The organism is Acrocarpospora pleiomorpha, assembly GCF_009687885.1.
Lineage (GTDB): Bacteria > Actinomycetota > Actinomycetes > Streptosporangiales > Streptosporangiaceae > Acrocarpospora > Acrocarpospora pleiomorpha.
This window is the reverse complement of record NZ_BLAF01000072.1, coordinates 1-54158: the sequence shown is the minus strand read 5'-3', so window position 1 is coordinate 54158 and position 54158 is coordinate 1. Positions and strand designations below refer to the sequence as shown.

Below are 54158 nucleotides of genomic sequence, written 5' to 3'. Positions count from 1 at the left end.
TGGGTGGGCTGGGTGGGAGGGGTCTGCCCCAGTGGTCGGGGCGGCCCATCCATGGATAGGAGAGCAGGTGGTATCCGGCGGTGTCGGGAACCGTGGCCGGGGGCGCGCCGCCGGTCAGTGGGAGCCGCCAGAGGCCGGCGTTCCCGCTGGACCAGTAGATGTTCTCGCCTGCCACGGACAGGCCGGTGAAGGAGTCCGTGCTCGCCATGGCCGAGGACGCCACCTGGAGTCTGGGGTCCTTCACGATTGCGTCGGGCCGGGCGCTCGCGCGGAGGGTCGCCTTTCCGCCGGTGACCGGGGCGGTCCAGATGTCGACCACCCGACCGTCGCGGTCGAGGCGGCTCGTCCACCAGACGATGGTCCCGGACCCGAGGGTGAAATCGGAGGCGGGGATCTCCGTCTGGAGACGGACCAGGTCTTTCACTTCGCCGGTGCGCAGGTCGTAGGAGGCCAGTAGCCCGGCCTTCTCTACTTTGATCAGCATTCTGTCCCGGTCCAGGAAAAGGATCGGCTGGTACGGCTTGCCGTCCGGCAACCTCATGGGGAGTTCGTGGACCGCCTCCGGCCAGACATCCTTCAGCGGAGGGGGCAGACCCGGGACGCCGGTGGCGACGCGGACACGATCCGGGGAAACCAGCGACAACATGGCCAGGGCGACCGCTGCGGCGGCGGCAACGCCCAGCAGCCGTAACCGGTGAGCCTTCTTCATCGGGGCTCTCCCGAGGGCCGTACCAGAGCTTCCCGGATGAGGTCGGCGTCGTGCGCGGGACCGCAGCGGCGAATCGGCGCGTCGTTTTCTTCCACTCCCCTGAGACGACAGGGCGAGCCGATTTGTTTGCCTCCGGCCCGCCGTGACGTCCGAAGGTGAGCCGTTGTGGTCGATGGTTGCGTCGCAAGCCCTGGCGGCAGCTGGGCGTTGATCTCGCGACCGCTCCCCTGGGCCGGAATACCATGATCATCCGTCTTCCGGAATGAATGGAAATCCGTTCGGAAAGCCGCCGTACAGGGTGGGGCGGGGAAGGGCCTTGGACGGCCCTCCCCCGCTGTCGGTTACAAGTGCAGCTGGTCGATCAGCGCCTGGGCGTCTCTGGCCAGTGCCGCGCGCACCTCCGCGTTGTTGACGTAGCCGCGCTTGGACAGATTCTCGATGAATCGCACGAGTTCGTCCCTGGCCGCTCTCGGCTTGTTCTTGCTCAGGCTGTACTGAGCGTCCTCAAGATTATTGAGCAGCTTATTGGCGCCGTTCACGGTGATGTTTCCGCTGTCTCTGAAGCGGTTGACCAGCGTGGTGAGGTCGGCGTAGGACGTGGTGGTGGTGAAGGCCACCGACTGTGTGGTGGTCTTGCCCGCCTTGTCCTTAGCCGTGGCCGTGAGCGTGTGCGCGCCCAGCGGCAGCTTCCACAGCGGCACCGCGGTGCCGGAGGTGACCGGCTGGCCGTCGACGGCGAGCGTGACGGTGTCCACGCCCGATGTCGCGTCGGTCGCCGTCGCCACGGGGGTGATGGAGGCCGAGTCGCCGTAGGCGGTTTCGGCCACCCCGCTGACCGTCAGGACCGGGGCGGTCTTGTCGATCTTCACGGTGAGGGTGCCGACCGGCGAGATGTTGCCCGCGGTGTCGGTGGCCCGGTAGCTGACCTCGTGGGTGCCCTCCGTGTTCAGTGTCACCGGGTTGTTGGCGTTCAACCAGGTGGTACCGCCGTTGAGGGAGTACTGACGGCTGGCGACCGCGCCGTTGTCGGTCGCGTTGATCGTCACGGTGACGTTGTCGGTGTTCCAGCCGTTGGCGCCGTTCGGCGCCGCCGGGTTGGTGGTGGCGGTCACGGTCGGCGGCGTCTTGTCGCCCACCCCGTCACCCGAGAAGGTGAAGGAGTCCACCTCGACGCCACCGGTGGAGGTGACGAACAGCTTGCCGCTGCCCGTGGGGGCGCCGGCCAGCGAGGTGTTCACCGTCTGCCAGCCCGAGCCCGCGGGGATGCTGACGGTGGCGAACGGATCGGCGGTGGCCGAGTTCCAGCGCAGCGACAGCGTGCCCGCGCCGGAGGCCTTGGTCTGGATCGAGTTCACCCCGACGAAGTTGACCGGGTCGTACGCGATCGAGTCGCCCGGGTCGAACGAGGTGATCTTGCCCTTGCCGGAGGCGCCGTCGTCGTCGGTGTCGGTGACGCCGTTGAGCTGGTCGGCGTGCTCGGCCTGCAGCAGCTTGGGGTTGAGGACGAGGCTGGCCTCGCCCAGCGCGGCCGGGATGCCGCCCGCGCCGTTGTCGCGGTACTGCACCACGACGACGCCGAAGATGTTCTCGGTCTCACCGTGATCGGGGGCGTTGACCGGGGTCGGCCAGGTGCCCGAGCAGCCGGTGCCCAGCGTCTCCGGGTGGGCGTGGGTGTCGTGCCCGAGCCCGAAGGTCCACTGCATCCGCGAACAGACCGGCGTGTTGCCGTCCTCCGCGTCGTTGACCGTGATCTGGTACGGGATCGCGTTGCCCCAGTCGAAGAACGCGCCGTTCGGCGGCGTGGTCACGGTCACCACGGGCGCGGTGTTGCCCACGGTGATCTCGATCGAGGTCAGGCCGGCCCGGCCGCCGGAGTCGGTGACCCGCAGCCGCGCGGTGTACTGGCCTTGGGTGGCGTAGGTGTGGCTGGTGGTGGCTCCGGTGGCGTCGAAGTCGCCGTCGCCGTCGACGTCCCATTCGTAGGTGAGGGTGCCCGGCTCGGTGTCGGTCGACCCGGAGCCGTCGAACTGCACGGTCAGCGGCGGCGCGCTGGCCGAGGCCTTGTCGACGGTGATCCTCGCCTGCGGTGTCTTGTTGTCGGGGCTGTAGTCGATCCGGTAGAGGCCGGCGTCGGGGTTGGCGCGGAAGAAGCCGTCGCCGTAGTCGAGGACGTAGAGCGAGCCGTCGGGGCCGAACTCGATGTCCATCGGGCTGTCGGTGAGCGGCTGGGCGGCGGTGCGCAGCGCGCTGTTGGGCAGGAAGTGCTCCAGCTTGGTGACCGGCCCGTCCGGCCCGGCGATCGTGAAGGCCGCCAGGTAGTCCTGGGAGAACTCGGCGAAGAACGCCTTGCCGTCCCAGTACTCGGGGAACTTCGACGTCGAGGGGTTGGCCGCGTCGTAGTGGTAGATCGGGCCACCCATCGGGCCCTGGCCGCCGGCCGACTCGAAGTCGACCAAGCCGGCCCATTCCGCGGGCTGGTGGGTGTTGTTGTCTCCGTAGTAGAGGTCGGCGGGCGTCGCGGGCGGCAGCTGCGCGAGCCCGGTGTTGAACCGGGAGGTGTTGGTCGGCCCCGCCGCGCAGTCGAACCACTCGCGCGGCTGGGAGGTCGCGAAGTCCCAGTTGTTGTAGTTGAAGTTGTCGCCCGTGCAGTACGGCCAGCCGCTGTTCATGGGCTTGGTGATCGGGGTGACGTTCCACTCGACGTAGCCGAGCGGCCCGCGAGTGGGGCTGGCGGATCCGGCGTCGGGCCCGTAGTCGCCCCACGAGACGGTTCCTGCCTGTGCGTCCACGTCCATCCGGAACGGGTTGCGCACGCCGGTCACGAAGACCTCAGGCCGGGTCTTCTCGGTGCCCGGCGGCCACAGGTTACCGGCCGGGATCGTGTACGACCCGTCGCCCTGCACCTTGATCCGGAGGATCTTGCCGCGCAGGTCGTTGCTGTTGCCCGCGCCGCGCCGGTCGTCGAAGCCGGGGTTCATGCCGGGCGCGTCGTTGTTGGGCGCGTAGCCGCTGGCGCCGGGCGTGCCGGCGGGCGTGTTGTCGCCCGTGGCGAGATAGAGGTTGCCGTCGGCGTCCCAGTCCATGTCACCCGCGACGTGGCAGCACTGCCCGCGCTGCGTCTCGACCTTGATGATGACCTGCTCGGTGGCGAGGTCGAGGGCCGAGCCGGTCCACTTGAACCGGGAGAGCTGGTTGTAGCCCTTCCACTGGTCCCAGTAGCTCTCGTCCTGGCCAGCCGGGAGCGAGTTGGGCGCCGAGCCGGTCGGGGTGGTCTCCACGTAGGGCGCGGTCATGGTGCGGGGGGCGTAGTAGACGTACACCCACTGGTTGGTCGCGAACTCGGGGTCGAGGGCGATCGTCTGGAGGCCGTCCTCGGAGTTGGCGTAGACCGGGATGGTGTTGATGACCGTGGTGACGCCGGTGGCGGGGTCGGTCAGGCGGATGTCGCCGTTGCGGGCCGTGTGCAGGACCCGGCGGTCCGGCAGCACGGCCAGGTCGATCGGCTCGCCGACGTTCTTGGTGAGGGTGATCTTCTCGTAGTTCGACCAGGTGGTCGCGGGCTCGGCGGCGGCGGCCGGGGACGGCACCGCGAGCAGGCTTAACGGGAGCGCCAGAGCTGTCACCAGGACGCCCAGCGCCTTTCGGGTACGCTGCATGAAGGTACTTCTCCTAGGCGAGGAGTATCAGGACCGGACCGCCACGCCCGCCGGGGGCAACGGCGGATGCGCATGGCGGTCCGGCATCAAACGTGACCGGTGACGCGCTTACTCGTAGAAGCGGTCTTCCTTCATGGCCGCCCAGTTCTCGTAGCTCAGCCGGGCGAAGTCCAGGGACTGCGCCGGGTTGGCAGTTCCGCCGGGGGCGTTGTCCTGCTCGTACATCGGGTGGTGCTTGTCCCGGATCTTGACCCGGTTGAAGAACTCCTTGTAGCCGATGTCACCCGTGCCGAACGGAACCATGTCGTAGCCGTTGGCGGTGGCCGGGTTGAGCTTGCCGTCCTTGACGTGGAAGAGCGGGTAGCGCTTCTGGTTGTCGCGGACGAGGGTGAACGGATCGAAGATGTCGGTCTGGACCGATCCGTCCGGCGCGGTGAAGAGGGTGTGCTTGTACTGCGCGACGTGCGCCCAGAACAGGTCCATCTCCAGGAAGATGAGGTGCTTGTCGGTCTGGCTGAGGAAGTACTCCAGCTTGCGGATGCCGGAGGAGCGGGTCGGCCGGCCCTGCGCGTCCAGCGGGCCGCTGTCCAGCAGGAAGTTGTAGGCGGCGTCGTGGTTGTGGGTGTACAGCTTGAGCCCGGCCGCCTGGGCCAGCTGGCCGAGCGCGTGCCACTTCTCGATCGCGACGTCCCAGTCGGCCTTGAAGTTGCTGCTGGTGGGGTCGCTGCCGGTGCCGATGTGCTGCATGCCGATGATGTTGGCGATCTCCAGGGTTCGCTGGAATCGGTCCAGATCGGCTTGGCTGAGCGGCCACGAGCCGGGGATGAAGCCGTGGTTGCCCTGGGCCTTCAGGCCGTTGTCGTCCAGCCAGGTACGGAGTAACTGGGCGCCCTCGACGGTCTCGAGGTTGGCGCCGCCTTCGGAGTTGGCGTTCTGGGTGTAGCCGGCGAACTCGACCTGGGCGTACCCGATCGCGGAGAGCGCCTCGAACACCTTGCGGAAGCCGGATGGGAGCGGGCTGGTCAGCGGGTTGCGGCTGATGGCGTCACGAACGGTGTAGAGGATGATGCCCCGCTGGGACGCGGGCACCAGGGCGCTCCGCTCGTCTCGTACGGGAGCTGGGTCGGCCTGGGCCGCGCCGGGAAGGGCGAGCGGGATGGCCGCCGCGGCGGCCATCCCGGTGGTCGCGGCCATGAACTGCCGTCGGTTGAGTCCGAGGCTACGGCGGAGCGAGTCTTCTCGGGCATGCGTGTCGCTCACGCTTACTCCCTTTCGATCGAGGGACGCGTGCGCCGATCACGTCACTGTGATTCATGTCAAGCCCGCGAGCATGCCACCGCTGTTGAGCCGAGCGATCACATTGTTACTACGTGACTAGAACGGGGTCAATGGTTCCGTCATCCCCGCCTTGGTCGGTACGCAGGGGAATGCTCATGTCACTCTGGGTCATATCCGCAGTACAACGTCACATCGAGCCAATTTTGGTCACGAATCGGCAGACTTCTGTTGACAAAAATCAAAAGTGGTATCTATTGTCACGAAATGTGTAGGACATGTGCGGTTACGCCAACAAAACATCCGATGTATCCGTGGTGAAGGAACGCACCTCAACCATGTCCCCTGTCGTCCCTCGTCTTCTGGAAGATTCGGTTCGGTCCCTTCCACCGTCGCGCCGAGACGGTGGGCTTCAGGGAATGCCACCCCGGCCCGAGTTTTCCGGATGACCCGTCCGGTCCTCTCGCGTCCGGGCGCGATGGGTTCCTCCATCGCGCCCGGACGCGGATACGACACGATCGCCGCCGGGGGCGGTTCCCGGTCCGGCCGGATAACCCGTCGCTCGATCACCCGAAGACAGTCCCTCCCCCGCTCACGACCGCCCGTTTTGTGGCGTTTCGTCGGCCCGAGGAGTGCCCGCAGCTCGAAGGCCATAGCCATGGTGTCGCATGAATCCCCCCGCGTTCAGACGTGGGCGAGCTGCCCGGCCGGCCGCGCTGCGATCGGCGTGAATGTGCGGGGCCGATCCTCCAGAACCTGCGCCGCCCGCGGGCAGACGTCCTCACGGTAACGCGGCCCGATGAGCTGAATTGACGCCGGCTCCCCCAGCGGTCGAGCATTGCCCTGGCGAACGGCGAGTACAGCGCCGTCGCCGGCCCGGACGGGACCATCGCGCGTGCCGGTCCGACCGGGAACGGCGGGTGGGTGTTCGACATCCTCTGGCCCAGCTGACCGGCAGGAAGAACTGTCAGATCCAGAAGGTGTCGTGGCGGAAGTAGAACTCGGTGAGTTCCTCCTGGCTGGGGCGGCCGGTGGCGGCGAATTCGGCGAGGCCTTCGAAGTAGCCTTCGCGGGGGGCGCCGGGTGCGAAGTGCAGCAGCATGGAGGCGGGTGCGCCGGATTCGTTGCGGAAGCCGTGGATTCCGCCTTCGGGGACGTGGATGTAGTCGCCGGGGCCGGTGTCGATCCAGCGGGTGCCGTCGAAGATGCGTACGGTGCCGGTGAGGACGTAGAAGGATTCGCTGATCGAGCGGTGGAAGTGCGGCGCGGGGCCGGTCGGATTGGGGCCCATCTCCCACCGGTAGAGGCCGAACTTGCCGTTGGTGGTGGCGCCGGTGGCGAGGTAGTGGGCGGCGCTGCCGGAGCCGTAGTCGATGTCGGGCCGCTGGTCGGTGGGGCGGTAGGTGGCGCTGATCTCGCCGCCGTCTCCGAGGTAACGCGGATCCGGATAGGTCACGACTCTCATCCCCCTTCGTGTCGATCTTCTCCATTGTGCCTGGACGCCCTCGGGGCGGGCGGCGGCGGGCGGCCGGGAAATGTCGGTGGGGGTCGCTATCGTCTCGGGTCATGCGCCCGGGTGAAGTGAATCGGCTGACCGTTGAGGAGGCCGCGGACCGTTATGTGGAGCTGGTCCGCGCCAAGATGGTGACCGGCGCCCTGTCCGCGGGCACCGGCGAGGTGTATGCGCGGGATGTGGCCACATTCGTGCGGCTCTCCGGCCCGGACAGGATCCTGGACGATCTGTCGGGCGAGGATGTGGACGCGATCCTGCTCGCCTTCGCCCGCAAACCCGACGAACGCCGGTCGACCTCGGGCCCGGAGGCGGCCCAGAGCGCGTCGTCACAGGCGAGGTTCCGGCGATCGGTGTCGGCGATGTTCAAACACGCGGCGCTGGCGGGCTGGGTGCAGCTGAATCCGATGCCGTCGGCGACCGTGGTGGCCCGCGAGCGGGGCGGGCTGCGTCCCGAACGCCGTGCCCTCACCAAGGAACAGGCCGAGGGTCTGATCGGGGCGGCCCGCTCCCCCGCCGCTCCGGCCAGGCCGCGCCGTCGCGACCAGCGAACCGACCTGCGAGACGCGCTCATCGTGCTGCTCCTGACCACGCTGGGGCCGCGGGTGTCGGAGCTGGTGCGCGCCAATGTCGAGGACTTCTACACCAATGACGGCGTCCGCTACTGGCGCATCTTCGGCAAGGGCGGCCGGACCCGCGACGTCCCACTCCCCCGCGACGTCGCCGCCGCCCTCACCGCCTACCTGCACGCGCGCCCGCCCGTCCCCGACAAGGCGCTACTGCTGTCCTGGCGCGGAAGACGCCTGGCGAGGGGCGACGTCCAAGCGGTCATCGATCGGGTGCAGGAGCGGGTGGACCCCGACCGCCGCCGCGCGGTCACCCCGCACGGGCTCCGCCACACCACCGCCACCCACCTGCTGGCCGACGGCACGGACATGGACGCGGTCCGCCGCGTCCTGGGCCACAGCGATCTCAGCACCCTCGGCCGCTACCGCGACGAACTGCCGGGCGAACTGGAGGTCGCGATGCGCGCCCACCCGCTGCTACGTCCCGCCCGCCCAGGCGGCCCCTCACCAATGACGACGTCCGCTACTGGCGCATCTTCGCCTGACGGCGTGCTGGGACGGACGTCCGCCGCCGATCCGGCTGATCTCGCGGGCCGTGACGATGCGCCCGGCTCCCACCGCGACCGGGGCTGACGACACGCCGACCCCGTGACCGCCTCCGCGCGGGCCGCCTCCCCGGCCTGCTCGGCTTCCGCGTCACCTCCGTCGCCGCAACCGAACTCACCACTTTGCTCACCACAGAACTCGACATCCGCTCGGACCGGCGAAATCCACGCTCAGGCCGAAAGATCCGTGGCCTCCCGGAGGGGCGGTGGCCGGGCCTAGCGGCTGATGTGGCTATCTAGCGTGGGCGCAATACGAGGCTATAGCGAGTGAGCCGGTCGGCTGGGCCTGTGTCTGGGAGGTGGTCAGGGGCGGGGCCAGCGGAAGCCGAGCAGGGCGGGAAGACGGCCTCGGGTGATCTCGGTGAGGTCTTCGGCGGCGGGAAGCGCGTCGCCCACGGCCGGGGCGCGGGCGGCGTGCTGGTCACGTGGTCGTTGCGGCTCACGGGGATTCCAGTCACGGGGATTCCAGGACGAGGGCGATGCCCTGGCCGACGCCGATGCACGCGGCGGTGATGCCGGTTCCGCCGCCGGTGCGGCGTAGGTGGCGGGCGCAGTCGACGACGGCGCGGGCGGCGGAGGCGCCGATGGGGTGGCCGAGGGCGATGGCTCCGCCGTTGGGGTTGACGCGGTCCGGGTCGAGGCCGGGGAGTTCGTCGAGGCAGGACAGGACCATGGCGGCGAACGCCTCGTTGAGTTCGACGACGTCGACGCCGGCCAGAGTGTGGCCGGTGCGGGCGAGGGCGGCGTGGATGGCGGAGACGGGGGCCAGCGTGAACCGGTCGGGGGCGAGGGCGGCCACAGCGGAGCCCGCGATCCGGGCGAGGGGGGTGACGCCGAGGTCGGCGGCGGCCTGAGCGGAGCCGAGCAGGACGGCGACGGCGCCGTCGTTGATGGGTGAGGAGTTGCCCGCGGTGACGGTGCCGGTCGCGGTGAACGCCGGAGCCAGACCGGCGAGGGCGGCCGCGGTGGTGCCGGGGCGGATGGACTCATCGCGGGTGAGACCCGCGCAGTCGGTGACGAAGTCGTCGTGGAGGCCGTTCTGCCAGGCGGCGTGGGCGCGCTGGTGGGAGCGGAGCGCCCAGTCGTCCTGGGCGGCGCGGCCGATGCCCTTCTCCGTGGCGACACGTTCGGCTGAGGCGCCGAGGGATTCGATCCAGTGGGCGGGGAAGGCGGGGTTGGCCATCCGCCAGCCGATGGTGGTGGGCAGCAGGGTCAGGTCGCGGGGCAGCGCCTGGTCGATGGGCGGCAGCACGTAGGGGGAGCGGCTCATGCCTTCGACTCCCCCGGCGATGACCAGATCGGCCTCACCGGTCCTGATGAGGCGGGCGGCCTGGGCGATGGCTTCGGCGCCGGACCCGCACAGCCGGTTGACGGTGACGGCGGGGACGGTTTCCGGCAGCCCCGACAGCAGGACGGCCATGCGGGCGACGTTGCGGTTGTCCTCGCCGGCGCCGTTGCTGTTGCCGTACACGACTTCGGTGACGCGGGTGAGGTCGAGGCCGGAGTGGCGCTTGATGAGCGCGGTGATGGGGTGAGCGGCCAGGTCGTCGACGCGCACGCCGGACAGCCCGCCGCGGTTGCGGCCGAAAGGGGTGCGCACGGCGTCGATGATGTACGGTTCCACAGGCTCCTCCTGAACTTGCAGCCTAACGGGTGGCAAACGGCGGGGTTTCCGGTTTCACATCGCGGAAACTCCGCCGTAACAGCCGTTGCCCAGGATGGCAGACATGATCAGGGCCATCCTCTTCGACCTGGACGAGACCCTCTTCGACCACCGCACGGCCGTCGCCGCCGCGGTGACCTCGTGGACGGCGGCGCTCTCCCCCTGCCACCCGCTCCTCGCCGAAGGCCCCGCCCTGTGGCTGCGCCTGGAGGACAAGCACCTGCCCGCCTGGCATAAGGGCGAATGCTCCTTCGGCGAGCAGCGCCGCCGCCGCCTGCGCGACTACTGCGACCAGCTCGGCCTGCCCGTCCCCGCCGACCTCGACGAGGCCTACGGCGAGTTCCTGCTGCGCTACGAGGCCGCCTGGCAGGCATTCCCCGACGCCTATCCCGTCATGGACGCCCTGTCCGGCACCGGGCTGACCCTCGGCGTGCTCACCAACGGCCAGCCCGTCCAGCAGGAGGCCAAACTCCGGCGGCTCGGCCTGCTCGACCGCCTCGACCCGGTCCTGACCCCCGACTCCCTCGGCGGCCACTTCAAACCCTCCCCCCGCTGCTACCTGGCCACCGCTGCCAAACTCGGCCTCGCCCCCCACGAGGTCGCCCTCGTCGGCGACAACCTCAACCTCGACGCCATCGGCCCCACCCGGGTCGGCATGCACGGCATCTGGCTCGACCGGTACGGCACCAGCGCGCCCCCGCCCGGCATCCCCGCCATCCGTACCCTCACCGACCTGCCGGCCCTGCTCACCCCTGCTGATTTCGCAATGGCACATCACGGATGATCGGCCACGTCAGCGCCAGCCCGAGCAGGAACACCCCCAGACCCACCCCCAGCGTCACCGGCAGGCCCGGCGGCAGATCCACGTCGAAGCCGAACAGGCGCGACACGAACGGGATCCGCAGCTCGGTGCCGGTCGCCCCCGCGGCCACCAGCACCAGCGCCACCCCCACCGGGATCGTCAGGAACCCGCCGCCCTGCCAGCGGTAGAAGCCCGCGCCGATCAGCGCGCCCGCCGTCGCCCACACCAGGTACTCGATCGTGTACTCCGTGAACATCAGCCCGACCTGGGAGGTGGACGCGAACAGATGCGGGCGGCTCAGCCCCTGCGGCCAGCCCGCCAGCGCGTGCAGGCCGTTCTCCAGCAGGTAACCGGCCGTCATCAGCGCCGCCACGCCCGGCGCGAACAGCGCGATCGTGATCGCGGCCTGGCCGCCGAACTGGCGGCGCGTCTGCCCGTGCGCGATGTACATCGGCAGGTACTCGCGCACCAGGGTCACCCCGGTGAACAGCACGTACCAGCGGGGCAGCTGGCCGGCCGGCTCCCACACGCTGCCGCTCACCTCGCCGAAGATGGAGATGCCCAGTGTGATCAGCGCGATCAGCACGAGATAGCCCGCCCACAGCAGGGCGGCGAAGAAGAGATTGGCCGCGAGTAGCCGGGTCGGGAACCTCATCGGGGGCCTCCGGTCAGGTGGACGAACAGGTCCTGCATGTCGATCGGCCCCAGCTCCAGGCCCGCCGCCGCGGCCTCACGCCGCCGCGCATCGTCCAGCACGCCGTACACCATCGCGGACTTCGTCGCCCCCAGCTGGCGGCTGCCGAGCACGGTCAGCCCTTCCGTGAACGCGTCCACCGGCGCGGCCGCGCCGGTCACGGCGGTGCCGCGCGCCAGCAGCGCCTGCGCCTCCTCGTGCACCACCACCCGGCCCGCGTCGATGATCACGACCTCCTCGAACAGCGGGCTCACCTCCTCGATGAGATGGCTGGACATGATGATCGTCCGCGGCCGGGCCATGTAGTCGGCTAACAGCACGTCGTAGAACGCCTGCCGGGACGGCGCGTCCATGCCCAGATACGACTCGTCGAACATGGTCAGCGGCGCCCGCCCGGCCAGCCCGATGATCACTCCAAGCGCCGACCGCTGCCCCTTGGACATGGTCTTCACCGTCATCTTGCGGTTCAGCGCGAACCGCTCCAGCAGGGTGTCGGCGAATCCGGCGTCCCAGTCGCGGCGCAGCCACTCCGCGAAGAACAGCGCGTCCTCGACGGTGCCGATGTCGGTGGTCTCCCCCGCGTCGCGGATCAGGCTGATCCGGGAGGTGACGGGCGCGTGCTCGAAGACCGGCGCGCCGTCCACCCGGACCACGCCCTCGGACTCGCGGCGGAAGCCCGCCAGCACCGACAGCAGGCTCGTCTTGCCCGACCCGTTCCGGCCCAGCAGGCCGTAGATCTTGTGCTCGGCCAGGGACAGGGTGATGCCGTCCAGCGCGGTCGTCTCGCCGTACCGCAGGACCAGATCCCGCACCTCGACCCTCATCGTGACCCCAGTTCGTTGATCCGGCCCACGACCTCGCCGAGCGGGATGCCGATCGCCTTGGCCTCGGCCACCATCGGATCCACCACCTCCGCGAAGAAACTCTCCCGGCGGGCGGCCCGCAGGCTCTCCCGGGCGTCCGGGCTGACGAACATGCCGATACCTCGCTTCTTGTACAGGACGCCTTCGTCCACGAGCTGCTGGAACGCCTTGGCCGCCGTGGCCGGATTGATCCGATAGAAGGCCGCGTACTGGTTGGTGGACATGACCTGCTCGTCGCCCTTCAGCGTCTCGCTCAGCACATCGGCCTTGATGCGGTCGGCGATCTGCCGGTAGATCGGGCTCCGGTCATCGAACACGCTGGATCGCCCGCCTCATTGGTTCATTACTCTACTAATGAACCATAGAAGTCATGCCGGACCGCTGTCAACGCACCGCCGCCGCCAGCGAACGCGCCCGATCCGAGCGCGTCAGCGCGTCCGTGCTGTCCGCGAACTGATCCACCGTCCCCACCAGCGGCAACTCCCGCACCCGCGGATCCGACACCGCCCCCATCAGCGCCTCGGCGAACCGCATCCCCCCGATCACCCGGAACGGCCGCGCGAAGAACGGCCGCACCGACCCCTCCACCGGCTCCGCCAGCCCCAGCCGGTTCTGCACCGACGCCACCCGCCGGTACGCCGCGCACAGATGCTCCTCCCGCGCCCGCCAGTCCCCCGCCCGCAGCGCCGCGCTCAGCGCCTCCCCCAGCTCCGCCGACCCGCTCAACCGTTTGAACGCGCTCCCCAGCCACTTCCCGTACGGCGGATACCTGCGCCGCATCAGCAGCGACAACCGCATCAGATCCCGCACCAGCCGACCCGCCGACAACAACGACCCCAGCTCATCCCCCACCTCGGCCGCCCGCCCCGGAAAGGCCTCCTCCTGCGCGATCCGCACCCACTGACACGCCAGCACATACCGCCACACATCCGGCGGATACCAGCGCAACCCCGCCCGCGCCGCCTCCAGCTCCCCCAGGCCGTCATGAAAGACCTCACCCGAGGTCAGCTCCGCCAGCCGCTGCCACGGCGCCGACCGCCAATCCTCCACCGTGATCTCACCCCGCGGGTCGAAGCCCAGCTGGCAACGCGCCCACGGCCCGAACTCCGCCACCTCCACGCCGGGCCGTACCGGATGGCGATCGGAACCGAACGCCGTCGGGTATCCGCCGAACTCCGCCGGAAGCCGGGACCACACCTGCTCCCGCACGCCCTCCACCATCCCCGGCGCCACGAACACCAGCACCCGGGGACCCCAATCGTGATCAGCGGACCGGGCCGTGTCGAAACCCAGCACCTCGGAGCCCGGCCCGATCAGCGCCGCCCCATGCGCCACCTCGCCCAGCAGCGGCCCCACGACCTCGCGATAGAACGCCCTCGACAACTCAAGACCCGGAACGAAACTGGACATCATGCACCAACTGTGCCTCGTCCCCTTCGCCCGCTCACCTGGTTTTCCCCCGGCGTGAACCGATCAGAGAATCGCCGACGGCGTGTAGGCAGCCGCCTCCGGACGCGCCGCGACGACCGCCTCGACCCGGGCCACCACCGCCGCCACCTGCGCCTCCGCCGCCCCCGTGAACGACAGCCGATCAGCCAGCAACGCCTCCAGCGCCGCCCGGTCCAGCGGGAACCGCGGATCACCCGCCAGCCGGTCCAGGACGTCGTTGCCCGCACCGTCCACCCGCATCGCCAGCGCCGCCGCGACCGCGTGCTCCTTGATCAGCTCATGCGCCGACTCCCGGCCCAGGCCCGCCCGCACCGCCGCCATCAACATCTTCGTCGTCGCCAGGAACGGCAGGTACCGGTCCAGCTCCGCCTCGATCACCGCCGGGAAAGCCCCGAAATCATCCAAGATCGTCAACATCGTCTCGACCAGGCCGTCGAACGCGAAGAACGCGTCCGGCAACGCCACCCGGCGCACCACCGAACACGACACATCCCCCTCGTTCCACTGATCCCCCGCCAGCTCCCCGGCCATCGCGGCGTACCCCCGCAAAACCACCATCAGGCCGTTCACCCGCTCACTGGAGCGCGTGTTCATCTTGTGCGGCATCGCCGACGAACCGACCTGACCCTCCCGGAACCCCTCCGTCACCAGCTCATGCCCGGCCATCAACCGGATCGTCTTCGCCAGCGACGACGGCGCCGCCGCCAGCTGCACCAGCGCCGACAGCACCTCATAGTCCAGCGAACGCGGATACACCTGGCCCACGCTCACGAACCGCTCCGCGAACCCCAGATGCGCCGCCACCCGGTCCTCCAGCTCGGCCAGCCGATCCGCGCCCAGCAGATCCAGCATGTCCTGCGCCGTCCCGACCGGGCCCTTCACCCCGCGCAGCGGATAGCGGGCGATCAGCTCCTCCAGCCGCGCGTACGCCACCAGCAGCTCGTCGGCCGCCGACGCGAAACGTTTGCCCAGCGTCGTCGCCTGCGCCGCCACATTGTGCGAGCGGCCCGCCATGACCACGCCCGCGTACCCGGCCGACAGCCGGCCCAGGCGGGCCAGCATCGCCACCATCCGGTCCCGCACCAGCAGCAGGCTGTCGCGGATCTGCAACTGCTCGACGTTCTCGGTCAGATCCCGCGACGTCATGCCCTTGTGCACCTGCTCGTGCCCCGCCAGCGCGCTGAACTCCTCGATCCGCGCCTTCACATCGTGCAGGGTCACCCGCTCCCGCGCGGCGATCGACGCCAGATCCACCTGATCGACGACCTTCTCGTACGCGGCGATGGCGTCGGCCGGCACCGCCACCCCGAGATCGGCCTGGGCCTTCAGCACGGCCACCCACAGGCGGCGCTCCAGCACCACCTTGTGTTCGGGAGACCACAACCGAGCCAGGTCGGCGGAGGCGTAACGAGCGGCCAGGACATTGGGAATACGCGGCTTGGTCACGTTGCCCCAGCCTATCGCCGCTCCCCGCGACCCGCATCGCCGCCTCGTCCTAGCTGAGGGTTTTGCCTGCTGAGGTGCGATTTTCGACCAAGCCGCCTACTTTACAAAGTAGATCAATAAAGCAGAGGGGCCGCGTGACCGATGGTCACGCGGCCTCTTTTTCCTGGGTCAGCGGGAGGAGGTGAGCGCCTCCGCGTCGTACACCTTCACGTCCTCGATCTCGTGCTTGCCGCCCGGCTTGCGCCGCAGCCGCTCCTTCGTCCCCTCGACCATCGTGTACAGCGTCGGCACCAGGACCAGCGTCAGCAGCGTCGAGGAGACCAGACCGCCGATCACCACGATCGCCAGCGCCTGCGAGATGAACCCGCCCGACCCCGTCAAACCCACCGCCATCGGCGTCAGCGCGCCGATCGTGGCCAGCGCGGTCATCAGGATCGGGCGAACCCGGCGGCGGCCGCCCTCCATGACCGCCTCGACCACGCCCAGACCCTGCTCGCGGTACTGGTTGATCAGGTCGATCAGGACGATCGCGTTCGTCACCACGATGCCGATCAGCATCAGCATGCCGATCAGCGCCGGCACGCCGAGCGCGGTGTCGGTGGCCAGCAGCAGCCCGATCGCGCCGGTCGCCGCGAACGGGATGGACACCAGCAGGATCAGCGGCTGCACGAAGCTGCGGAACGTCGCCACCATGATCATGAAGACGATGGCGATCGCCAGCAGCATGGCCAGCCCGAGGTCGGCGAAGGCCTCCTCCTGGTCGGCGCTCGCCCCGCCGATCTGGTAGCTCACCCCGGCGGGCAGCTTGACGCCCTTCATCTTCTCCGTGACCGTCGCCGTGATCGCGCCCAGGTCGCTGGCCTCGGCGGTGCCCGAGACGGTCGCGGTGCGCTCGCCGTCCAGACGGCTGATCTGGGTCGGGCCGCCGGCCTTCTCGACCTCGGCCACCGACGACAGCTTCACCGGCCCGGTGGCGGTGGGCAGCGTCAGGTCCCGCACCTCGGTCAGCGTCGCCGGAGCGTCACCCGTGCGCAGCACGATGTCACTGGAACGGCCGTCCAGGTCGATCGACCCGACCGGGGCGCCCCGGAACGCCTGCGCCACCAGCTGACCGATCGCGGCCTCGGTGAGACCGCGGGACGCCGCCTTCTCCCGGTCCACGTGCACTTCGATCCGCTCGGCGGAATCCTCCAGGTTGGAGGCGACGTCCCGCAGGCCGGGCGTGCCCGCCAGCGCGCCGGCCACCGTGGTCGCCGCGGTCTTCAGCTCGGCGTTGTCGGCGCCCTGCAGGATGACCTGCAGCTGGTCGGAGCTGAACCCGCCGCCGCCCCCGCCGATCACGACCTCGCCGGCGCCCAGCGCCGACAGCCGCTCCCGCAGCTTCTCCTCCAGCACCGGGGTGTCGACGTCGTCGGCCAATGTCACCGAATACGACGCCCGGTCCGCGCTGCCGCCCGCGCCGCCCATGAACTGGCCGCCGCCGCCCACGTTCACCTGGTAGGAGGCGATCTCCGGCGTCGCCGCCAGGACGGCCTCCACCTTGGCGGCGGCCGCGTCGGTGGTCTCCAGGTTGGTGCCGACCGGCATCCGCTGGGTGATCTGGATGGTGTCCTGGCCGGAGGAGTCCAGGAAGTTCGTCCTCAGGTTGGGCACCAGCGCCATCGTCCCGGCGAACACCGCGAACCCGATCAGCAGCGTGATCAGCCGCCGCCGGGTCGCGAACCGCAGCACCGGCAGGTACATGCGCTGCAGCGGCGAGCGCAGCTCCTTGCGCTCGGCCTCCTCCCGCACGGCCTCCGCCTGCTCCGGCGAGATCTTCGGCGCCTTCAGGAACCAGTACGCCAGCACCGGGATCACCGTCAGCGACACCAGCAGCGAGGCCAGCAACGCCACCGTGACCGTGATCGCGAACGGGCTGAACAGCTGCCCGACCATGCCGCCCACGAACGCGATCGGCAGGAACACCGCCACCGTGGTCAGGGTCGAGGCGGTCACCGCCCCGGCGACCTCGCGCACCGAGGAGAGGATCGCCGACCGCTTCTCCTCGCCGTACCCGAGATGGCGCTTGATGTTCTCCAGGACCACGATCGAGTCGTCCACCACCCGGCCGACCGCGATCGTCAGCGCGCCCAGGGTCAGCAGGTTCAGCGAGTAGTCCCCCACCCACAGGGCGATCAGCGCGATCACCACCGACAGCGGGATCGACACGGCGGTCACGATCGTCGACCGGATCGACAGCAGGAACACCAGGATGATCAGAACCGCGAACGTCAGGCCCAGCAGGCCCTCCGTGGTCAGGTCCTCGATCGAGCGCTCCACATACGGCGCCTGGTCGAACACCACGGTCAGCTCCGCGGTGTCGCCCAGATCCCGGACCAGCTGCGGCATCAGCGCCCGCACGTCATGCGAGATCTGCACCGCGTTGCCGTCCGGCGCCATCGTGATCGACACACCCAGGCTCGGCTTGCCGTTGGTCCGCGTGAGCGTCGAGGCGTCCCCGTCCTTGACCTCGATGTCGGCGACCGAGCCCAGAGTGACCGGCTTGGGCACCGCCACCGGCCGCGCCCCGGCCGCACCTGGCCGCGCCGGCTGCCCGCCGGCCGCCTGAGCCGGTACGGCCGGAGCCAGATACAGCGCCTTCAGATCCTCCACGCCCTCGATCCGGTCCCCGATCTGGACGGTGAGGTTCTTGCCCTCCTCGACCAGCGCCCCGGCCGGAATCGCGACACCGTTGGCGCGCAGCAGGTCCGGGATCACCGCCGGGGACAGCCCCAGCTTGGCCAGCTTGACGCTGTCCGGCGTGATCACGACCTGCTTCTCGCGGGCCCCGGTGACCTCGGCCTCCCGCACCCCCGCCACGCCCTGCACGGCCGGGACCATGATCCGCTCCAGGCGGTCCAGGGTGCCCTGCTGGTCGCCGCCGTCGCTGACCGCGATGACCATGACCGGGATGTCGTCGGTGCTGCCCGCCAGCACCTGCGGATCCACGTTCGCCGGGAGCTGCGCCTCGATCCGGGAGATCGACTGCTGCATCTTGCCGATGGCCTCGTCGATGTCGGTGCCGAACTCGAAGGCGACCTGGATCTGGGCCATGCCCTCCCGGGACGTCGAGGTGATCTCGGTGACGCCCGCGACGCCCTGGAAGCTGTTCTCGACCGGCTTGGTCACCTGCTCCTCGACGATGTCGGGAGAGGCGCCCGGGTAGGCGGCGATGACGAACGCCCCCGGGAACTCCAGGGAGGGGAAAAGCTGTTGTTTCAGCGACGGGATGGCGAACGCGCCAAAAGCACTCAGCACCACCGCAATCATGATGACGAGACTGCGGTTGGCGAGGCTCAGCCTGGCCAGGGACGTCATGGGGGCGAGACTCCTCAGAATGACGCGGGAATGTTCGCCCAACCCTAACACTTCGCCTTGTACGAATATTTAGCGTCGCCTTGCTTTCCTGATAACCTTCTCAGGTTCGGAGAGGTGAGCGTGAGCGACGAGACAGGCACGAGGCCGGACCTGACCCCCGGTGACGACGTCAGCGGTTACGTCAATGACCCCGATGATTTCGGGCTTTCCGCGGAGGAAGCGGAAGAACGGCGGTCACTGCTGGAGAGTCTCGGCGAGACCCAGCATGGCATGGGCCGCTTCCTGGCCCGGGACCGCTCCCTTCCCCTGCTGGCCTCCAACCTCACGATGCAGCAACTCAAGGTCGTCATGACCCTGGCGTTCCTCGGCTCGGCCTCCGGCCAGGACCTGGCCCGCGAGCTCGGCATCGGCCTGGGCACCGTCACCGGAATCGTCGACCGCGTCGTCGCCCAGGGCCTGGCCACCCGCCACGAGGACCCCGCCGACCGCCGCGTCCGCCGCGTCGAACTCACCCCCGCCGGCCGCGACCTCACCGCCCAGATCCTCGACGCGGGCACCGCCACCTGGCGCGACCTCCTGGCCCACCTCGACCTGACGACCCTGCGCGACCTCGACCGCGTCATGCGCCGCCTCCTCGAAGTCATGTCCACCCTCCACCCTGCTTGCCCACGCGACTGACCCGGAACGGCCAGCATGGTTGCGCGGGGGAGCGTGCGACTCCCCGCGCAACGTCACGGGTCACACCTCGGGGTCCGCCACCTCCGCGACCCGTACTCCGTCCAGCTCGTAGCCTTTCCAGCGGGACGTGTCGAGTGTGAGGATCTGGCCTCGCCACAGCCTGGCCAGCATCACCGTGTGCGCGTCCGGCCAGCGCGCCTCCTCCCCCAGCCTGCCCAGGACCCGGCCGAGTTCCAGCGCGTCGTCGAAATCGGCCAGCGACCCGTACGAACCGTGTTCCAGGCGCGCGATCCCGCGCACCGCCGGCAGGAATCCGGATGGTTCGCCGATGCCGGACTGATCCTGGCGGGCACAAAGATAGGATGATACGGTAACCCGCCATGTCGTCCTATCTTTCGGACATGTTCTCGCTCGCGGGACGGGTCGCCCTCGTCACCGGGGGGAGTTCCGGGATCGGATACGGGATCGCCGAAGCCCTGGGGCGGGCCGGGGCCGCCGTCGTGCTGGTGGCACGCCGCGAGGAACAGCTCGCCGCGGCCGCCGCCGCTCTCGCGGGCCATGGCGTCCGAGCCGCGACCATCAGCGCCGACCTCGGCGACCGTGCCGCGATCGGCCGCGTGACCGAGCGCGCGGCGAGCTTCTTCGGCGAGGTCGACATCCTCGTGAACGACGCCGCCAACAACATCCGCCGTCCGATGGCCGAGCTCACCCTCGACGACTACGAGCAGACCATCGCCGTCAACCTCACCGCGCCCTACCTGCTCGGCCAGCATTTCGGCCCGCGCATGGCCGCCCGCGGCTGGGGCCGCATCATCAACATCGGCTCCCAGCAGTCCATCCGCGCCTTCGGCGACAGCGGCGCGTACGGCGTCGCCAAAGCCGGCATCTGCGGCCTGACCCGCTCCCAGGCCGAAGCCTGGACCCCGCACGGCGTCACCTGCAACACCGTCATCCCCGGCTTCGTCCTCACCCCGCTCACCGAACCCGCCCAGGCCATCCCCGGCCGGGTCGAAGCCCTCGCCGCCCGCACCATGACCGGCCGCAACGGCCTCCCCACCGACTTCGCCGCCATCGCGATCCTCCTGGCCTCCCCCGCCTCCGCCTACCTCACCGGCCAAACCCTCTGCGTCGACGGCGGCTTCTCCGCCACCTGACCCACACGAACACCCATCGCCTTCCATCCGCACGCCAGAGGGTCGGGCCGAGCTGGTGGACACCGTGGTGGAACTGGTCCCGGACCCACACCCGGCCCCGCGTGAACGTCGCGGCGGGGTGGCTCCCATCGACCGCCTGCCCCGTCACCGGGCCGCTGGGGAAGATGGCCCGGCCAAGGACGGCCGATGGGAGGTCTTAGAAGCTCCTGGCAGTTAGAGCTCCTGGCAGATTGCCCGCTTCGCAGTAGCCCGCTGTCGCCCTCGGCGCCGGTGCAGCGAGAGCACCACCGGCGTCAATGGCACCGCATAACGGCGAGCGGCCCGGCAACACCCAGAGACCCGCGGAGCGAGCCCGGGATCGCCAGAGGCAATGCCTGCGACACCGCCGCCAACACCCGAGATCGAGGGAGAACGAGTGTTTTGCGCTGGCCGCTCAGACGTCCCCGGCCCCCGCAGACGACGGGGACATCTGAGCGGCCAGCGCGGCTATTTGCGCCGGACTTCGCGTAGGCCGCGGCCTTCTGCCCAGCTTTCGATGACCAGATGGTCGTCTTCGACGTGGGTGTAGGCGATTTCCCGCACGTCCAGCCGGAACAGGTGGAAGTCACCGGGCGGTCCCCCGAAGGACTCGAGCACCTCGGCGTCGGTGATCTCCACCGCGAGGCCGGACAGCTTGGCCTCGCCCGGCCAGGCGCTCGGATCGTCCGGATCCGGATCGACGGACGGACTGTGCAGCGCCACCCGCGGATCCCGCTTCAGATCTCGCGCCTTCATCGCGCCGAGCATCGACCCCAGCCACACCTCGTCGTTCTTGAACTCCACCTCGGTGCCGCTGATCCGGGGCGACCCGTCCTTGCGCAGGGTCGCCATCGTCTTGTGCTTGCCGGTCCCCATCGCCGCCAGCACGCGCCTGGCGAACTCGGGGACCTCCTTCTCGATCTCCTGCCACGAAGCCATGCCCCCATCGTGCCCGCCGCCACCGACAAAACCGCGTCACCCCAGCTGAGCCCTTGATCTTTGGCGTTTAAAGCCGCATAAATTACCCGGAAACCGCCTTTACAATGTAGATCAATTTGACCTGGTCCGCACTCCAGCCGGAAGACTTGACGGGACAGACCAGCGACGGAGGAGCGGCACATGAAGCAGCACACGCTGGGCGCTCTGCGCACGTCCGAGCTCGGCCTCGGCTGCATGGGCATGAGCGACTTCTACGGCCCCGGCGACGAGGGCGAGTCCATCGCCACGATCCACCGGGCCCTCGACCTCGGCATCACCCTGCTGGACACCGCCGACATGTACGGCCCGTTCACCAACGAGCGGCTCGTCGGCAAGGCCATCGCCGACCGCCGCGACCAGGTCGTGGTGGCCACCAAGTTCGGCATCGAACGCCTCCCCGACGGCACCCGGGTGGGCGTCAACGGGCGCCCCGACTACGTGCGCGACGCCGTCGACGGCTCGCTCCAGCGCCTCGGCGTCGACCACATCGACCTCTACTACCAGCACCGGGTCGACCCGGCGGTCCCGATCGAGGACACCTGGGGCGCGCTCAAGGAGCTCGTCGACGCGGGCAAGGTCCGCCATCTGGGCATCTCCGAGGCCGCCGCCGACACGATCCGCCGCGCCCACGCCGTCCACCCGATCACCGCCGGGCAGTATGAGTACTCGCTGTTCACGCGCGGCGTCGAGGCCGAGATCCTGCCCACGCTCCGCGAGCTCGGCATCGGCCTGGTCGCCTACAGCCCGCTCGGCCGCGGCATCCTCACCGGGGCGTATGCCACGGTGGAGGGTTTCGCGGACAACGACTTCCGCCGGAACAACCCGCGCTGGACGGGCGACAACCTGGCGGCCAACCAGGCGCTGGTGGCGGAGGTCACCCAGCTGGCCAAGGGCAGGAACGCGACCGAGGCGCAGGTCGCCCTGGCCTGGGTCCTCGCCCAGGGCCAGGACGTGGTGGCCATCCCCGGCACCAAGCGGGTGACCTACCTGGAGCAGAACGCCGCGGCGACCGGCCTGACCCTCACCGCCGGCGAGCTGGACAACCTCGGCAAGCTGGCCTCATCCGTCGCCGGCGAACGCTACGACGAGCGCGGCATGTCCTCGGTCGACCTGTGACCGGTCGCCTCTGAACCGACCCGCGAATCGCCACCGGAACCTGGCTTGGCGGGCGGCTTCGCGCTGGCCATCTGCGGCGCCAATCCGAAGGCCGCCGTGTTCGCGATGTCCCTCCTGCCGCGGTTCGTCCCGACCTGGCCAGACGATCGGGTGCTCGCAGCGGCGTGCGGTCAGCTCAGGTGGGTGAGGAGCAGGCCGGCGATCTCGCTGGGGCGCTCTAGGGCGGGTAGGTGGCCCGCCCACGGGAGTTCGAGCAGGGTCGCGGACGGCAGCTCGGCGACCAGGTGGTGGCCGGTGGCCGTGAAGTAGGGCAGGTCGTGGCCGCCGATGACCACCAGCGCGGGAGCGGTGATCGCGGTCAGGTCGACCTCGGGGCGGGTGACCTCGGGCTCGGGGTCGGCGGCCAGTTGCAGTTCGAAGGCGTTGCGCTGCATCTCGAAGAGCTTGGCTCTGGCCTGGTCGTTCGCGTCGGGGCCGAGCAAGGTGCGCACATTCAGTTCGGCCGCGCCCGCGACGTCCCCGGCCTCGATCAGCCGGTCCTCCTCGTCGCCGAACGCCTCCAGCTCCGGCGTGGGCGGCAGCCCGGCCGCCGAGGCGATCAGCACCAGGTCCGACACCAGGTCGGGACGGATCGTCGCCAGCTCCAGGGCGACCCGCCCGCCGCCGGAGGAGCCCACCACCACGGCGGCGTCGATCCCGAGGCCGTCCAGGAGTTCGGCCACGTCGCCCGCGTTGGAATACGGCTTCTCGGCGACCAGCGGGCTCCTGCCGTACCCACGTAGATCCAGGCGGATCACGCGGAAGGCCGACGCGAGGGGTTCCCACACGCCGTCCCACATGCGCGCGTCGGCCGACGTGGAGTGCAGCAGCACCACCGGCCGGCCGGTTCCGGACTCTTCCCACCAGATGCTCATCGAGCCTCCACCACTAGTCGTACCCCCAGGCCGATCAGCACAGCCCCAGAGATCTGTTCCAGCCGCCTACGCGCCGACGACCGGGAGAACACCGTCCTCGCCCGGCTGACCAGCCAGATCAGCGAGACGTACCACACCAGGTCGACGAGCACCCAGACCGCGGCCAGCAGCGTGAGCGTGACCGGCACGTGCGCGCCCGGCGGGACGAACTGCGGCAGGAAGGACATCGCGAACACGGCCGCCTTCGGGTTGGCACCGCAGGTGGCCAGCCCGAGACCGTAGGCACGCCTCCAGCCCGTCCGCGTGGAGCCCGCGAAACCACCTGCGATGCCATCCGCGGAGTCGCTCGTAAACCCGGCCGCTGAGTTACCCCCAAGAGTGCCCGGCTTGCCGGGACCGGCGGGCGGCGAGTCCCGGCGCGCGCGCCAGATCGACTGTACGCCCATGACCACCAGCACGCCCGCGCCGACGATCTTGAGAGTGCCGTAGGCCGCCTCGGAGGCCAGCACCAGGGCGGAGAGCCCGAACACCGCCGCCATGGCCCACAGGAAGATCCCGGTTTCGTTGCCCAGCGTGGCGGCCAGGCCTGACGCTCGCCCCTCGCGGAGCGTCTGGCGCACGATGACCGCCGTGCTGACGCCGGGGATCATGGCGAGCAGCACGCAGGAGCCTAGGAAGGCGAGGAACAGCACGCGGTCATCGTCGCCATCCCAGCCGTGTGACGGCAAATGGATTTAATCCCGCCACATCATGGTCAGCCCTTGGGTCGTCGGCTTTCTCGCCGTTATCCGGCGCCGTTAACGCAGGTGGTGGTTCTCACCGCACCGACGCCAACAGCGGCTGCGGCATTCCTCTAGGTGTATTGGCCCCCCCATAGTTCACGATCTTGACGCTTAACCTGTCCTGGCCTGTGAGAACGCTGATTTCACCCGGGACCCGAGAGGTGCGATCCGCTCAGGATCCATGAGATGCGTTCGCGCAGGTCAGGAGATCCAGATGCCAGGTGCGAAGAAGCTGCCGAATAGCCAGAGTTAGTCCTGGCACAGCACGGACAGTTCTAATCCCGATACATCACAGACAGTTCCTCAATCGTTTCGGCCATGAGTTTGCGCAGCTCAGGGGGGTCGAGGACTTCGACGCCGGAGCCGAGGCGCAGGAGTTGCCAGCGGGCGTGCCGTACCGACTCGATGGGGACGGCGAGGCGGAGCCAGCCGTCGGGCATGGTTTCGGCGGCGGTGAGGGCGGTGTCGGTGACGTCGTTGCCGATGGTGTAGCGGAGCAGGCCGAGGTAGTCGGGGTCGAGGCGGACGGTGGCGGTGCCGGTGTGCATGCGGGCGGCGAACTCGGCGGCGAACCGGGACCAGAACTCGACCAGGTCGAAACCGGGACGCCGTTCGAACCGGCCCGGCAGCGCCTCGATCCCCAAAATCCGCGCAACACGATAAGTCCGGAAATCTCCGGATGTTTCGGCGGCGAGGTACCAGGAGCCGCCCTTCAGGACGAGACCGTAGGGGTGGATGTCGCGCTCGACCTCCTGGGGACCCCAGCGGCGGTAGCGCATCCGCAGCGGGCGCTGCTCCCACACCGCCTCGGCCACCTCCGCCAGAAACGGCGCCTCGTCACTCCCCCGATACCACCCCGGCACGTCCAGATGGAAACGTTCACGCATCATGGCCGCCTGCGAACGCGGCTCCGGCGGCAACGCGGCCAGCAACTTCAACTCGGCCGCCGCCGCCACCTCCCCCAGCCCGAGCTCGGCCGCGGGCCCCGGCAACCCCGCCAGAAACAGCGAGGACGCCTCCGCCGAGGTCAGCCCGGTCAGCCGCGTCCGGTACCCATCCAGCAACTGGTACCCCCCGGCAGGCCCCCGATCAGCGTAAACGGGAACCCCGGCCGCCGACAGCGCCTCCACGTCCCGGTAGACGGTCCGGATCGACACCTCCAGCTCGGCCGACAACTCACCCGCCGTCATCCGGCCCCTCGCCTGCAGCAGGAGGAGCAGGGACAGCAACCGGCTCGCACGCATATCCCCCAGTCTGCCACCTTTACAATGTAGATTCCGTTTGCTCACCGAACATAACTTATGTTCAAATGCACACATGGAAGGTGCCGACCGAATCCGGGCGATCATGAACGCGTTACGCGCCCACGACAGCGTCTCCGTCGCCGAACTCGCCGGCCGGTACGGCGTCTCCGAGATGACCATCCGCCGCGACCTCGACGAACTGGCCCAGCAGGGCGTCGTACGGCGAGTCCGCGGCGGCGCCCTCAGCCTGCTCCTGCGCGGCGAGGAACCCCCCTTCGGCGTCCGCGAACGCGAAGCCGTGGACGCCAAGCGCAGGATCGCGGCCGAGGTCGCCAACCTCCTCGCCGACGGCGAGGCGATCGTGCTGGACGGCGGCACCACCACCCTGGAGGTGGCCAGGTTCGTGCACGACCGCCGCCTCACCGTGCTGCCGCTGGCGCTGCGCTGCGCCGACGAACTGGCCACCGCGCCGCGGATCAAGCTCGTGCTCCCCGGCGGCGAGGTCCGCCCCGGCGAGCTCAACTTCGTCGGCCCGCTCACCGAGGCCTCGCTGCGCTCGCTCCGCTTCGACACCGCCGTGATCGGCTGCTGCGGCATGTCGGCCGAACACGGCGTCACCGCGCACGATCTGGAGGACGTCGCGGTCAAGCAGGCCGCCATCGCCTCGGCCAGGCGCGTCATCGTCGCCTGCGACTCCGGCAAGTTCACCCGGACCGCGTTCGGCGCGGTCTGCTCCTACGACAAGCTCGACGTCGTGGTCACCGACATCGGCATCCCCCGCGACCAGCATGACGCGCTCACGGGCGCGGGCGTCACCGTCCGCCTCACCTGACCCCTCTCCCGGAGTCGAACCATGACAATCACCGCCCCTTCTCGCACCACGCTGCTCCGCGCCCGCCTCGCTGTGTACGGATTGTTTATGATTGCCGGAATTGCCCTCGGCACGTGGACGTCCCGCATCCCAGCCATCAAGGACGGCCTGGCCCTCGGCGACGGTGAGCTGAGCCTCGCCCTGCTCGGCATCGCGGGCGGCGCGATCACCGGCATGCAGGCCGTCGGCCGCCTCATCGACCGGTACGGCAGCCGCCGGGTGATGGTCCCCGTCGGCCTGCTGCAGGGCGCGGTCCTGGTCCTGCCCTCGTTCGCGCCCGGCCTGCCCTCCCTGGCCGCCGCCATGTTCACCTTCGGCATAGTGCACGGCGTGCTGGACGTGGCGATGAACGCCAACGCGGTCGTGGTGGAACGCCTGCACGCCAAGCCGATCATGTCCTCCTTCCACGCCGTGTTCAGCATCGGCGGCTTCCTGGGCGCCGGCGTCGGCGGCCTGTTCGCGCACGCGGGCGCCAGCGTGCCGGTGACGTTCGGTTCCGTCGCGGTGGTGACCACCACGATCGCGATCCTGTGCCTGCGCTGGGCGCTGCCGGACTCCTTCGACCCCGGCCGCCATCCGGAGGCCGCCGCCGAGCAGGTGCCGGGCCGCTCGCTCGCCGGGTGGGTGCTGTTCCTGGGCGTGCTGGCGTTCTGCTGCCTGGTCGGCGAGGGCGCCGCGGCCGACTGGAGCTCGGTCTACCTGGTGGAGGACCTGGGCGCCAGGGAGGCGGTCGGCGCGGCCGGCTACGCGGCCTTCTCGATCATGATGACGGCCGGGCGGCTGGCCGGGGACTGGCTCACCGCCCGCCTCGGCCCGGTCCTGCTGGTACGGTGCTGCGGCGGCCTGGCCGGAACCGGCCTGCTGGTCACCCTGCTGATCGGCCACCCGGTCGCCGGAGTCGTCGGATTCGGACTGTTCGGCGCGGGCCTGTCGTGCATCATCCCCCAGGTGTTCTCCGCCGCCGGGCATCGCGACCCGGCCCAGTCCGGCCGGGCCCTGGCCCAGGTGGCCAGCATCGGCTACGCGGGCCTGCTGGCGGGCCCGGTCCTGATCGGCGCGGTGGCCGAGCTCACCGGCAAGCCGGTCGCGCTCGCCATCCCCGCGATCATGGCCCTGTTCGTCGCGGCGGCCGCCCCGGCCCTGCGCCCGGCCCGGATCTAGGGGTTACCCGGGCACTGACACCGGGCCAGCACCCTGGGGCGGGATGGTCGCGGCTACCTAAGGTGGCGATGATCCTCTCGCAGCCAGGAGCATGTGATGACCCAGGACAACCGCCCCCAGTCGTGGCGGCCGACCGCCGCCGAGCGGGACACGTGGACCCGCGACGTGTTCCGCGCCGCGGCCGGTCTGATCGCCGGCCCCGGCGGGTTCATTCTCTATCTCGCCGGCGAGTACCTGTACGACCGGCGGCACCTGCTCTTCGAGACCGGCGGGGCGCCCCTGCGGGCGATGAACCCGGAGGGCGAGTCGATCGCCCTGCGCGGCGGCTTCACCAGCGTAAACGCCGTCCCCCTGCTCGGCGGCGGCAGCCAGGGCACGCGGGTGCTGTCGGTCACGCCCAGCCTGACCGCCTCCACCCGGGCCATGGGCCTGCGCGACGGCGACCCGGTGTCGGTGGCGCTGTCCAGCCGGACCGTCAGCTCCACCCGCAGCGGCCTGATCGTGCCGGCCCGGATCGGGACCACCACGCGGATCACCGTGCCCGCCGACGACTACTCGGTGGCCGCGCTCGGCGCCCGCACGTCGGCGCTGTTCACCAGCAAGGACCCGGTGATCGGCACCGGCACGGGAACGGTCTCGGGCCTGGCGGAGCCGCCGTTCCAGCGGATGCGGCCGACCCCGGGCGGCCTCTGGCTCGCCCCGGAGACCGCGCGGCAGGTGAACGTGCCGCTGATCGGCCGCACTCCGTTCCCGTCGCCGCGGCAGCCGAACCCGCTGACGGCGCCGCGGTGCCCGTGGTGCGGTCAGACGGTGACCGGTTCGGTGCTCAACGCGATGCTCACCTGCCCGAAGAAGCCCGGAGTCGCCGCGGTGCTCGCCGCGTTCCAGCCTCGGACCGTCGCCAGACCGGCCAGGCAGTACTGCGCGGACTGCCACCGGTATGTCACTTACCGCGAGGACCACAGCCTCTGGTGCAGGTTCATGACCTTCCTCGACGAGTTCTGAGGTTCAGCCGGAGAACTGGTCGTAGCCGAGGCGCAGCACCAGCGCGGACACCACGCACAGCAGCACGGCCCGGACGAACCCGGCGCCCCTGCGCAACGCCATCCGGGCCCCGAGCTGCGCGCCCGCGACGTTGCAGGCGGCCATGGCGAGCCCGAGCGCCCACACCACCTGCCCCCGCGTCCCGAACACCAGCAGCGCCCCCAGGTTCGTGCCGGTATTGATGATCTTCGCGCTGGCGGAGGCGTGCACGAAGTCCAGGCCCAGGATCGAGGTGAACGCGATCAGCAGGAAGGTGCCCGTGCCCGGCCCGAGAATACCGTCGTAGAAGGCGATGAACACCCCGCTCGCCGCGATCGCCGCCGCCACCCGCGCGCGGGTGCGCAGCCGCGGATCCGGCGCGAGACCGAACGCGGGCCGTAAGGTCACGAACGCGGCCACCGCCAGCAGGACCACCATGACCAGCGGTTTGAGCACCTCCGCCGCCAGCAGCGCCGCCGACGCGGCCCCCGCCCCGGCGAAACCCACCGCCGTAATACCGGCCGGTACGACCACCGCCCGGTCGAGCTTGGTCTTCATGGCGAAGGTGACGGCGGCGGAAGCCGTACCGAAAATGGAGGCCGTCTTGTTGGTGGCCATCGCCTCGACGGGCGAGAGCCCGGCCAGCAGCAGGGCGGGCAGCTGCAGCAGCCCGCCGCCGCCGACCACCGCGTCCACCCATCCGGCCGCCAGCGCCGCCGCGAGCAGCAGCACGATCTGTTCCGCCCGCATCAGCGCCCGACCCCCGTGGTTGACCAAAGAACCCCAGGAAGATTAGCGAAACCCCCCGCATCACCTCAGACCGGGTTAAATATCCTGACCCGGGTCCTCGTTCTCGCCAGGCGCCGGGGACGGGCTCTGGCCCTGCTCGGTCTCCCCCGGGGTCGGCGACGGCTGCATCGGCTCGGGCGAGGTCGGCACCGGCGGCGGCGTCGGCACGAACACGGTCGGCGGCAGCGGCCTGGCCGGCATCGGATCGTCGTCGGCGCGGATCAGCATCAGCCACAGGATGACCCCGATGAACAGCACCAGCGTCGCCAGCAGCGTGGAGGCCAGCGCCACCGAGCGCACCGTCTCGGTGCGCGGCGGCGCGGGCGGCGGCGGGGCCGGCAGCGCCGGGTTGCGATCCCCCAGCCAGTACGGCACGAAGTCCGGCCCGTGCCGATCCCCGATCAGCATGCCCGACACCATGACGGGCTCCAGGAACCTCTCGGCCCCCACCCCGCCCGGCGCGTACGGCACCGCCACCCAGGGCGCCTCTCCCCCGTCCCAGGCCACCACCGGCGGCGTGCTCACGTTCCACCGCCTGCTCACCCGCGAGAACAGGCCGCGCACCCCCGACCTGGCCGCCTCGCCATCCTTGATCCCGGTCACGAACCGGTTCCTGGCGGCCGGATCCAGGGCGGCGCCCCGGGTCAGCACGGCCACCGAGACCGCCCGCCCGTCCGCGCCCTGCCCGAGGTAGACCAGGCCCGCGGGGGCCGCCTGCAGGCGCGCCTGAAGCACGAAGGGCCCCAGCCGGGGCGGGTCGCCGTACTGCAGTGGAGTGGCCATCCCCTTCATGAAAACACACCGGGTGTTTTCGCCCATCCGAGCGGGCAGTGATCAGGGCATGGATTCTGTCGGGGAGTCACGATTGAATAACACCCATGACCGTTGCTGAAGGAGAGCCGGGCACCGAGGTGTCCCGGGCGCAAGACGGGGGCGAGGCCGGCCTCGGCGCGCTCCGGGACGCCCTGAACGAGGTCCGGCGGGTGATCGTCGGCCAGGACCACATGGTCGAGCGCCTGCTGGTGGCGCTGCTGGCCCGCGGGCACTGCCTGCTCGAAGGGGTGCCGGGCGTGGCCAAGACGCTGGCCGCCTCCACCCTGGCCACCGTGGTCGGCGGCACGTTCGCCCGGATCCAGTTCACCCCCGACCTGGTCCCCAGCGACATCGTCGGCACCCGCGTCTACCATCCGAGCACTGAACGTTTCGACATCGAACTCGGCCCGGTGTTCGTCAACTTCCTGCTCGCCGACGAGATCAACCGGGCCCCGGCCAAGGTGCAGTCGGCGCTGCTGGAGGTCATGGCCGAACGTCAGGTCACCCTGGCCGGGGTCACCCACCAGCTGCCCCGGCCCTTCGTGGTGCTGGCCACCCAGAACCCGATCGAGTCCGAGGGCGTCTACCCGCTGCCGGAGGTGCAGCGCGACCGCTTCCTGTTCAAGGTGCGGGTCGCCCACCCCAGCGCGCACGAGGAGCTGGAGATCCTGCACCGGATGAGCGTCACCCCGCCGGTGGCCGGCAAGGTGCTCGACCCGGCCCAGCTGCTGGCCCTGCAGAAGGCCGCCGAAGAGGTGTCGGTGCACCAACTGGTCGCCGACTACGTGGTCCGGCTGGTCATGTCCACCCGCAGCCCGGGCGAATACGGGCTGCGCGAGCTGGAGGAGACCATCGAGATCGGCGTCAGCCCGCGCGCCACGCTCGGCCTGGTCGCGGCCGGGCGCGCGCTGGCGCTGCTGCGCGGCCGCGACTACCTGCTCCCCGACGACGTGCGCGACGTGGCGGTGGACGTGATGTCGCACCGGCTGATGCTCACCTTCGACGCGCTCGCCGACGGCATCGAACCCGAGGACGTGGTCCGCCAGATCCTGATGTCGGTGCCGCCGCCGCTGGTCGTCTGGAACCAGGGCCAGCGGTGACCAGCCGCGCCCCGCACGCCGCGCTCCGGCGGCTGGAGCTGACCGTGGTCCGCCGCCTGGACGGGCTGCTCCAGGGCGGCCACCAGGGCCTGCTGCCCGGCCCCGGCAGCGAGCTGGGCGACACCCGCGTCTACGTGCCCGGCGAGGACGACGTGCGGCGGATGGACTGGGCGGTCACCGCCCGCACCACGATCCCGCACGTCCGCGACCTGATCGCCGACCGGGAGCTGGAGACGTGGGCGCTGGCCGACCTGTCGGCCAGCATGGACTTCGGCACCGCCGACACCGACAAACGTTCCCTGGTCGTCTCCGCCATCGGCGCCGTCGGCTTCCTGGCCAGCCGCGTCGGCGACCGCTTCGGGGCGTATGTGATCCACGGCGACCAGATCCACCGCTACCCGGCCAGGCCCGGCAGGCCCGCCCTGTTCGGCCTGCTCAAATCGCTCGCCGAGGCCCCGCACGACCCCGGCTCCACCGACCTGGGCGGCGCCATCGAGCTGATGGCCGCCGCGCACCGCAGGCGCGGCATGCGGGTCATCGTGTCCGACTTCCTGGACGCCCCGGACAGCTGGGAACGGCCGATCCGCCGCCTGGCCGCCCGCCAGCAGGTGCTCGCCATCGAGGTCATCGACCCGCGCGAGCTGGAACTCCCCGACGTCGGGCAGGTCACCCTGGTCGACCCGGAGACCGGCCACTCCCGCGACATCCACCTGTCCCGCAAGCTGCGCGACCGCTACGCCGAGGCCGCCGCCGCCCAGCGGGAGGCCAACCGGGTGGCCCTGCGCCGCAGCGGCGTCGCCCACCTGGTGTTGCGCACCGACCGGGACTGGGTCTTCGACATCGCCCAGTTCGTCCTGCGGCAGCGGCGCACCGCCCACCTGATGGCCCGGAGAACACGCGCATGATCTTCCTGTCCCCCGCCTGGCTCTGGCTGTTCGCCGCGCTCGCCGCCCTGATCGCGCTGTATGTGGTGATCCAGCTCACCCGCCGCAAATACGCGGTGCGCTTCACCAACCTGGCCCTGCTGGCGCTGGTCGCGCCGGAGAAGCCCGGCTGGCGGCGGCACGTGGCCGCCGCGCTGTTCCTGGTCATGATGAGCCTGCTCGTGCTCGGCGCGGCCCGCCCGGCCGACGCGGTCCGGGTGCCCAGGGACCGGGCCACCATCATGGTCGCGATCGACATCTCGCTGTCGATGGAGGCCGCCGACGTGCCGCCCACCCGGATGATCGCCGCCCGGCAGGCCGCCGAGGCGTTCGTCCAGGAGCTGCCCGAACGTTTCAACGTCGGCGTGGTCTCCTTCGCCCGCTCGGCCGCCGTCGCCATCCCGCCCACCACCGACCACGCCGCCGTCGTGAACACGATCAGGAACCTGACCACCCGCCCCGGCACCGCCATCGGCGAGGCCGTCTTCAACTCCCTGGACGCGATCCGCTCCTTCGACCAGCAGGCGGTCACCGACCCGCCCCCGGCCGCGATCGTGCTCCTGTCCGACGGCGACAACACCTCCGGCCGCTCGGTCAACGAGGCCATCGAGGCCGCCCTCGCCGCGAAGGTGCCGGTCTCCACGATCGCGTACGGCACGCCCGAGGGAACCGTGGCCATCGACGGCCGCGACGTCCAGGTGCCGGTGAACAAGCAGACCCTGCAGTCCCTGGCGGACGGCACCAGCGGCCGCGCCTACAGCGCCGAGTCGGGCAGCGAACTCCGCGACGTCTACGAGCAGATCGGCACCTCACTCGGCTACAAGATCGTCCACGAGGAGATCACCCAGCGGTTCATCATCGGTGCGATCCTGGCGGGACTCCTGGTCGCGGGTTCGGCGCTGATCCTGGGCACGCGTATCCCGTAAAGGGCGAAATCAGGTCCCAGCGGATACTCGGCGGCGAGTGGCCCCGCGTAGCCCTCCGGCAAGCGGGCACGGTGGGTGACCCCTCGGGCACAGCTCACTACGCACCCGCGTGGCCTGGGCAGGGGTAGGGGATTGGTAACGTTGCTGCGCGTGAGCAACACCGGCGCGCACTACTTCGACGAGCGTCCGCGGGCCGAATCCCGGCCGGGGACGGTCAGCCTGGTGCTGCCCGACCTGCATCTCCAGCTGGAGACCGATCGCGGCGTGTTCTCCCCCGACAAGGTGGACCTGGGCACCAGGATCCTGCTGGAGTCGGTCCCCGCCCCGCCCGCCGAGGGCGACCTGCTCGACCTGGGCTGCGGCTACGGCCCGATCGCGCTGACCATGGCCTCCCGCTCCCCCGCCGCGACCGTCTGGGCCGTCGACGTCAACCGCCGCTCGGTCGAGCTCACCGCCCGCAACGCCGCGCGCGCCGCCCTTGACAAAGTAAGGTCAGCGCACGTGGACGAGGTCCCCCCGGACCTCCGGTTCCGCGCCATCTGGTCCAACCCCGCCATCCGCATCGGCAAGCCCGCCCTGCACGAGATGCTGACCCGCTGGCTCGACCGCCTCACCCCCGACGGCGTCGCCTACCTGGTCGTCCAGAAACACCTCGGCTCCGACTCCCTGCAACGCTGGCTGGCCGACCAGGGCTGGCCCACCACCCGCCACACCTCACGCGCCGCTTACCGAATCCTGAAGGTGACCCCCCGATGAGCACGCCGAATCCGCGCCGCCAGCTCCGGCCGACCGACGTGAAGCGGCTCAACCGCACCTGGCGCCGCACCACCGAGGCCCGCCTGGCCCTCATCCTGGAGTCGGTCACCGGCCCCTTCAACATCGGCTCCATCTTCCGCACCGCCGCCGCCTTCGGCGTCGACACCGTCTGGCTGGCCGGCAACGCCACCCCGCCTACCAACCCCAAGGCCCAGAAGACCGCCCTCGGCACCGACCGCCTCGTCACCTGGCACGAGGCCGTCCCCGCCCCCGAAGCCGTCAAGGCCGCCAAAGCCGACGGCTACCGCGTCATCGCCGTCGAACTCACCGGCGACGCCACCCCCCTCCACGAAACCCCCCTCACCGGCGACATCTGCCTCGTCGTCGGCAGCGAGGACCACGGCTGCTCCCCCGCCCTCCTCGAATCCTGCGACGCCGTCGCCTACATCCCCCAGGTCGGCCGCGTCGGCTCCTTCAACGTCTCCATCGCCGCCGCCATCGCCATCGCCGAATCCCGCCGCCAGGAATGGACCCGTTAAGCCCAGCCTTAACGAGTACTGTTATGGTCGGCCTCAACAGCTATGATGGCGGCATGGAGCTGGCCAAACCTGACACTGTCCTCGACAGGGAGCACCCCTGGGAGCTCCTGCGCGACTTCGTCAGCGACCCTGCCCCCCAGCTCCGCCTGGCGATCGTCTCGGGGCGGCGACGCCATGGGAAATCGTTCCTGCTCCAAGCCCTGACCGGGGCCTGCGGAGGGCTCTATCTGACCGCCGTACAGGAAGAGGGCCGGGTTCCGGCGCTGCGGCGCTTCACGGAAGCGATCGCCGCGCACGCGGGCCTGCCCGCCGGCGCGCTGCGGCTGACGGACTGGCGGGAGGTGCTGACCACCGCACTTGAGGTGGCCGGCCGGGCCGAAGGCGCTCCTCTGGTCGTCATCGACGAGCTGCCGTACCTGATGCAGCACTCTCCGGAGGTCCCCGGCTTTCTGCAGTTGCTCTACGACCAGTCGCAGGCGGGGCAGGGCCCAGGTGGCCGGATCATTCTGTGCGGCTCGGCGATGAGCGTCATGAGCGAACTCCTCACCGGGACCAAGCCCCTGCGCGGGCGGGCGGTGATCGACCTGCGGCTGGGCGCCTTCGACTACCGGACCTCGCGGCGGCACTGGGGGATCGAGGACCTGGCGACGGCCCTGCGCGTGGACGCGGTGCTGGGCGGAGCACCGGGTTACCGGCCGCTCGCGCCCGTGCCCGCTCCTCAGGACGCGCGCCAGTTCGGCCCCTGGGTGTGCCGGACGGTCCTGGACCCCGGGCTTGCCCTGTACTCGCGCGTGGAGGCCGAGTTCCTGCTCCGCGAGGATCCCAGGATCACCCACCGGACGCTCTACTACGACCTCCTGAGCGCGGTCAGCCAGGGAGCGAGCACCCCGTCGAAGATCGGCGCGATCCTGGAGCGTCCACGGGCATCGGTGGTCCCACCGCTGGATGTCCTGGAGTCCACGGGCTACCTCAGGAAATCGCAGGACCTCCTCAAGGCCCGCAATCCCGTCATCACCGTCGTGGATCCCATCATCAGGTTCAACCAGCTCATCACACTGCCGTTCGCCGACGAGATCGAGCGCGGCCGCGCCACCCAGGTCTGGGCGGGCTCGCAGCCCACCTTCAACTCCAAGATCCTCGGCCCGCACTTCGAGGACCTGGCCCGAGAGTGGACGAGATCCTTCGCGGCCGCCGAGTCCTCCCTGCGGCCGGGCACGGTCGGCATCGCCGAAGTGAGCGACCCGGCCGCCCGCACCAAGCACGAGGTCGACGTCCTCGCCCTCGCTCCCGGCCAGCGGCCACAGGCCCCGCGCGCCGCGGTCGCCCTGATCGGAGAGGCGAAGGCGACCGTCCAGCCACGCGGCCCGCGCGACCTGGAACGTCTGGAACACATCCGCGGCCTCCTCACCGGGCAGGGACACGACGCCCGGAAGGCCACGCTCGCGCTCTACTCGCTGCACGGATTCCAGCCGGATCTCCTGCGCGCCGCGAGCACCCGCGAGGACGTCCTGCTGGTCGGGATCGACACGCTGTACGGCGAAGCCAGCTGAAGCCTGGGCTTCACCCGATGGACGTGTGGCGATCACCTTTAAGGCCGTTCGGCGATCTAACGTCCGGGGTGCCCTGTTGACCAGAAACCCGTCCCATAGACAGCCGCATAGCCCGCCGACCAGGCGATTCACCGTTGCGGCTGTCCAGATCACGACTTTCTAGTCAATAAGCCAGGAGCACGAGGAGCGCGCGTGTTACGACGTACGAGCTTCATGACGGTCGCCGCCGGTGTGGTGGCCCTTCTTGTCACGATGAGCCTTCCGGGTGGGGTGGCCAGTGCCGCTACCGCCACGTTCGCGCCGGTCGCGGACACCTATGTGGACAACAGCACGACGGGCACCAACTTCGGGACGTCCGGGCAGCTTGGTGTGGACAATTCACCGGTGAAACGGATGTTCCTCCGGTTCACGGTGTCGGGGGTGAGCGGCGCGATCAGTTCGGTCAAGCTGCGGGTGCACACCGACGACGTGAGCGGGTCCGAGAGTGGCAGCGGTGGCGTCTTCCGGGGGATGAGCAGCACCACCTGGTCGGAGACGGCGACCACGTGGAACAACCAGCCGTCCATCGACGGGGCCACGCTCGGGACGCTCGGGTCGGTCGCCAGGAACCAGTGGTACGAGGTCGACGTGACCTCGTACGTGACCGGGAACGGCACCTACAGCTTCGGCGTGACCTCCACCAGCACCAACGGCGCGGACTACGACTCGCGGGAGAGCGGGTCGGGGACGGCGCCGCAACTGGTGGTCACCACCGGGACCGGCCCGTCACCGAGCCCCAGCCCCAGCACGAGCCCGCCGCCGGGCGGCGACCCGGTGCTGGTGGGCGCGGGCGACATCGCCAACTCGGGCTCCGGCGACACCGCGACCGCGGCGCTGCTGGACTCGATCCCCGGCACCGTCTTCACCCTCGGCGACAACGTGTACGACAACGGCACGGCGTCGGAGTTCAACACCTACTACAACCCGACGTGGGGGCGGCACAAGGCGCGCACCCGCCCGGTCCCGGGGAACCACGACTACAACACCTCCGGCGCGACCGGATATTACGGATATTTCGGGGCGTCGGCCGGTGATCCCACCAAGGGTTACTACTCCTACGACCTCGGCGCGAACTGGCACGTCATCGTGCTCAACTCCAACTGCTCGGCTGTCCCCTGCGGCACGACCTCCGCGCAGACGACCTGGCTGCGCGCCGACCTGGCCGCCAGCACCCGCCCGTGCACGGTCGCGATGTGGCACCACCCGCGCTACACCTCGGGCGCCAACCACTCGCCCAACAGCTCGGTCGCGCCGTTCGTCCAGGCCCTGTACGACGCCGACGCCGACCTCATCCTGACCGGCCACAACCACCAGTACGAGCGGTTCGCCCCCATCAACCCCTCAAACCAGCTCGACAACACGCGTGGCATCCGCCACTTCGTGGTCGGCTCGGGCGGCGCCAGCCACTACGGCTTCGGCACCATCCTGGCCAACAGCGAGGCCCGCAACAGCGACACCTACGGCGTGCTCAAGCTGACCCTGCACGCCAACGCGTACACCTGGCAGTTCGTCCCGCAATCCGGGCGCACGTACGCCGACAGCGGCACCACGAACTGCCACTGACGACGTGTACCTGTCCACTCTCGATCGAAGCCGGGCCGCGGGCGGCTCTGCCCGAGCCGTCGGCGGCACCGTCTTCGCCCTCGGCGCCGTCAGCCTGGTCACCGACATCTCCTCGGAGATGGTGACGGCCGTCCTGCCGCTGTACCTGGTGATCGGCCTGCAGTTCAGCCCCGCCGCGTACGGCCTGATCGACGGCCTCTACACCGGCGCGACCGTGCTGCTGCGCCTGGCGGGCGGCCACGTCGCCGACCGGATCAACCGCCACAAGGCGGTCGCGGGGACCGGATACGGCCTGTCGGCGCTGGCCAAGCTGGGCCTGCTCGCCGCCGGAGCCTCGGGCCCGCTGATCGGGCTGGCGATCACCGTGGACCGCGCCGGGAAGGGCCTGCGCACCGCCCCCAGGGACGCGCTGATCACCCTCACCACGCCGCCGGACCGCCTGGGCCTGGCCTTCGGCGTGCACCGGATGATGGACGCGACCGGCGCGTTCCTCGGCCCGCTGGCGGCCCTCGGCGTGCTGACCCTGGCGGGCGGCGTGTTCGGGCCGGTCTTCCTGGCGAGCTTCTGCGTGGCCCTGCTCGGCGTCCTCATCCTGGCCCTGTTCGTCCGGGACGTCCCCAGCCCGCCGAAGGCCGCCGAAAAGATGCCGTGGCGTGCCGCTTTCGGCCCGGCCCGGCGCCGGCTGCTGCCCGCCGCCTGCCTGCTGGGCCTGGTCACCGTCGGGGACGGCTTCGTCTTCCTGCTGCTGCAGCGCCGCACCGAGCTGGCCATCGGCTGGTTCCCGCTGCTCGCGGTCGCCACCAGCCTGGCCTACCTGCTGCTGGCCGTCCCGCTCGGCCGCCTGGCCGACCGCTTCGGCCGCCTCCGCGTGATGATCGGCGGCCACGCCGCCCTCATCGCCGTCTACCTCCTCCTGTACGGCCCGCTGACCGGCCTCCCCCTCCTGATCGTGATCCCCCTCCTGTACGGGACCTTCTACGCGGCCACCGACGGGATCCTGATGGCCATGGCCGGCCCGGTCTTCCCGCCGGAACTTCGCGCCACCGGGCTGGCCCTGATCCAGAGCGGCCAGGCCCTGTCCTACCTGCTGTCCTCGGTCCTGTTCGGACTCGCCTGGCAGGCCTGGGGCCCCGGCCCGGCCTGCCTGGCCGCCGCCGGGATCGCCGCCGCCGTGCTCCCCCTGGCCGTGCTCCTGCTCACGAGGAAACCATGACCTCCCTCCGGGCCCGTCTGGTCGTCATCAGCCTGGCGACCGTCATCCTCGCCGGAATCGCCCTCACCTACGCCGCCCTCGCCCCCGCCGCCGACGCCCCCGCCTCCACCGCCCTGGCGAGTGCTGGCCCGCGCCTCCAGGTCCTGACCAACGGCCTGCTCTCCACGGTCTCCCGCGCCGACCCCGGCGGCCCGCGCGAGGTCACCGCCGTCCGCTGCGACCGCGCCTACACCGGCGCGGCGACCGTCGCCTGCCTCACCCCCGTCGGCGCGCTCACCGCCACCAGCCTGGTGGTCATGGACACCTCCCTGCGCCCGGTCAAGGAGATCCCGCTCACGGGTTTCCCCAACCGGCTGCGCGTCTCCGCCAGCGGCCGCATGATCGCCTGGACGCTCTTCATCGACGGCCACTCCTACGCCACCACCGGCTTCTCCACCCAGACCGGCATCCTGGACACCAGGACCGGCCGGCTGGTGCGATCCCTGGAGGAGTTCACGATCACGCGGGACGGCAGGCCGTACCGGAATGTGGACGCGAACTTCTGGGGGGTCACCTTCGCCGGGGACGACAACCGGTTCTACGCGACGCTGTCCACCGGCGGCCGCCGCTACCTGGTCGAAGGCGACATGGCGGCGGGAACCGTCCGGACGCTGCGCGACAACGTCGAATGCCCGTCGCTGTCCCCGGACGGCACCAGGATCGCCTACAAGTCCGCGATCGGCGCCGACCCGGCCCGCGGCTGGCGGCTGACCGTGCTGAACCTGGGCAGCGGCAGGACGGTCCCGCTCGCCGAGACCCGCAGCGTCGACGACCAGCCCGCCTGGCTCGACGACCAGACCGTCGCCTACGGCCTGCAGACCGGCGACGGCACCAACAACACCTGGACCGTCCCGGCCGACGGCGGCGGCTCTCCGACCCTGCTGATCCCAGGGGCGAACTCGCCCGCCGTCATCGGTCGCGACGGGACGTGAAGGTCATTGGTCCAGACGTGACCCAAACGTTCATCTTCGCGCGCTGACGGCGGGCCCTGACAAACGGCATACTCCACTCGTGCGACGGCGTTTCGCGTTTCTGGAGCATCCCGGGCCACTGGCGTTCGCCCATCGGGGTGGGGCGGCGGAGGGCCGGGAGAACACCATGGCCGCGTTCGAGCACGCCGTCGAGCTGGGCTACTCCTACCTGGAGACCGACGCGCACGCGACCGCCGACGGCGTCCTGGTGGCCTTCCACGACCACACGCTGGACCGGGTGACCGACCGGACCGGACGGGTGTCTGAGCTGCCCTACCGGGAGGTGGCCAAGGCCAGGATCGGCGGCACGCACGAGATCCCGCTGCTGGCCGACGTGCTGGGCGCCTGGCCGGACGTGCGGGTCAACATCGACGTGAAACAGGCCTCGGCCGTCGAGCCGCTGGCCGAGCTGATCAAGCGGACCGGCGCGTACGACCGGGTCTGCCTGACCTCCTTCTCCGACCAGCGGCTGGCGCGGGCCCGGCGGGCGGCCGGCGGGCGGGTCTGCTCCGCGCTCGGGCCGCGCGGCGTGGCCGCGCTGCGCACCGCCGCCATCGGCTCCGGGTACGGACGGCTGCTGGCCGGCCTGGCCCAGGCGGGCGTGCCGTGCGCGCAGGTGCCCATCGGGGTGCGCGGGCTGCGCATCGTGACCCCCGCGTTCGTCAGGACCGCGCACGCGATCGGCATGCAGGTGCACGTATGGACCATCGACGCACCCCAGATCATGGAACGCCTGCTCGACCTCGGGGTCGACGGGATCATGACCGACAACATCTCCGGCCTGCGCGGCGTGCTGGACGCGCGCGGGCAGTGGTATCCGAGGCGCCCTCGGTAATCCGAAGTAATCCCGAAGTAGGAGAACATGACTGCCCCCCAGGCCCCCCAGGTCATCGACGAGAGCCCGGACGCCCGCAGGCGCGAGCAGCGCGGCTGGTACTGGTACGACTGGGCGAACTCCGCCTTCCCGACGACGGTGCTGACCGTCTTCCTGGGGCCGTACCTGACCGACATCGCGGAGCGGGCCGCCGAGGCCGGCGGGAGCGACTTCGTCGACGTGCTCGGCTTCGACGTGCGCCCCGCCGCCTACTACGGCTTCGTGGTGGGCGCGGCGGCCATCTGCCAGATCGTCTTCATGCCCATGGCCGGCGCGATCGCCGACCACACCGGGCGGAAGCGGGGCATGCTCGGCCTGTTCGCCTACCTGGGCGCGGCGGCGACGCTGGCCATGTGGTTCGTCGCCGACACGCGCTACCTGCTGGGCGGAGCGCTGTTCATCGTGGCGAACATCGGGTTCGCGTGCGCCATGGTGATCTACAACAGCTTCCTCCCGCAGATCGCCACCGCGGCCGAGCGCGACCGGGTCTCCTCCCAGGGCTGGGGGTTCGGCTACCTCGGCGGCGGCCTGCTGCTGCTCATCAACCTCGCCCTTTACCTGCAGCGGGAACAGCTCGGCATCGAGACCGGCGTCGCCGTCCGGATCAGCCTGGTCTCGGCGGGCCTCTGGTGGGGCGCCTTCACGATCATCCCGCTGCTGCGGCTGCGGAACCGGCCGGTCGGCGCGCATGACGCCACGCTGGGCCAGGCGGTCGGCGGCAGCTTCCGCCAGCTCGGCCGCACCCTGCGCGATCTGCGCCGCTACCCCCTCACGCTGCTCTTCCTCGGGGCCTACCTGCTCTACAACGACGGCGTGCAGTCGGTCATCTCATTCTCCGGGCAGTTCGCCGCCGAGGCGCTCAAGCTCGACGAGGAGGTCCGGATCGCGGCCATCCTCATCGTCCAGTTCGTCGCGTTCGGCGGCGCCCTGCTGCTGGGCCGCCTCGCCATCCGCTACGGCACGAAGCGGATCGTGCTCTACAGCCTCATCGGCTGGATGGGCGTCCTGGGTCTGGCCTACATCGTCCAGGAGGGGTCGGCGCTGCAGTTCCTCGGCCTCGGGGTGCTCATCGCCATCGTGCTCGGCGGCACCCAGGCGCTGTCGCGCTCGCTGTTCTCCCACGTGATCCCGAAGGGCAGGGAAGCGGAGTACTACAGCCTGTACGAGATCAGCGACAAGGGCTCCACGTTCCTCGGCGCCTGGACCTTCGGCCTGGTGCTCCAGCTGACCGACAGCGACTACCGGGTCGCGATCATCTCCCTGCTGATCTTCTTCGCGCTCGGCTTCGGCCTGCTGCTGGCCGTCGACCTGCCCCGGGCCATCCGCGAAGCGGGCAACGAGGTCCCTGAGAAGATCTAGGAATCCACGGCGCTGAAGCCAGCTCAAGTGATTCCTGAGGAGCCCGCGCCAAAAAGCGCGATTGGATCACCTCTTGGGTGGGAATCCACACACGGTATCAAGCGTTGTACGCGGTGGAGACCAACCCCTCTAAGGCAGTATCGCTAGGGGGACCTCAGGAGGCTTAGAACATGGGCGAGCGTGCACTTCGCGGTACCCGGCTCGGGGCGACCAGCTACGAGAACGACCGCAACACCGACCTGGCTCCGCGCCAGGAGGTGTCCTACACCTGCCCGAAGGGCCATCACACCACCGTGCCGCTTGCCGCCGAAGCCGAGATTCCGGCGAGCTGGGAGTGCCGCAGCTGCGGCTCCCCCGCCCTCCGGGTGGACGCGGAGCAGCCCCAGCAGAAGAAGGCCAAGCCGCCGAGGACGCATTGGGACATGCTGCTGGAGCGGCGCTCGATCGAGGACCTCGAAGAGGTGCTGAACGAGCGGCTGGCGATTCTCCGGGCGCAGCGGCGCAAGAGCGCGTAGGCCGAAACCCCGACGGACACCCCAACCTCAACGAACCCTCACGAGCGGAGGGAGCCGGAAGCCCCCGGGAGATCCTCCCGGGGGCTTCCGTGTGTGTCGGGTCAGGATGTGTGGTGCGGGACCGGCACGATCGTCTCCGCGCGGATGATGTGGATCACCGCGTTGATCAGGGCCAGGTGGGTGAACGCCTGCGGGAAGTTGCCCAGCTGGCGACCGCTGACCGGGTCGATCTCCTCGGCGTACAGCCCGAGCGCGCTGGCGAACGACAGCAGCTTCTCGCACAGCCGCCGGGCCCGGCCCAGCTCGCCGATCTCGGCCAGCGCGGACACCAGCCAGAACGAGCAGATCGTGAACGTGCCCTCTTCGCCGGACAGGCCGTCGTCGGTCTCCTTGGTGCGGTAGCGCAGCACCAGGTCCTCGACGGTCAGGTCGTCGGCGATGGCCAGCACGGTGGCCCGCACCCGCGGGTCGTCCGGCGGCAGGAACCGGACCAGCGGGATGAGCAGCAGCGAGGCGTCCAGCGCGGTGGTCGAGTAGTGCTGGGTGAAGACGCCGTTCTCGCCGACGCCGTTCTCACACACGTCGGCGTGGATCTCGTCCGCGATGGACTGCCAGCGTTCGGCCACCTCCGGCTCCTGGCGCAGCCGGGCCAGCCTGGCGCCCCGGTCCAGGGCGACCCAGCACATGACCTTGGAGGAGGTGAAGTGCCGGGGTTCGCCGCGCACCTCCCAGATGCCGCGGTCCGGCTCCCGCCAGTGCGCGATGGCCATCTCGACCTGGCGCTTCAGGATCGGCCAGACGCGCTCGTCCAGGCGGTCCCTGGATTTGATGTGGATGTAGAACGAGTCCAGCACCGCGCCCCACACGTCGTTCTGGCGGTGGTTGAAGGCGCCGTTGCCGACCCGGACCGGGCGGGCGCCCTCGTAGCCGTGGAGGTGGTCCAGGGTGATCTCGGCCAGGTCGCGCTCGCCGTCCACGCCGTACATGATCTGGAGTTCTTCGTCGCGTTCTGCCATGTCGGCGATGAACCAGAAGAAGTCATCGGCTTCCCAGTCGAAGCCGAGGGTGTAGAGCCCCCACAGCGCGAACGTGGAATCCCGTATCCAGGTGTAGCGGTAGTCCCAGTTGCGCTCGCCGCCCGGGGTCTCCGGCAGCGAGGTGGTGGCGGCCGCGACCAGCGCGCCCGTCGGGGCGAAGGTGAGGCCCTTGAGGGTGAGGGCGCTGCGCTCCAGGTAGCCCCGCCACGGGTGGTCGGGGATGTCGCCCCTGGCCAGCCAGTGCTGCCAGTGGTGGGCGGTCCACACCAGCCGCTGGTAGGCCTCCGCGAAGGTGTAGGGCGGCTCGTGCTCGGTCCAGGTGAGCGCGCAGAACCGGGTGTCGCCCTCCTTGAGCAGCGTCCTGGCCATCGCCCGGCCGCCCTCGAAGCCGAGCCGCATGTCCGTGGTCAGCCGCAGCCGCAGGTCGACCCCGTCGGCGGTGGCCAGGCCCTGGTGGTAGCCGCGGTCGGTGTGCTCCCAGCGGACCGGGTTGCGGCCGTAGTCCAGCACCGGCTCGCAGTCCAGCGTCACCTGGACCTCGCCGCTGACGCAGCGGACCGTGCGCAGCAGCACGTGGTCGGCGTCGTAGTCGGTGGGCGCCCGCCGGTGGGTGTGCGACATCTCACCTTCGTGATGCCACGGGCCGATCAGCAGGAGGTCCCTGACGATGATCCAGCCGGTGGCCGTGCCCCAGCTGGTCTCCAGCACCATGGTGCCGGGCAGATATCGCCGCGCGGCCGGCACCATGGTGTCGGCCGGGCCGATCCGGAAGCGTCCGGCGCTGCGGTCCAGGATGGCGCCGAACACGCTCGGCGAGTCCAGCCGGGGCAGGCACAGCCACTCGATGTTCCCGCTGCTCGCGACCAGCGCGGTGACCTCGCAGTCGGACAGGAAACCGTAGTCGGCGATCGGCGGAAAGGGCGAAGATCCGTGAAGCGTGTCCATCTACCGTCCTATCCCCTTGTACATCCCCCAAACGATACGCTCGCGGGGTTGCCGGGACGGTTCTTCGGGTTTTCGCGTAGATCACCTTTCGGCAAAGTCGTCGCCGTCCAGCACCTGTCCGGGGACGACGTTCCCCGGGCGCTCCGGCCCCGGCTGGTTCAGGAGCGGCCCGTACGGCGAGCGCGCGGCCATCGCCCGGACGCGGCGGCCCAGGAACCAGGTCAGGCCGCGCCGGGCCAGCGGCCGGGTGAACGGCAGGATCAGGAAGAACCCGGCGATGTCGGTGATGAATCCCGGGGTCAGCAGCAGCGCCCCACCGGCGACGATCACGCCGCCGTCGGCCAGTTCCCGTTCCGGCATGCGCCCCGACTGGAGCGCGTTCTGCAGCGCCGCCCAGGCCCGCCTGCCCTCCCGGCGGACCAGCCAGGCCCCCAGCACGCTGTCGGCGAGCAGCAGCCCCACCGTCTGCCAGCCGCCGATCACCGATCCGATCTGGATCAGTAACCAGATCTCCAGCACGGGCACCACGAGAAACGCCAGGAAAAGTCCGATTCGCACCATCACACGACCTCACTCATACCTAAGCAACGTCGCTTGAACCCTACGCGTTCCAGCCGATCAGCGCTTTCTGCCGCGTCATCCCATGATGACCGTGAGGTCGAACGTGCCTTGGTGAGGGATGCGGAGGGCGTGGAAGCGGCGGGCGCCGTCGCGGAAGTAGCGCACGGTGCCGGCCGCCAGGGTCGTCTGCAGGGGGGTGCCCCAGCGGAAGCGGATCGTGGTGCGGCCCCGGCGGAGGTCGAGGCCGTCGGCCGTGGCGGTGGTCGAGCCGCCGAAGGCGGCCTGTGTGCCGTCGGTGAAGGTGAGGACGTCCGTGGGGTGGAGGACGAGAGGGATCTGCTCGGTGGCGGCGGCGTTCGCCGTGACCGTGCGCCGGACCGTCCGGCGGGTGACCAGGACGTCCGTGGTGACGTTCGCGTTGCCGTAGCGGATGCCGAAGGCAGCGGGGGCCGGGCCGCCGGTCCACTCCCTGCCGCCGGGGGCGCCGTGGAAGTAGGTGGCGGGCAGGGGGCCGTTGGAGTCGGGCGCCTGGCCGGGGAAGACGGTGGACCAGCAGGCGAAGTTGTTGTCGTTGAGCCCGCAGATGATCGTGCCGGCTTCGGGATGCCACAGGAAGGTCAGGCCGGTGCGGCTGCGGGAGGCGCGGCTGCCGAAGTAGCCGCCCAGGTACAGGCCGGGCTTGCGGACGTACAGGAAGTCCTGGCCGCGGTCCCTGCGCAGTTCGACGAAGTCGTAGGAGCGCAGGTAGGGCAGGTCCGCGATGGCGGCGTCCCGCTGCCGTCTGCTGGGGAACCGCTCGTCGTAGAGACCGTGGGTGAGGATGCGCGGCGAGGTGTCCTGCTTGGCGAGCGGCGTCACCGGCTCGGTGGACGCGGCCCAGGCGGCGCGCGCCTCGGCGAGGTCCTCGCGAGCGGTCAGGAAGGCCGACAGCAGCGGCACTTGACGGGTGAACGTCCAGTTGAGCGCGGTCCTGTCGGGGTCGGGCCGTACCTCGTCGTACCAGCGGGCGCTGGTGCGGGTGGAGGGGGCGACGTTGACCATGTACCCGGCGCCGTCGGGCTCGCGCAGCAGGTTGTAGGACAGGAAGCCGGTGAAGGCGCGGGCCATGTCCACCAGGTTCCGGTCCGGGCGGAGGTGGTAGGCGTCGGCCAGCTCGGGGAGCATGACCTCGAAGTTGTAGTTCATGTCGTGGCCGCCCTCCTCGTGGAAGAAGCCGACGGGGCTCACGCCGGTCGCGGCGATCCGGGCGAACGCCTCGGTCAGGCTCGTGGCCAGCGTGGGGTCGGGGTCCAGCTGGAGCGCGTGCGCGGCCCCGGCCAAGCCGGAGGCGGTCTGGTTGGCGTAGCGGAGGGGTTCCTGCCAGACGGAACGGTTGGCGGGGTTCAGTAACCAGGTCATGGCCGTGCGCAACGCGGCGGTGAGCTGGGCCTGCCGGGCGGGCAGCGCCCCGGCCGCGCGCAGGATCCGCAGGGTCTTGGCCAGGTAGCCGGTGCCGAACCCGGTGGGGGCCAGGCCGTGCTCGTTGCGGTTGTACTCGGGGAAGGAACCGTCGGAGTGCTGGAGCGACAGGTAGTGGCCGAGCGCCGCGTCGAGCGCGGCCAGCAGGCTCGCGTCCCCGGCGTACGGGTTCCACCGGCGAGCGTTGGCGTAGAACCAGGCCAGCGTGAAGACATGCTCCTGCACGCGGGCGTTGAACGACGCCGCCGGCGTACGCCACCAGCCACCGGCGAAGAAGCCGCTGTCGTCCATGTCGTTGACCATGGGCGAGAGGGTGGCCAGGTACGGCGCGAAGCGCTGCTCGTGGGGGGCGAACAAGGCGCGGTTCAGGGTGGGCAGCGGCGCCAGGTCGGGGACTCCGGCGGATGCGGCGCCGGGGACGAACATGGGGGCGGCCACCGGGAGCAGGGCGGTGGCGCGGAGCAAGGTGCGGCGGGAGAGCATGGTCAGCCTTTCAGACCGGTGTGCGCGAGCCAGCGTCCGACAGGCAGTCACAGTGCGTATCACCCGTCGTGTCGATAATGCGCATTAGTTCGGTAATTGTGTGACCGGACACAACGGGACGTCAAGAGATAATCGCTGGATAATACGTATTAGCAGCGGTATGGCTTCCTCTGGGCATGACGACGTACAGTGACGCCGGGGGGCGACCTGCGGACTCGTTGAAAGCGGCGGGCAACCAGGGCGCAAGGGGCTGGCGCTAGTTTCAGGGCATGTTCTCTCGAATCGCCTTAGGTGGCGTCGCCGTGGTGGCGGGCGCCGTGATGATGTTCCCCGCGCCGGCCGTCGCGCAGAGCGCCAAGCCCGCGCCGGCCACGGTGGCGAAGAAGCTGTTCAACGCCTGGCTCAAGAAGGACAAGGTGGCGGCGGCCAAGGTCGCGACGCCCGGGGCGGTGAGCGGTATTTTCGCGTACGTGTTCCGGGCGCCGGACAAGTTCGCCGGGTGCAAGGGCAACTACTGCCGGTTCGTGCACACCAGCGTGAACGTGCCGGGTGACCTCAACGGTCTCGGCATGGTCGTGACCGGGAACAAGGTGACGCGGGTCTACCGGTCGCGGTTCGCGTCCCCGGGGACCGTGACCAAGCACTTCCACAAGGCGTTCGTGCTGGGCGACCGGCGGCAGGCGCTGGAGGTGGCGACCCAGGCCGCCGTCGACACCCGCTTCAAGGTCAAGTACGACCCGAACGGCGTCACGCACTTCTACCAGGGCTGCAGCAAGGAGCCGAAGGGATACGCGTGCGCGTACTCCTACGAGGGCGGCGCGGTGGTCATGCACGTGCGCGGGTCCAAGGCCAGGGGCTACGAGGTGGCCAGTGTGAGCTGGATCGCCGACTAACGCCAATTAAGCCCAATTGGGTCCAAATGGGCCGATTGGGGCCAGTGGGGCAAGTGAGGCGACGGACGGCTACTGATGGAATCAGGCCGTGACCACTTCCGGGTCCGGGAGTGGTCACGGCGGCGGTACCGTTTGCGGGGTGGAGGAGATCGATCGCCGCATCGTGACGCTGCTGGCCGCCGATGGGCGGATGAGCTTCACCGACCTCGCCAAGGAGACCGGCCTTTCGGTGTCCGCGGTGCACCAGCGGGTGCGCCGCCTGGAGAAACGGGGCGTGCTGCGGGGATACGCCGCGCTGATCGACTATGACGAGATCGGCCTGCCGCTGACGGCGTTCGTCTCGATCAAGCCGATCGACCCGGCGGCGGCCGACGACGCGCCGGATCGGTTACGGCACCTGACCGAGATCGAGTCGTGCCACAGCGTCGCGGGCGACGAAAGCTACATCCTCAAAGTGCGGGTGGCGTCGCCGACGGCGCTGGAGGATCTGCTCAACCAGATCCGGGCGTCGGCCAACGTGTCCACCCGCACGACAGTGGTGCTGAGCACCCCCTACGACTACCGCCCCCCGGCCATCGCCCCCTGAGCCGGCTGGCGGAAATGGGCGCGGACCTTGTCGTACGCGGAGGGCTGGGCCTTGAGGTGGTCGAGGCCGTGGAGGATCGCGCCGACGATCGGGGGGACCTCGGTCACCAGGAGCGTGGCGTGCGGGGCCCTCGCCGCGTACTGCTCCTCGATCAGGGCGGTGAGCAGCGGGTCGCGGGCGGTGAGGACGCCGCCGCCCAGGACGACTTCGCAGGGGGCCGCGAGCAGGCCGACGCGGCGCATGGCGACCGTGCCGAGCAGGGCGACCTCCTCGGCCAGGCGGGCGACGATCGCGCGGGCGACGGGGTCGCCGGAGGCCATGACGAGCAAGGGCGCGACCAGCTCGTGCAGGCGTTCCATGGACATGTCGCCCAGGTGGAAGGCGATCACGGCCGCTTCCACGGTCGGCGTGCCGAAGGTTTCCCGGACCGCGTCGGTGAGCGTGGTGGCGGGGCCGCGGCCGTCCTCGGCGCGGGCCGCGTGCCAGAGGACCTCCTCGGCCAGGCCGGACCCACCGCCCCAGTCGCCGCTGAGGCGGCCCAGGGCCGGGAAGCGGGCGACCCGGCCGTCGGGGGCGACGGCGACGGCGTTGATGCCCGCGCCGCAGACCACGGCCGCGCCCCACGGGGCGGACGAACCCGAGCGGAGCAGGGCGAAGGTGTCGTTACCGACCAAGACGCTGGAGCTGTAGCCGCGGGCGAGGAGCTCGGCCTGGAGCCGGTCCTCCTCGATGGGTAAGTCGGCGCCCGCGACGTAGGCGGCGATGTGGTCGGCGTAGGGCGGCCGGGCGCCGGGCATCATGCGGGCGGCGGTCTCGCCGATCACGTCGATGGCGGCGGCCACCCCGGCGCTCTGCGGGGCGAAGCCCGCGCCTCTCCCGGCCGCCAGGACGGCGCCGTCCTCGGCGACCAGGCAGACGTCGGTCTTGCTGTTGCCGCCGTCGACCGCGAGCACGGTCCTCACCGAGCCGCCCACGGCAGGTAGGCCCGGTTGGCCGCGATCAGCCGGTCGGCCAGCTCGGCGGCGAGCGTGGCCTGCCCGATCAGCGGGTGCGCCAGCAGCGCGTCCGTGACCCGGTCCGCGCCGCCGTGCCGCGCCGCCTCCAGGGCCAGCGTCTCGTACGCCGACACGTTGCCGATCAGCCCGCGGAACAAGGGCTCCACGGCGGGCACGGGCAGCGGCTTCGCGCCGGAGGCGTCCACGACGGCCGGAACCTCGATTACGGCGTCGTCGTCCAGGAACGGCAGCGTGCCGTCGTTGCGGGCGTTCACCACCTGGACATCGCCCCGATCGCCCACCAGGGAGGCGATCAGCGCGACCGCCGCCTCGGAGTAGTACGCACCGCCCCGCCGGTTCAGCAGCTCCGGCTTGGTGTCGGCGGCCGGATCGGCGTAGATCTCCAGCAGCGCGTCCTCCATGGCCTTGACCTCGGCCGCCCTGGACGGCTTGGACTTCTGCTCGGCCACCACGGCGTCGTGCTCGTAGAAGAAACGCAGGTAATAGGAGGGCACCACGCCGAGATGGCGCACCACCCAGGCGGGCAGCCCGATCTCGGTAGCGATCCCGTCGCCGTGCTCCTCGATCAGCCGGGGCAGCACGTCCACGCCGTCAAGCAGGACGCTCCGCTCCCAGGTCAGATGGTTCAGCCCGACATGCCCGAGTGAGATCCGCGACGGATCCACCCCGAGCCGCTGCGCGAACCGGCGCTGGAACCCGATGGCCACGTTGCACAGCCCGATCGCCCGGTGCCCCTCGTCCAGCAGCGCCTTGGTGACGATCCCGACCGGGTTGGTGAAGTCGACGATCCACGCGTCCGGCGCGTGCTCCCGCACCGTGGCGGCGATGTCCAGCACGACGGGAACCGTGCGCAGCGCCTTGGCCAGGCCGCCCGCGCCGGTCGTCTCCTGCCCGACGCAGCCGCACTCCAGCGGCAGTGTCTCGTCCACGTTCCTGGCGGCCTGCCCGCCGATCCGCAGCTGCAGCAGCACCGCCCCGGCCCCGGCCACACCCGCCGCGACATCCGTCCACGTGGTGACCCGGGCGGGATGCCCGGCCCTGGCCAGCATGCGCCGGGACATCCCGGCGATCAGCGCCAGCCTGCCCTCGTCCGGATCGACCAGCGCGACCTCGCTGATCGGCAGCTCGCCGCGCAGCCGCGCGAACCCGTCGATCAGCTCCGGCGTGTACGTCGAGCCGCCCCCGACAACGGCGAGTTTCAACCCTTCACTCCTGTCAAAGTAACGCCCTCGATGAAGACCCGCTGGGCGAGGAAGAACACGATGATGACCGGTGCCATGACCAGCAGGGTGGCCGCCATGGTGAGATTCCACTGCACGCTGTGCAGCGCCTTGAATGATGCCAGTCCGAGGGACAAGGTCCAATTATCCAGATTTGTCGAGGCGTACAGCAGCGGCCCGTAGTAGTCGTTCCAGCAGTAGAAGAACTGGAACAGGGCCACCGCGGCGATCGCCGGGCGGGCCATCGGCAGGATCACCCGCAGCAGCGTGCGCAGGTCCGAGCAGCCGTCCACCCGGGCCGCCTCGATGTACTCCTTGGGGATGGTCAGCAGGAACTGCCGGAGCAGGAAGATCGAGAACGCGTCGCCGAGCAGCATCGGCAGGATCAGCGGCCACAGCGTGCCGGTCAGCCCGGCCCTGGCCCAGATCAGGTAGACCGGCACGGCGATCACCTGCGGCGGCAGCATCATCATCGTGATCACCAGCAGGAAGGCCAGCCGCCGCCCGGGAAAGCGGAACCTGGCCAGCGCGTACGCCACCGGGACGGAGGACAGCAGCATGGCGGCGGTGCCGAGCGTCGCGTACAGCATGGTGTTGCCGACCCAGCGCAGCAGCGGCGAGCGGGCGAACACCTCGGCGAAGTTGTCCCAGTTCCAGCTGCGCGGCCAGAGCTGGCTGGTCAGCGCCTGCTGGTCGGTCATCAGCGCGGTCAGGCCCACGAACAGCAGCGGGGCGAGGAACATCGCCGCCAGCGCCAGGGCCAGCGCGTGGGTGGCGATCCAGTACAGCGCCCGGCGGCGGCGCGCGGCGCTCACCGCAGGCCCGCTTCCTCGTCCAGGCCGCGGAAGCGGCGCAGCAGGACCAGCGTGAACACCATGGACGCGGCCAGCAGCACCAGCGCGAGCACGCAGGCGTAGCCCATGGAGAAGTCCCGGAAGCCCGCGTGGAAGAGCCACTGCGGGAGGGTGAGGGTCGACATCTCCGGGTATCCGGGCACGAAGGTGGTTCCAGGGGAGTCGGTGGTGCCGGAGGCCACCCGGGCGGCGATCATCGCCTGGGTGAAGTACTGCAGGGCGTAGATCACCCCGGTGACGGCGGAGAACATCAGCACCGGCGAGATCATCGGCAGCGTGATACTGCGGAAGCGCCGCCACGCGCCCGCGCCGTCGATCTCGGCCGCCTCGTACAGGTGCCGGGGCACGTCCAGCAGGGCGGCCAGGAAGATCACCATGACGTTGCCGATCCCCCACATGCCCAGCAGCGTCAGGCTCGGCTTGGCCCAGGCCGGGTCGCCGAACCAGTCGGGGCCCGAGATCCCGAGCACGCGCAGCGCCTGGTTGAGCGGCCCGGTCGAGGGGTTGAGCAGGAAGACGAAGGAGACCGTCCCGGCCACCAGCGGCACCAGCGAGGGCAGGTAGAAGACGGTGCGGAAGAACCCCGAGCCCGCCTTCAGCCGGGTCACCAGCTGGGCCAGCCCCAGCGCGAAGACCAGCTGGACCGGGACCATGAAGGCCACCAGCCAGAGCGTGTTCCTGATCGCGATCCCGGCGCGCGGGTCGTGGAACAGGTAGCGGTAGTTGTCCAGGCCGATGAACTCCAGCGTGAACAGGTCGTAGCGGTGGAAGGAGAAGTAGACCGTGGCCAGCAGCGGATAGAGGAAGAACACCGCGAAACCGGCCAGCCACGGCGACAACCAGAGGAGGGCGCGCAGGCCCTCACGGCGCCGCCAGGGCGGCGCCGTGCGGGTGAGGGTCATCTTGCTCAGCCCCCGGACAGCTTCAGCTTGTCGTCGATCTCCTTGTCGACCTTGGCCAGGCCGGCGTCCAGGTCCTTGACCCGGCCCGCTTCCCATTCGGCCACGAAGCTGGTGAACGCCTCCTGGTTGAAGACGCTGTTGACGTTGGAGGGCAGGGTGGTCGTCTTCGGGTGCGCGAAGATCTCCAGGAAGGTGGCGAAGTTGGCGTCCTTGGCCAGCGCGGGTGAGTCCATGGCCGCCTTGGTGGTCGGCACGTTGCGCAGCGCGTTGGAGAGGGTGACCAGGCCGTCGGTGTCGGTGGTCAGGTACTTCACCAGCTCCCAGGCGGCCTGCGGGTTCTTGGCGCCCTTGGGCACGCCGATCACGGTGCCCGCGACGAAACCGGAGCCGTACAGGCCGGGCTTGTCGTCGGCGACCGGGAGCGGGGCGGTGCCGTACTCCATCGATTTGGCGTCCGGGTCGGCGGCGATCATCGCGTTCCGCCACTCGCCGTCCAGGATCATGGCGACCTTGCCCTGGAAGAACGGGTGCTCGGCGCCCCACTCGTCGCCCAGGCCCTTGCGGAAGGTCTCCAGGTTCTTGTACCCGTACCAGTCGATGAGCTCCTTCTGCCAGGTCAGCAGCTGCTTCCAGGCGGGGTCGGAGCCGATCGCGGAGGTGCCGTCCGGGTTGTACCAGGTGCCGCCGACCATCGGGCCGAGGTGGGACAGCGAGTTCTCGTAGTACAGGGTGCTCGGGATGAACCCGGCCACCTTGATCTTGCCGTCCGGGTCCCTGACCGTCAGCTCCTTGGCCAGCCTGGTCAGCTCCGACAGCGTCCTGGGCGGCGCGTTGCCCTTCATCAGGGGCTTGTTGTAGTAGAGGCCGTAGGCGTCGGCCAGCAGCGGCATCGTGCACCGCTTGCCCTCGAACTCGGTGTAGGCGCGGGCCGCGTCCGGCAGCACCGACAGATCGATGCCGTCCTGCTCGATCACCTGGGTCAGGTCCTGGAACACCCCGCTGCGGCACCACTGCGCCACGTTGTCGGTGGTGAAGGAGGCCGCCACGTCCGGCGCGTTGCCGCCGCGCACCGCCTGGGTGATGTGCTCGTCCTGTACGCCCTTGACCATCTTCACGGTGATCTGCGGGAACTTCTTGTTGAACCCGGCGACGGCGTCGGTGAACGCCTTCACCTCCGAGTCGGCCAAGAAGCCGTGCCACAGTTCGATGGTGGCCGCCGGGAGGGACGCCGATCCGGACGGCCGGGGCTGGGAGCCGAGCGCGGGGGCGTCGTTGCCCGCCGTACAGGCGGTGGAGACGGCCAGCGCGGCCACGGCGAGGACGATTCGATGCACGGATTGATGCACGGGGGCCTCCTGGGAGAGAGGTGGAGCTAGGCGATGGTGGAACTGAAAACCTCGTCGCGGACGGTGTGGAGGGCGAGGTCGAGGGCGCCCGCCAGGACGGGGTTGCCCTCGACGCTGGACAGCCGCAGCGGGGGCCGCGGGATGCAGAGCGCGTGCAGCTCGTGCTCGACGAGGTCACGCAGGGCCTCGCCGCCGGCCAGCAGCATGCCGCCGGAGAGCACCACGATCTCGGGGTCCAGCACCGCGGTCACCGCGGCCAGGCCCATGGCCAGCCCGGCGGCCACCTCGCGCAGCGCCGCCCGGGCGGCGGCGGCCAGGTCGCCGTCGCCGTGGGCGGCGCGGACCGCCTTGCGC

At 70.3% G+C, this 54158-nt stretch carries 48 protein-coding genes and 1 pseudogene; 22 read left to right on the top strand and 27 right to left on the bottom strand.

Going from position 1 to position 54158, the window contains the following annotated elements; all coding sequences use genetic code 11:
• From Aple_RS42720 to Aple_RS42705, 4 genes are all read right to left on the bottom strand, one after another.
• On the bottom strand, positions 1-709 hold a 709-nt coding region (locus tag Aple_RS42720), incomplete at its 3' end, for a hypothetical protein (RefSeq protein ID WP_155350486.1).
• Between the two features lie 341 nt (positions 710-1050).
• Complete coding sequence (locus Aple_RS42715; RefSeq protein ID WP_155350485.1) at positions 1051-4365, bottom strand: PQQ-dependent sugar dehydrogenase; 3315 nt, start codon at positions 4363-4365, stop codon at positions 1051-1053.
• A gap of 108 nt (positions 4366-4473) precedes the next feature.
• Complete coding sequence (locus tag Aple_RS42710; protein WP_218038788.1) at positions 4474-5625, bottom strand: sugar phosphate isomerase/epimerase family protein; 1152 nt, start codon at positions 5623-5625, stop codon at positions 4474-4476.
• A 982-nt stretch (positions 5626-6607) separates the two neighbouring features.
• Positions 6608-7105 carry a cupin domain-containing protein gene (locus Aple_RS42705; protein ID WP_218038787.1) on the bottom strand — a complete coding sequence of 166 codons (498 nt, stop codon included), beginning with the start codon at positions 7103-7105 and terminating at the stop codon, positions 6608-6610.
• Positions 7106-7206: 101 nt separating this feature from the next.
• Here Aple_RS42705 and Aple_RS42700 point away from each other — a divergent pair, with 101 nt between their 5' ends.
• Entirely contained in the window at positions 7207-8349 is a 1143-nt protein-coding gene (locus tag Aple_RS42700; RefSeq protein ID WP_155350484.1) for a tyrosine-type recombinase/integrase, read from the top strand.
• A 426-nt stretch (positions 8350-8775) separates the two neighbouring features.
• On the opposite strand, the gene Aple_RS42695 is transcribed toward Aple_RS42700, so the two are convergent.
• The gene (locus Aple_RS42695; RefSeq protein WP_155350483.1) at positions 8776-9945 is read right to left on the bottom strand and encodes a thiolase family protein; all 1170 of its coding nucleotides are present in this window, start codon (positions 9943-9945) and stop codon (positions 8776-8778) included.
• A gap of 103 nt (positions 9946-10048) precedes the next feature.
• Between Aple_RS42695 and Aple_RS42690 the strand changes: the two genes are divergently transcribed.
• On the top strand, positions 10049-10768 hold the full coding sequence (locus Aple_RS42690) for an HAD family hydrolase (RefSeq protein WP_170321947.1): 720 nt from the start codon (positions 10049-10051) through the stop codon (positions 10766-10768).
• Here Aple_RS42690 and Aple_RS42685 read toward each other — a convergent pair.
• The 6 genes from Aple_RS42685 to Aple_RS42660 all read right to left on the bottom strand — a co-directional run bounded on the left by Aple_RS42685 (position 10731) and on the right by Aple_RS42660 (position 18595).
• Complete coding sequence (locus Aple_RS42685; protein WP_155350481.1) at positions 10731-11441, bottom strand: hypothetical protein; 711 nt, start codon at positions 11439-11441, stop codon at positions 10731-10733. The genes Aple_RS42690 and Aple_RS42685 overlap by 38 nt on opposite strands.
• Positions 11438-12304, bottom strand: a complete 867-nt coding sequence (locus Aple_RS42680) for an ATP-binding cassette domain-containing protein (RefSeq protein ID WP_155350480.1) — start codon at positions 12302-12304, stop codon at positions 11438-11440. The genes Aple_RS42685 and Aple_RS42680 overlap by 4 nt, the downstream gene beginning before the upstream one ends.
• The gene (locus tag Aple_RS42675) at positions 12301-12660 is read right to left on the bottom strand and encodes a GntR family transcriptional regulator (protein ID WP_155350479.1); all 360 of its coding nucleotides are present in this window, start codon (positions 12658-12660) and stop codon (positions 12301-12303) included. The genes Aple_RS42680 and Aple_RS42675 overlap by 4 nt, the downstream gene beginning before the upstream one ends.
• Before the next feature lie 67 nt (positions 12661-12727).
• Positions 12728-13756, bottom strand: a complete 1029-nt coding sequence (locus Aple_RS42670) for a DUF4037 domain-containing protein (protein WP_218038786.1) — start codon at positions 13754-13756, stop codon at positions 12728-12730.
• Positions 13757-13816: 60 nt separating this feature from the next.
• A complete protein-coding gene (purB, locus tag Aple_RS42665) occupies positions 13817-15238 on the bottom strand; it encodes an adenylosuccinate lyase (protein WP_155350478.1) in 1422 nt (473 codons plus the stop codon).
• Between the two features lie 168 nt (positions 15239-15406).
• A complete protein-coding gene (locus Aple_RS42660) occupies positions 15407-18595 on the bottom strand; it encodes an efflux RND transporter permease subunit (protein ID WP_155350477.1) in 3189 nt (1062 codons plus the stop codon).
• 120 nt (positions 18596-18715) lie between these two features.
• On the opposite strand from Aple_RS42660, the gene Aple_RS42655 reads away from it, so the two are divergent.
• Positions 18716-19273: a MarR family winged helix-turn-helix transcriptional regulator gene (locus Aple_RS42655; RefSeq protein ID WP_246265190.1), complete on the top strand. Its 558-nt coding sequence runs from the start codon at positions 18716-18718 to the stop codon at positions 19271-19273.
• A gap of 60 nt (positions 19274-19333) precedes the next feature.
• On the opposite strand, the gene Aple_RS42650 is transcribed toward Aple_RS42655, so the two are convergent.
• Positions 19334-19573: a hypothetical protein gene (locus Aple_RS42650; RefSeq protein ID WP_155350476.1), complete on the bottom strand. Its 240-nt coding sequence runs from the start codon at positions 19571-19573 to the stop codon at positions 19334-19336.
• Positions 19574-19653: 80 nt separating this feature from the next.
• Here Aple_RS42650 and Aple_RS42645 point away from each other — a divergent pair, with 80 nt between their 5' ends.
• Complete coding sequence (locus tag Aple_RS42645; protein ID WP_155350475.1) at positions 19654-20427, top strand: SDR family NAD(P)-dependent oxidoreductase; 774 nt, start codon at positions 19654-19656, stop codon at positions 20425-20427.
• A gap of 486 nt (positions 20428-20913) precedes the next feature.
• Here the strand turns inward: Aple_RS42645 and Aple_RS42640 are convergent, their stop codons facing one another.
• Entirely contained in the window at positions 20914-21384 is a 471-nt protein-coding gene (locus Aple_RS42640; RefSeq protein ID WP_155350474.1) for a pyridoxamine 5'-phosphate oxidase family protein, read from the bottom strand.
• A gap of 180 nt (positions 21385-21564) precedes the next feature.
• On the opposite strand from Aple_RS42640, the gene Aple_RS42635 reads away from it, so the two are divergent.
• Positions 21565-22539 (top strand): aldo/keto reductase, encoded by a 975-nt coding sequence (locus Aple_RS42635; protein ID WP_155350473.1) that lies wholly within the window; start codon positions 21565-21567, stop codon positions 22537-22539.
• Positions 22540-22709: 170 nt separating this feature from the next.
• Here the strand turns inward: Aple_RS42635 and Aple_RS42630 are convergent, their stop codons facing one another.
• The 3 genes from Aple_RS42630 to Aple_RS42620 form a co-directional block, all read right to left on the bottom strand.
• Complete coding sequence (locus Aple_RS42630) at positions 22710-23453, bottom strand: alpha/beta fold hydrolase (RefSeq protein WP_155350472.1); 744 nt, start codon at positions 23451-23453, stop codon at positions 22710-22712.
• The gene (locus tag Aple_RS42625; RefSeq protein WP_246265188.1) at positions 23450-24145 is read right to left on the bottom strand and encodes a LysE family translocator; all 696 of its coding nucleotides are present in this window, start codon (positions 24143-24145) and stop codon (positions 23450-23452) included. The genes Aple_RS42630 and Aple_RS42625 overlap by 4 nt, the downstream gene beginning before the upstream one ends.
• Before the next feature lie 365 nt (positions 24146-24510).
• Positions 24511-25479 carry a helix-turn-helix transcriptional regulator gene (locus tag Aple_RS42620; protein WP_155350471.1) on the bottom strand — a complete coding sequence of 323 codons (969 nt, stop codon included), beginning with the start codon at positions 25477-25479 and terminating at the stop codon, positions 24511-24513.
• 73 nt (positions 25480-25552) lie between these two features.
• Between Aple_RS42620 and Aple_RS42615 the strand changes: the two genes are divergently transcribed.
• The 3 genes from Aple_RS42615 to Aple_RS42605 all read left to right on the top strand — a co-directional run bounded on the left by Aple_RS42615 (position 25553) and on the right by Aple_RS42605 (position 28516).
• Complete coding sequence (locus tag Aple_RS42615) at positions 25553-26311, top strand: DeoR/GlpR family DNA-binding transcription regulator (RefSeq protein WP_155350470.1); 759 nt, start codon at positions 25553-25555, stop codon at positions 26309-26311.
• An 87-nt stretch (positions 26312-26398) separates the two neighbouring features.
• Entirely contained in the window at positions 26399-27511 is a 1113-nt protein-coding gene (locus Aple_RS42610) for an MFS transporter (protein WP_246265184.1), read from the top strand.
• A 96-nt stretch (positions 27512-27607) separates the two neighbouring features.
• On the top strand, positions 27608-28516 hold the full coding sequence (locus tag Aple_RS42605; protein WP_155350468.1) for a hypothetical protein: 909 nt from the start codon (positions 27608-27610) through the stop codon (positions 28514-28516).
• Positions 28517-28519: 3 nt separating this feature from the next.
• On the opposite strand, the gene Aple_RS42600 is transcribed toward Aple_RS42605, so the two are convergent.
• Both Aple_RS42600 and Aple_RS42595 read right to left on the bottom strand, forming a co-directional pair.
• Positions 28520-29284, bottom strand: coding sequence for a sulfite exporter TauE/SafE family protein (locus Aple_RS42600; protein WP_155350467.1), 765 nt, complete (start codon positions 29282-29284; stop codon positions 28520-28522).
• A gap of 75 nt (positions 29285-29359) precedes the next feature.
• A complete protein-coding gene (locus tag Aple_RS42595; RefSeq protein ID WP_246265183.1) occupies positions 29360-30106 on the bottom strand; it encodes a hypothetical protein in 747 nt (248 codons plus the stop codon).
• A 95-nt stretch (positions 30107-30201) separates the two neighbouring features.
• Here Aple_RS42595 and Aple_RS42590 point away from each other — a divergent pair, with 95 nt between their 5' ends.
• The 12 genes from Aple_RS42590 to Aple_RS42535 all read left to right on the top strand — a co-directional run bounded on the left by Aple_RS42590 (position 30202) and on the right by Aple_RS42535 (position 42503).
• On the top strand, positions 30202-31236 hold the full coding sequence (locus Aple_RS42590; protein WP_155350465.1) for an AAA family ATPase: 1035 nt from the start codon (positions 30202-30204) through the stop codon (positions 31234-31236).
• On the top strand, positions 31233-32141 hold the full coding sequence (locus Aple_RS42585; RefSeq protein ID WP_246265181.1) for a DUF58 domain-containing protein: 909 nt from the start codon (positions 31233-31235) through the stop codon (positions 32139-32141). The genes Aple_RS42590 and Aple_RS42585 overlap by 4 nt, the downstream gene beginning before the upstream one ends.
• On the top strand, positions 32138-33085 hold the full coding sequence (locus tag Aple_RS42580) for a VWA domain-containing protein (protein WP_155350463.1): 948 nt from the start codon (positions 32138-32140) through the stop codon (positions 33083-33085). The genes Aple_RS42585 and Aple_RS42580 overlap by 4 nt, the downstream gene beginning before the upstream one ends.
• A gap of 150 nt (positions 33086-33235) precedes the next feature.
• Positions 33236-33841 carry a class I SAM-dependent methyltransferase gene (locus tag Aple_RS42575; RefSeq protein WP_155350462.1) on the top strand — a complete coding sequence of 202 codons (606 nt, stop codon included), beginning with the start codon at positions 33236-33238 and terminating at the stop codon, positions 33839-33841.
• Complete coding sequence (locus tag Aple_RS42570) at positions 33838-34380, top strand: TrmH family RNA methyltransferase (protein ID WP_155350461.1); 543 nt, start codon at positions 33838-33840, stop codon at positions 34378-34380. Before Aple_RS42575 ends, Aple_RS42570 begins: the two co-directional genes overlap by 4 nt.
• Positions 34381-34433: 53 nt before the next feature.
• Complete coding sequence (locus Aple_RS42565; protein ID WP_155350460.1) at positions 34434-35930, top strand: AAA family ATPase; 1497 nt, start codon at positions 34434-34436, stop codon at positions 35928-35930.
• 192 nt (positions 35931-36122) lie between these two features.
• Positions 36123-37532, top strand: coding sequence for a CBM96 family carbohydrate-binding protein (locus tag Aple_RS42560; RefSeq protein WP_218038785.1), 1410 nt, complete (start codon positions 36123-36125; stop codon positions 37530-37532).
• A 4-nt stretch (positions 37533-37536) separates the two neighbouring features.
• Complete coding sequence (locus Aple_RS42555; RefSeq protein WP_155350459.1) at positions 37537-38745, top strand: MFS transporter; 1209 nt, start codon at positions 37537-37539, stop codon at positions 38743-38745.
• The gene (locus Aple_RS42550) at positions 38742-39716 is read left to right on the top strand and encodes a TolB family protein (RefSeq protein ID WP_155350458.1); all 975 of its coding nucleotides are present in this window, start codon (positions 38742-38744) and stop codon (positions 39714-39716) included. Before Aple_RS42555 ends, Aple_RS42550 begins: the two co-directional genes overlap by 4 nt.
• Positions 39717-39795: 79 nt before the next feature.
• The gene (locus Aple_RS42545) at positions 39796-40590 is read left to right on the top strand and encodes a glycerophosphodiester phosphodiesterase family protein (RefSeq protein WP_155350457.1); all 795 of its coding nucleotides are present in this window, start codon (positions 39796-39798) and stop codon (positions 40588-40590) included.
• A gap of 27 nt (positions 40591-40617) precedes the next feature.
• On the top strand, positions 40618-41988 hold the full coding sequence (locus Aple_RS42540; RefSeq protein WP_155350456.1) for an MFS transporter: 1371 nt from the start codon (positions 40618-40620) through the stop codon (positions 41986-41988).
• Between the two features lie 170 nt (positions 41989-42158).
• On the top strand, positions 42159-42503 hold the full coding sequence (locus Aple_RS42535) for an RNA polymerase-binding protein RbpA (protein WP_155336694.1): 345 nt from the start codon (positions 42159-42161) through the stop codon (positions 42501-42503).
• Positions 42504-42604: 101 nt separating this feature from the next.
• On the opposite strand, the gene Aple_RS42530 is transcribed toward Aple_RS42535, so the two are convergent.
• The 3 genes from Aple_RS42530 to Aple_RS42520 all read right to left on the bottom strand — a co-directional run bounded on the left by Aple_RS42530 (position 42605) and on the right by Aple_RS42520 (position 46987).
• The gene (locus Aple_RS42530) at positions 42605-44485 is read right to left on the bottom strand and encodes a glycoside hydrolase family 15 protein (RefSeq protein ID WP_155350455.1); all 1881 of its coding nucleotides are present in this window, start codon (positions 44483-44485) and stop codon (positions 42605-42607) included.
• A gap of 81 nt (positions 44486-44566) precedes the next feature.
• The gene (locus Aple_RS42525) at positions 44567-45046 is read right to left on the bottom strand and encodes an FxsA family protein (RefSeq protein ID WP_155350454.1); all 480 of its coding nucleotides are present in this window, start codon (positions 45044-45046) and stop codon (positions 44567-44569) included.
• A gap of 75 nt (positions 45047-45121) precedes the next feature.
• The gene (locus Aple_RS42520) at positions 45122-46987 is read right to left on the bottom strand and encodes a hypothetical protein (RefSeq protein WP_218038784.1); all 1866 of its coding nucleotides are present in this window, start codon (positions 46985-46987) and stop codon (positions 45122-45124) included.
• A gap of 269 nt (positions 46988-47256) precedes the next feature.
• Between Aple_RS42520 and Aple_RS42515 the strand changes: the two genes are divergently transcribed.
• On the top strand, positions 47257-47880 hold the full coding sequence (locus Aple_RS42515) for a hypothetical protein (RefSeq protein ID WP_155350453.1): 624 nt from the start codon (positions 47257-47259) through the stop codon (positions 47878-47880).
• Positions 47881-48019: 139 nt separating this feature from the next.
• The gene (locus tag Aple_RS42510; RefSeq protein ID WP_155350452.1) at positions 48020-48466 is read left to right on the top strand and encodes an Lrp/AsnC family transcriptional regulator; all 447 of its coding nucleotides are present in this window, start codon (positions 48020-48022) and stop codon (positions 48464-48466) included.
• On the opposite strand, the gene Aple_RS42505 is transcribed toward Aple_RS42510, so the two are convergent.
• The 6 genes and pseudogenes from Aple_RS42505 to Aple_RS52505 form a co-directional block, all read right to left on the bottom strand.
• Positions 48439-49428, bottom strand: a complete 990-nt coding sequence (locus tag Aple_RS42505; RefSeq protein WP_155350451.1) for an N-acetylglucosamine kinase — start codon at positions 49426-49428, stop codon at positions 48439-48441. The two genes, Aple_RS42510 and Aple_RS42505, sit on opposite strands and share 28 nt — an antisense overlap.
• Positions 49425-50684: a 6-phospho-beta-glucosidase gene (locus tag Aple_RS42500; RefSeq protein WP_155350450.1), complete on the bottom strand. Its 1260-nt coding sequence runs from the start codon at positions 50682-50684 to the stop codon at positions 49425-49427. Before Aple_RS42500 ends, Aple_RS42505 begins: the two co-directional genes overlap by 4 nt.
• Positions 50681-51517 carry a carbohydrate ABC transporter permease gene (locus Aple_RS42495; RefSeq protein ID WP_155350449.1) on the bottom strand — a complete coding sequence of 279 codons (837 nt, stop codon included), beginning with the start codon at positions 51515-51517 and terminating at the stop codon, positions 50681-50683. Before Aple_RS42495 ends, Aple_RS42500 begins: the two co-directional genes overlap by 4 nt.
• On the bottom strand, positions 51514-52458 hold the full coding sequence (locus Aple_RS42490; protein WP_155350448.1) for a carbohydrate ABC transporter permease: 945 nt from the start codon (positions 52456-52458) through the stop codon (positions 51514-51516). The genes Aple_RS42495 and Aple_RS42490 overlap by 4 nt, the downstream gene beginning before the upstream one ends.
• A 5-nt stretch (positions 52459-52463) precedes the next feature.
• Entirely contained in the window at positions 52464-53804 is a 1341-nt protein-coding gene (locus Aple_RS42485) for an ABC transporter substrate-binding protein (RefSeq protein WP_246265176.1), read from the bottom strand.
• Between the two features lie 26 nt (positions 53805-53830).
• A pseudogene (locus tag Aple_RS52505) lies at positions 53831-54158 on the bottom strand (sugar kinase); the annotation flags it as partial.

Bases quoted from the DNA above. Each gene is read 5' to 3' on its own strand.
- Aple_RS42570 (WP_155350461.1), top strand. From the start codon at position 33,838: ATGAGCACGCCGAATCCGCGCCGCCAGCTCCGGCCGACCGACGTGAAG.
- Aple_RS42605 (WP_155350468.1), top strand. From the start codon at position 27,608: ATGACCCAGGACAACCGCCCCCAGTCGTGGCGGCCGACCGCCGCCGAG.
- Aple_RS42590 (WP_155350465.1), top strand. From the start codon at position 30,202: ATGACCGTTGCTGAAGGAGAGCCGGGCACCGAGGTGTCCCGGGCGCAA.
- Aple_RS42490 (WP_155350448.1), bottom strand. From the start codon at position 52,458: ATGACCCTCACCCGCACGGCGCCGCCCTGGCGGCGCCGTGAGGGCCTG.
- Aple_RS42535 (WP_155336694.1), top strand. From the start codon at position 42,159: ATGGGCGAGCGTGCACTTCGCGGTACCCGGCTCGGGGCGACCAGCTAC.
- Aple_RS42635 (WP_155350473.1), top strand. From the start codon at position 21,565: ATGAAGCAGCACACGCTGGGCGCTCTGCGCACGTCCGAGCTCGGCCTC.
- Aple_RS42700 (WP_155350484.1), top strand. From the start codon at position 7,207: ATGCGCCCGGGTGAAGTGAATCGGCTGACCGTTGAGGAGGCCGCGGAC.
- Aple_RS42630 (WP_155350472.1), bottom strand. From the start codon at position 23,453: ATGAGCATCTGGTGGGAAGAGTCCGGAACCGGCCGGCCGGTGGTGCTG.
- Aple_RS42615 (WP_155350470.1), top strand. From the start codon at position 25,553: ATGGAAGGTGCCGACCGAATCCGGGCGATCATGAACGCGTTACGCGCC.
- Aple_RS42600 (WP_155350467.1), bottom strand. From the start codon at position 29,284: ATGCGGGCGGAACAGATCGTGCTGCTGCTCGCGGCGGCGCTGGCGGCC.
- Aple_RS42620 (WP_155350471.1), bottom strand. From the start codon at position 25,479: ATGCGTGCGAGCCGGTTGCTGTCCCTGCTCCTCCTGCTGCAGGCGAGG.
- Aple_RS42680 (WP_155350480.1), bottom strand. From the start codon at position 12,304: ATGAGGGTCGAGGTGCGGGATCTGGTCCTGCGGTACGGCGAGACGACC.
- Aple_RS42515 (WP_155350453.1), top strand. From the start codon at position 47,257: ATGTTCTCTCGAATCGCCTTAGGTGGCGTCGCCGTGGTGGCGGGCGCC.
- Aple_RS42580 (WP_155350463.1), top strand. From the start codon at position 32,138: ATGATCTTCCTGTCCCCCGCCTGGCTCTGGCTGTTCGCCGCGCTCGCC.
- Aple_RS42550 (WP_155350458.1), top strand. From the start codon at position 38,742: ATGACCTCCCTCCGGGCCCGTCTGGTCGTCATCAGCCTGGCGACCGTC.
- Aple_RS42595 (WP_246265183.1), bottom strand. From the start codon at position 30,106: ATGGCCACTCCACTGCAGTACGGCGACCCGCCCCGGCTGGGGCCCTTC.
- Aple_RS42565 (WP_155350460.1), top strand. From the start codon at position 34,434: ATGGAGCTGGCCAAACCTGACACTGTCCTCGACAGGGAGCACCCCTGG.
- Aple_RS42685 (WP_155350481.1), bottom strand. From the start codon at position 11,441: ATGAGGTTCCCGACCCGGCTACTCGCGGCCAATCTCTTCTTCGCCGCC.
- Aple_RS42705 (WP_218038787.1), bottom strand. From the start codon at position 7,105: ATGAGAGTCGTGACCTATCCGGATCCGCGTTACCTCGGAGACGGCGGC.
- Aple_RS42610 (WP_246265184.1), top strand. From the start codon at position 26,399: ATGATTGCCGGAATTGCCCTCGGCACGTGGACGTCCCGCATCCCAGCC.
- Aple_RS42670 (WP_218038786.1), bottom strand. From the start codon at position 13,756: ATGATGTCCAGTTTCGTTCCGGGTCTTGAGTTGTCGAGGGCGTTCTAT.
- Aple_RS42690 (WP_170321947.1), top strand. From the start codon at position 10,049: ATGATCAGGGCCATCCTCTTCGACCTGGACGAGACCCTCTTCGACCAC.
- Aple_RS42530 (WP_155350455.1), bottom strand. From the start codon at position 44,485: ATGGACACGCTTCACGGATCTTCGCCCTTTCCGCCGATCGCCGACTAC.
- Aple_RS42640 (WP_155350474.1), bottom strand. From the start codon at position 21,384: ATGGCTTCGTGGCAGGAGATCGAGAAGGAGGTCCCCGAGTTCGCCAGG.
- Aple_RS42525 (WP_155350454.1), bottom strand. From the start codon at position 45,046: ATGGTGCGAATCGGACTTTTCCTGGCGTTTCTCGTGGTGCCCGTGCTG.
- Aple_RS42540 (WP_155350456.1), top strand. From the start codon at position 40,618: ATGACTGCCCCCCAGGCCCCCCAGGTCATCGACGAGAGCCCGGACGCC.
- Aple_RS42715 (WP_155350485.1), bottom strand. From the start codon at position 4,365: ATGCAGCGTACCCGAAAGGCGCTGGGCGTCCTGGTGACAGCTCTGGCG.
- Aple_RS42645 (WP_155350475.1), top strand. From the start codon at position 19,654: ATGTCGTCCTATCTTTCGGACATGTTCTCGCTCGCGGGACGGGTCGCC.
- Aple_RS42520 (WP_218038784.1), bottom strand. From the start codon at position 46,987: ATGCTCTCCCGCCGCACCTTGCTCCGCGCCACCGCCCTGCTCCCGGTG.
- Aple_RS42660 (WP_155350477.1), bottom strand. From the start codon at position 18,595: ATGACGTCCCTGGCCAGGCTGAGCCTCGCCAACCGCAGTCTCGTCATC.